Raw genomic sequence first — 56732 nt, forward strand, 5'->3', positions numbered from 1 at the left:
CCCTCACTGATGGCTGGCATAACAACAAACAATTTGATTGATGCAACGGCGAATTGCAACGTATGCCCCGTAGCTTCACCCCACAGCGCTATCCAAGGACATACGAATGAGTATCGCCGAACCCATCCTGCTGACTCCCGGCCCGTTGACCACTTCGGCCCGCACCCGCCAGGCGATGATGATCGACTGGGGGTCATGGGATGACCGTTTCAATCAACTGACCGCCAGCCTTTGCAAACAACTGCTGGCGATCCTCAACGGCGCAGCCACCCATCACTGCGTGCCGTTGCAAGGCAGCGGAACATTCGCCGTCGAAGCGGCCATCGGTACGCTGGTACCGCGTGACGGCAAAGTGCTGGTGCTGATCAACGGTGCCTATGGCCAGCGTCTGGCGAAAATCTGCGAGGTGCTCGGCCGTTCGTTCAGTACCTTCGAAACCGCTGAAGACAAACCGACCACGGCCGCCGACGTTGACCGCCTGCTGCGTGCCGACAGCGCCATCACCCACGTCGCGCTGATCCACTGCGAGACCAGCACCGGGATCCTCAATCCGCTGCCAGAGATTGCCGAGGTTATCGCCCAACACGGAAAACGCCTGATCATCGACGCCATGAGCTCTTTCGGCGCGCTGGCGGTGGATGCACAACAAGTGCCGTTCGACGCGCTGATCGCCGCGTCCGGCAAATGCCTGGAAGGCGTACCGGGGATGGGTTTTGTCTTCGCTCGCAAAGAGTCGCTGGCCGTTTGCGCCGGTCAGTCGCATTCGCTGGCGATGGACCTGTACGACCAGCACACCTATATGCAGAAGACCGGCCAGTGGCGCTTCACCCCGCCCACCCATGTGGTCGCGGCGCTGCACGAAGCCCTGCTGCAATACAACGAAGAAGGTGGCTTGCCGGCACGGCATGCGCGCTACGCGGCCAACTGCCAGGCGCTGATGGAAGAGATGGGCAAGCTGGGTTTACGCAGTTTTCTGCCGGCAGCGATTCAGGCACCGATCATCGCCACGTTCCATGCGCCGACCAATCCGCGTTATCAGTTCAAGGACTTCTACGAGCGCGTCAAGGCCAAGGGCTACATCCTCTACCCCGGCAAACTGACCCAGGTTGAAACCTTCCGCGTCGGCTGCATCGGCCACATCAGCCCGGACGACATGCGCCAGGCCGTCGCAGCAGTCGGTGAAGTGTTGCGCGAGATGGAAGTCCTCGACATCTGATTCACCCCCAAATCCCTGTGGGAGGGGTCTTGCTCCCCTCCCACAAAGAACCGCATTGCCAACTCAGGAATTGACTGCCATGAACTATGTAAATCCAGACAAGCTGCAAGCCGCCATCCTCGACTGGGCCGGCACCGTGGTCGACTTCGGTTCTTTTGCGCCGACCCAGATCTTCGTCGAAGCCTTCGCCGAGTTCGACGTTCAGGTCTCCATCGAAGAAGCCCGTGGCCCGATGGGCATGGGCAAGTGGGATCACATCCGCGCTCTGTGCGATCAGCCGCAGGTCGCCGAGCGCTATCGCCAAGTGTTCGGTCGCACGCCGACCGACGACGATGTCACCGCGATCTATAACCGTTTCATGCCGCTGCAGATCGAGAAGATCGCCGAACACTCGGCACTGATCCCGGGCGCTCTGGATACCATTGCCAATCTGCGCGAACAAGGGATCAAGATCGGCTCCTGCTCCGGTTACCCGAAGCAGGTGATGGACAAAGTCGTCGAACTGGCCGCCACCAACGGCTACGTCGCCGACCACGTCGTCGCCACCGACGAAGTGCCGAATGGCCGCCCATGGCCGGCCCAGGCACTGGCCAACGTGATCGCGCTGGGCATCGACGACGTCGGCGCTTGTGTGAAGATCGATGACACTGTGCCGGGCATTCTCGAAGGTCGGCGTGCCGGGATGTGGACGGTGGCGCTGATCTGCTCCGGTAATGCACTGGGCCTGGACTACGAGGGGTTCCGCGCACTGGGCAGCGATGAACTGGCCAGCGAGCGAAAGCGCATCCACGCACTGTTCGAAGGTTCGCGCCCGCACTACATGATCGACACCATTACAGACCTGCCCGAGGTGATTGCCGACATCAACAAGCGTCTGGCCCAGGGTGACATGCCGCAGTCGAGCTGATCCATCGCCTGCTGTAAACGAAAACGCCAGTGTCTGTCGCGACACTGGCGTGTTTTTTTGGACACTTCCTGACCCAGCGCATTGAAACGCCGATCAGCAACAGGCAAATCCGCCAAAGCGGATTACAGTTAAGACATGCCGTCATACAAGAACGGTGCGTTTGCCCCCTGATCTGTGAGGAAACACCGTATGCCGTGGACCAGTTCCGAATCTCGTTACAGCACCGTCTCAGTCTTGCTGCACTGGCTGATGCTGGTGTTGTTGGTACTGGTATACGCCAGCATGGAATTTCGCGGCATCTTTCCCAAAGGCAGCGGCGGTCGCACGCTGATCAAAGAGGCCCACTACATGCTCGGCCTGACGGTGTTCGTGCTGGTGTGGTTTCGCCTGCTCGCCCGCAGCGTCGGCCCGGCACCGAAAATCTTCCCGGCCTCGCCGGCATGGCAAACCGTGCTGGCGCGGCTGATGCACTGGGCGTTGTACCTGTTCATGATCAGCATGCCGATTCTCGGTTGGTTGATCACCAGCGCCGAGGGGCATCAAGTGATGTTCTATGGTTTTGATCTGCCGATGCTGGTGAATGAGGACAAGGCACTCGCCAAACAGGTGGAATATTGGCACGTACTCATCGCCACGATTGGCTACTGGTTGATCGGGCTGCATGCGCTGGCGGGGATCTATCACCACTACGTAGTGCGCGATAACACACTGGTGCGGATGATGCCCAAACGCGATTGAACCTCACGGCGCGGCCGCAAATCCGCGCCGCCCCTGCAAACCTCCGGTATGCACGAAAATCAGTCGCGTGCCGCTGGCGAACCTGCCCGCTTCGACCTGCTGCCTGAGCGCCAGCAACGCCTTGCCGGTGTACACGGGTTCCAACGGCACACCGCTGACCTGTTCGGTCTGTTCGATGAACCCCAGCAAGGGCGGATCAACCTTGGCAAAACCACCACGGCTGGCGTCCAGCAGTTCATAGTGCGCCATGCACAACCCGGCCTCGCGAATGATCGCTTCGACGTGTGGTGCCACGCCGTGGTCGCCGGGCACGGCCAATGCGCCGTATACCGGACGTTCGCCCGCCTCTGCCAGCACCAGTCCCGCCAACGTCGTTCCTGTACCGCAAGCCAACCACCAGCCGTGGAAATCACTCCAGCCCAAATGGCTCAGTTGTGCATTGGCCTGCGCTTTGAGCGCGACGCAACCGAGGGCGCCGCTTAATCCACCGCCACCCTCCGGCACCGCATGCAGCGTGGGATATTGCGCCTGCCACGGCAGCCAGAATCCCGGTTCGTGCCGCGCCCGATAACCGCCGTAACCCAGCCAGTGCAAGTGCATGCCGAACGCTTGCAGATCCTTCACAGTGGGCGTTTCCTGGGCATGGCCACGCAACAGCCCGACCGTTTTGAAGCCCAGACGCTTGCCCGCCGCCGCCAACGCGTGCAGATGATTGGAATGTGCCCCACCGAGGCTGATGATGCCTTGCGCACCAGCACGGTCAGCAGCGTTCAGGTGTTCGACGAGTTTGAACCACTTGTTGCCGCTGATCAGCGGATCGATCTGATCGAGACGCAGGATCGCCACTTCCACATTCGCGGCACTGAGCCAGTCCAGTTGGAGGCGTTCGAGGGGGGCTTGAGCAAGCCAATCGTTGGAGGGGAAAAGCATTAATGGCGGTTCCAGAACAAGAACCGCCATCTTAGCAGCCAGAGACACTTCCCCCAGTGGGGGCGGGGAATTTGCCCTGCTTAGAGTTCGGCGGCGAGGCGCGAACCCTGATTGATCGCGCGTTTGGCATCCAGCTCCGCCGCCACATCGGCGCCGCCGATCAGGTGCACATTCTGGCCTGCTGCCACCAAGCCATCGTGCAACTCACGCAGCGGGTCCTGTCCCGCGCAGATGACAATGTTGTCCACTGCCAGCACTTGCGGCTCGCCGGTTTCGCCGATGCGGATGTGCAGACCTTCGTCATCGATGCTCAGGTAGTCGACGCTGTTGAGCATCTGCACCTGCTTGTTCTTCAAACCGGTGCGGTGAATCCAGCCAGTGGTCTTGCCCAGACCATCGCCCACCTTGGTTTTCTTGCGTTGCAGCAGGAACACTTCGCGGGCCGGCGCGTGCGGAGCCGCCTTGATGCCGGCCACGCCACCTCGGGCTTCAAGGTGCGTGTCGATGCCCCATTCTTTCCAGAACGCGGCTCGATCGAGGCTGGTGGCCACGCCTTCATGCACAAGGAATTCCGAGACGTCGAAACCGATCCCGCCCGCGCCGATCACCGCCACACGCTTGCCGACCGGTTTGCGCTCAAGGATCACATCCAGATAACTCAGCACCTTGGCGTTATCCACCCCCGGAATCGCCGGCACGCGCGGCGCAATACCGGTGGCGAGGATGATTTCGTCGTAACCGCCGTCCACCAGTTTTGCCACATCGACGCGGGTGTTCAGGCACACCTCGACATGGGTGGTCTGCAACTTGCGTTTGAAATAACGCAAGGTCTCGAAAAACTCTTCCTTGCCCGGCACGCGTTTGGCGATGTTGAACTGGCCACCGATCTCGCTGGCCGAATCGAACAGGGTCACCTGATGGCCGCGCTCAGCCGCCACGGTGGCGGCGGACAACCCGGCAGGCCCGGCGCCGACCACGGCGATTTTCTTGATCTGCTGCACCGGCAGGTAATTAAGTTCGGTTTCGTGGCAGGCACGCGGGTTGACCAGACAACTGGTGAGCTTGCCGCCAAACGTATGATCCAGACAGGCCTGGTTGCAACCGATGCAGGTGTTGATCTCATCGGCGCGACCTTCGGCCGCTTTGTTGACGAAGTCCGGATCGGCGAGGAATGGACGCGCCATCGAGACCATGTCGGCATCGCCTTCGGCGAGAATCTGCTCGGCGATTTCCGGGGTGTTGATGCGGTTGGTGGTGATCAGCGGAATGCTTACCGCCCCACGCAGCTTGGCCGTGACCTTGCTGAATGCGGCACGCGGCACTTTGGTGGCGATGGTTGGGATCCGCGCTTCGTGCCAACCGATGCCGGTGTTGATGATGGTCGCACCCGCCTGCTCGATAGCTTTGGCCAGGGTCACGATTTCATCCCAGGTACTGCCGCCCTCGACCAGGTCGAGCATCGACAGACGGAAGATGATGATGAAGTTCGGGCCGACCGCTTCACGCACGCGGCGAACGATTTCCACCGGCAGGCGCATACGGTTTTCGTAGCTGCCACCCCAGCGGTCGGTGCGGTGGTTGGTGTGTGCGGCGAGGAACTGGTTAATGAAATAACCTTCCGATCCCATGATCTCAACGCCGTCATACTCAGCCGACTGCGCCAGTACCGAACAGGTGACGAAATCGCTGATCTGCTTCTCGATACCTTCCTCGTCCAGTTCTTTGGGCTTGAACGGGTTGATCGGTGCCTGAATCGCACTCGGTGCCACCTGTTTCGGGCTGTAGGCATAACGACCGGCGTGAAGGATCTGCATGCAGATCTTGCCGCCCGCCTCGTGCACTGCGCGGGTCACGATGCGGTGCTTGAGCGCTTCTTCTTCGGTGGTCAGCTTGGCTGCGCCGGAGTAAACGCCGCCCTCGTCGTTCGGGCCGATACCGCCGGTGACCATCAGGCCGACGCCACCACGGGCACGTTCCGCGAAATACGCTGCCATGCGCTCGAAACCACCCGGTTTCTCTTCAAGGCCCGTGTGCATCGAACCCATCAGGGTGCGATTGCGCAGCGTGGTGAATCCCAGGTCCAGCGGGGCCAACAGGTGCGGGTAATGAGCGGCGGTCATCGGTAACTCCACAACGAGAAATCACGGAAAAGTTGCGGGAGCTCTTTGTCCCCCGTCAGTCATACTCGACAGACTAAGAGTCGCATCGCTGTCACTCAATGACCGTAACTGACAACTTATTGATCCAAATGCACAGCGCCCCTTGGCAAGTACGCCCATGGGCCCTACCCTAGTCGCCACACCCTGTACCCGGCTGCTGTTGGTTTTCATGCGCAAACTTTTGTACCTGTTTTTTTCCATGGCCATCGTGGCCGTTCTCACCACCTATGCCATGTGGGCGGCAGACCGGCCTGCGGGGCATTACCTGTCGGACTTGCGCATCAAACTGGCGGTCGATCAGGGCACGCCTGCCGACCGTGGCAATTTGCTGGGTATCCAGCCAGAGCTGTTTCCTACCGACTATCAGAACCCCGAGCGTCTGCACCGCAAGCTCGCGGCTTATTTGCAGCAAGCGCAGGATCAGGGCTTGTTGAATGACAAGACCGTGGTGGTGCTGCCCGAACATGTCGGCACCTGGCTGATGATCAGCGGCGAGAAAGACGAGTTGTATCAGGCACCGACTCTTGCAGAAGCGATGAACTGGCTGGCAGCGAGCAATCCGCTGCTGTTCGCCCGGGCCTGGCTCAGCGCCAAGGGTAGCGACCGTCTCGACGACGCCCACCTGCGCATGAAATCACGCGCCATGGCCAAGGATTACCAGACGCTGTTCGGGGGGCTGGCCAAAGAGTTTCATGTGACCCTGGTGGCTGGTTCCATCGTGCTGCCTGAGCCAACCATCCGCGACGGCCAACTAAAACCCGGCAGCGGCGCGCTCTACAACAGCAGCGTGGTCTTTGGCCGCGACGGTGTGCCCCTCGGCCAGCCGCAACGCCAGATGCATCCGGTCTTTGACCAGCATGACGTCATCCAGGCCAGTGAACGGACGATCAACGTCGTCGACACCCCGGCCGGACGTCTCGGCGTGCTGATCGGCCGCGACAGTTGGTATCCGGACAACTACCGCCAACTCGATGAACAAAGCGCGCAACTGGTGGCGGTGCCGGCGCAGGTGCTCGGACAGGGTGCCTGGGATCAGCCGTGGCGCGGCTTTAAGGGTTCGAGTACACCGAGTTCAGTCAGCCTCAAACCCGGTGACGTCAGCGAAGGCCAAGCCTGGCATCGCCTGACCCTGACCACGCAGCCGCCCGGCAGCCGGGCGATTGCCGGGATGAGCGTATTCCTGCGCGGGCAATTCTGGGACAAAGCGAGTTCGGGTCAGAGCTTCCTCAGCAGCAACGGTCAGCAGTTTGCCGCAGGCGATGCCCGCGGTGCATGTCTGCTCAATATCTGGTTGTAAGCCATGAAGCCGCTGCCGATGCGCCTCGGGGATCTGTCGGTAGGCTTTGTCCATAGCCTCGCCGACGCCGTGCGCAGTCATGGCGCCGACCCACTGCCGATATTGGAGCAGTACGGTCTGGATGCAGCGCGATTGGCCGAGGCCGGCGCACGGCTTTCGATCCCGCGTTATATGCGTTTGGGTTACAGCGCGATTCAATTGACGCAAGATCCGGCGCTGGGCTTGCGCATGGGCCAGCTCAGTCGCCTGAGCCAGGCAGGACTGGCCGGTGTCACCGCGTCGCAGGCCCCCACGGTGCGCGAAGCGGCTCGATGTCTGATCCGTTTTGAACCGTTGTACGGCTCCAATTACCGCGGCCAGTCGAGTTTCCACGAAGACGCCAACGGCGCGTGGCTGCGTTTCTATTCGATCAGCCCGTACAACGCCTATAACCGCTTTGTGGTGGATTCAATCATCGCCGGCTGGTTGCATCAGCTATCCAGTGTCGGCGGCGAAGTGCTCAAGGCCGAGCGCATCGAAATCGAATTCGACACGCCGGATTACCACGACGCCTACCGCGTGCTGGGCGATTGCCCAATCCAGTTCGGCGCCGAGCGCAATCAATTGCGCCTGAACCTGAGCAGCCTCGCCCTGCGCAACCCTCAGCACTGCCCGAGCACCTGGCGGCACCTGCTGCAACTGTGTGAACGAGAACTGGAACAACTGACCCGCACTCGCAGCCTGCGCGAACGCATCACGCAATTGCTCGGGCCTTTGCTCAGTGGAGGCCGGGAACCGGACCTGGAAGAAGTGGCGGCACGCCTGAAGCTGCCTACCTGGACATTGCGGCGCAAACTGGCCGAAGAAGGCACGCAGTTTCGCGCGATCCTCAATGACACTCGCCGTGATCTGGCGATGACCTACATCCGCGACACCGAACTGGCGTTCGGCGAAATCGCCTACCTGCTGGGCTTTGCCTCAGCCGAAGCATTCCAGCGAGCGTTCAAACGCTTGAGCGGACAAACCCCGGGCGAATTTCGCCGCAGTCATCGCAAAACAGCTTGAAACCTTACAGCTCGGTGGCGTCTTCGGCCGGCTCGGGCTGATCCAGTTCATAGGCCTGGAACTCGAGCAGTTCTTCTTGATAGTCATCCATTGTGTCATCCCCCTACTGCTCTATTCGATGGTGTCCCGAGCATAGCGCGCCCGTGTGAAGGAAAAATGAAACAGCGCCTTCATGAATAAAACGTAGCAGGTGGTCAGGAATTTATCGCAGTTTTTTTGACAGCCCATAAAACAAAAGCGGGCCTGCTCGCGAAGAGGCTGTGTCAGTCGATGCAAATGTCGACTGACACACCGCATTCGCGAGCGCCCCCGCTCCCACAGAGATTCGGTAGGCGAATTATTGGCCGGAGGCTGGCATCGCCGGAATTGGCTCGGACGGCGGCGGGATGTCCGTCGGGTTGGCAGGTGGCGTGATGGTTTGCGTGGCTGGCGCCGCCGGTTCAGCACTCGGCGCGGGGGCAATCGGGGTTGACTCGGCGGGTGGTACAACCGGCTCTGAACTCAGCGGTGTGGTTTCAAGTGGCGCCGGCGCGGCAGCCGCTGGGGCGGGTGTTGGTGCTGGAACGGGCTCAGCGGCAGGCGCAGGAGCAGGTTCTGCGGCAGGAACTGCTTTAGGCTCAGGCATGCCCAGATCCGTCTTTGGCTTTTCTTCGATATGCGCGGCTTTCTTCGTTTCTGCCGGCAGGAACTGTTCTACCAGGGTAAAGAAACGCTCGTAGAACTTTTGAGCGGTCACCGTCTCGCTGGCAACCTTGACCATCGAATCGTCCGAAGAGCCGATCGGCATGGACACCGAGCCCAGCACACCAACACCCAGACTGGCGGAGTTGTTGGTCTTCTTCAGTGCGTAGCGATCTTGCAGGGCGTTGGCGAACACCGTCGCATGATGCTTGCCACTGCCATCTTCGGCGCAGACCACGTTGAAACTGATCTCCAGGTGAGTTTCACCGGTCTGCTGGAAGCTCTTGTGGCCGCTGACCAGTTTCGGGTCACTGCTGGTAATGATGTAGCCCTGACTGAGCAACGCACGGCGAGCCGCTTCGCAACTGCCGATGTCGCTTACCGGATAGTTACGCGAAAACGTGCCGGAATCGTCGAAGCTCTCATGCTCATAAATCGGCTTGTCCTTCGAACAGCCAGCAACCGCGGTCAACAACAGCGCCAATCCGACAACACGCAGGGAAGTGGAAATCAACATTGAACATCCTGAGGGAAAACAGTCCGGGGCGTATTGTGCAACAGATCGCAGCCGGACGGCGTATGGATTAGTGTCTTAAAACAGTTACAACGCTATCGACCTTCAGCTGCGGGAAAAGTCGCAGCGATAAATCATCGATAAACATCCGCGACCTCGCGGTGGCGGTGAGGAAAATTGCACGGAGAAGGTCAATAAATGAGCCTCTGAAACGGCTATGTCGCCTGAACTGCCAACAAAAGCGCACCCACAAAAAACCCCGGCTGTCAGGCCGGGGCTCTTGTCTTGCCGCTCAGTCAGACATCAATAACGCTTGATCTCTGCCTGGGCTTCCAACTGCTTGCGATACGCCGCGAAGTCCTGCTGACCTTCACGAGACGCGAGGAAGCGACGGTATTGAGCCTTCTCTTCATCAGTCGGTGCAGCCGCTTCGTTGACGCCGTTCAGCCGAACGATCATCAGGCTACCGTCCGGCAGGGTCACGCTGCTGTACGTAGGCTTGTCCTTGGCAACCGGCTTCGGCATGCGGAACAACGCTTGCAGCACAGCAGGATCAATACCTTCCTGAGCACGGGTGGCCGCTTCGGTGGTTTTCCAGCTCTGTCCATCAACCGCCTTGCCATCGCGCAGATCAGCAATCAGCTTCTCGGCCTTGGTTTTGGCAGCTGCACTGGCGTGCTCTTTGGTCAGTTGTGTGCGAATGGCCGCGCTCACGCTTTCCAAAGGCAGTTGCGCAGGCTTGAGGTGCTCCTTGGCACGCAGCACGACCACGGTTTCAGGATCCAGCTCGATGGCAGTGCTGTTGGCGCCTTCATCGATCACTTCAGTGCTGAACGCGGCGGTGACCACGGCACGGTTGGCCGTAATACCTTCACCACCCTCACGGCCAAACGGCTTGGAGGTGTGCACAGTCAGCTTCAGATCCGCCGCCGGCTGAGCCAGGTCAGATGCCTCGAACGCGGTGTCTTCCAGTTGCTTGGTCGCCTCGACAAAACGCTGCTCGACTTGCGCCTCTTTCAACTGGCGGGTCAGCTTGTCCTTCAGGCTTGCAAAGGTCGGCACTTGAGGTGCTTCCACGCCCAGCAACTTGATCAGGTGGAAACCGAAGTCGGTGCGAACCGGCCCGGAAACCTGATCCTTGGACAAGGCGTACAGGGCCTTCTCGAAAGCCGGATCGTAAACGCCGGGACCGGCATAACCCAGGTCACCGCCATTGTTGGCCGAACCCGGATCCTGCGAGAACTCTTTGGCCAGCGCTTCGAACTTCTCGCCCTTGGCCAGACGCGCCTGGATGTCTTCGATCTTCGCCTTGGCCTGCGCTTCGGTGGTCTTGTCGTTCACTTCGATCAGAATGTGCGCCGCACGACGTTGTTCCGACAGGTTGGCGATGTCTTTCTGATACGCCGCTTGCAGGTCTTCGTCCTTGACGGCGACCTGATCGAAGAAGGAAGACTTCTTCAACTCAAGGTAATCGATGACCACCTGATCCGGGGTCATGAATTCCTTGGCGTGTTCGTCGTAGTAAGCCTTGACCTCATCGTCGGTCAGCTTGATCGCAGCCGGATCGGTCTTGACGTTCAGGGTGGCGAAATCGCGAGTCTGTTTCTCCAGACGGGCGAATGCCAGCACTTCAGCGTCGGTGACGAAACCGCTGCCAGCGACACCGGCCCGCAGTTGGCCGATCAGCATTTCCTGAGCCAGCATCTGGCGGAACTGCATACGGCTGTAACCCAGCGAACGGATCACCTGGTCGAAACGATCAGAGCTGAACTTGCCGTCCACCTGAAATTCAGGCGTTTGCAGGATCACTTGGTCCAGAGCAGCTTCGGAGAAAGCGAATTTCGATTGTTCGGCACCTTGCAGCAGCAGCTTGCGATCAATCAGGCCCTTGAGAGCCGACTCGCGCAGCATTTTTTCGTCGAGCAAGGAAGCATCGAAATCCTTGCCCAACTGTTGCATCAGCTGACGGCGTTGCATGTCAACGGCCTGGCTCAGCTCGTTCTGGCTGATTTCCTCACCATTGACCTTGGCCGCCTCGTTAGAGTGCGTCGTGGCCTTGAAAATGGCGTCGAAACCGGTCAGAGCCATCAGTGCAACGATGACTCCGATAATGGTCTTGGCAATCCAGCCTTGTGAATTGTCCCTGATATTCTGCAGCATGCGTCCCCCAGAAACGGTTGAACTTCAAAATTAGGCAACCGTGGAGCGTGGGTAGAATCCGGATAGAAGAAAGGCGCATCCGAGGATGCGCCTTCTCGTAACTGGCGGAGCGGACAGGGCTCGAACCCTCGATCCCGGCGTTACAGGCATCTGTTTCAGCGACCTGCTCTACCGCTCCGCTGCCAGGTCAGGCATGACCCCGACCCGGATAGGTAAAAACCTGAAAACTTAGTTAACAGCTTCTTTCAGTGCTTTACCGGCTTTGAAACCTGGTTTTTTGGCCGCTGCGATCTGCAGCGTCTTGCCGGTCTGTGGGTTACGACCAACGCGAGCCGGACGATCAGTCACGGAGAACGTACCGAAACCAACCAGAACAACGGAGTCGCCAGCCTTGAGAGCGCCAGTGACGGATTCGATTACTGCGTCCAGCGCACGGCCAGCAGCAGCTTTCGGGATATCAGCGGATGCAGCGATAGCATCAATCAGTTCCGACTTGTTCACTCTAAGTCCCCTTATATCTATTTTGAGATGATTCTAAGTTTTTTGGTGAAAGCAAAAACGTGTGCTGAATGGCCTACAGACACTTAAGAGCCGCTTTATAACAAGGGCTCTAAAAAGCTGTCAAGGAAGCCACCCAGGCAAAAACGTATTAATGCGTGCTAATTCTTTCCTTAGAGTCAGACTCACGTTTTTCGTCCTTGGCAACTATCTCCGGAGCCACATCCGGCAAGGGCTCCGGCGCGTATTGCAGCGCAATTTGCAGGACCTCGTCAATCCATTTAACCGGTTTAATCTGCAGATCCTGCTTGATATTGTCAGGAATCTCCTTCAGATCGCGCACATTCTCTTCCGGAATAATCACAATCTTGATTCCGCCGCGGTGCGCCGCCAGCAGTTTTTCCTTCAGACCACCAATGGCCAGCACTTGACCACGCAAAGTGATTTCACCGGTCATGGCGACATCAGCGCGCACCGGAATGCCGGTCAAGGCCGAAACCAATGCCGTGCACATGCCTACACCCGCGCTCGGTCCATCTTTCGGGGTCGCCCCTTCCGGCATGTGGATGTGTGTGTCGCGCTTTTCGTGGAAGTCCAGAGGAATGCCCAGACTCTTCGCACGGCTGCGCACCACGGTCAGGGCAGCAGTGATCGATTCGACCATTACATCGCCCAGCGAACCAGTCTTGATCAACTGGCCTTTACCTGGCACAACAGCGGCTTCGATGGTTAGCAATTCACCCCCCACCTGAGTCCAGGCAAGGCCGGTAACCTGACCGATCTGATCCTGCTGCTCGGCCAGACCGTAGCGGAACTTGCGCACACCGAGGAAATGTTCCAGCAAGTCTGCTGTCACTTTCACCGAGAAGCGTTTTTCCATCGCGTGCTCTTTAACGGCCTTGCGGCAGACCTTGGCGATCTGACGTTCAAGGCCACGCACACCGGCTTCACGTGTGTAGTAACGGATGATGTCGCGGATCGCCTCTTCGTCAAATTCCAGCTCGCCTTTCTTCAGACCATTGGCAGCGATCTGCTTTGGCGACAGGTATTTGACCGCAATGTTGATCTTCTCGTCTTCGGTGTAGCCCGGCAGACGGATGACCTCCATCCGGTCCAGCAGCGCCGGCGGGATGTTCATCGAGTTGGAGGTGCACAGGAACATCACATCCGAGAGATCGTAATCGACTTCCAGATAGTGGTCGTTGAAGTTGTGGTTCTGCTCGGGGTCGAGCACTTCCAGCAACGCCGACGCTGGATCGCCACGCATGTCGCTGCCCATTTTGTCGATTTCATCGAGCAGGAAAAGCGGGTTACGGACGCCCACCTTTGTCATCTTTTGAATCAATCTTCCGGGCATCGAACCGATGTAAGTCCGGCGGTGACCTCGAATTTCCGCTTCATCACGCACGCCACCCAAGGCCATGCGGACAAATTTACGGTTTGTGGCGTGGGCAATCGACTCCGCCAGCGAAGTTTTACCCACGCCTGGAGGACCGACCAGGCACAACACCGGGCCACGGATTTTCTTCACGCGTTTTTGTACGGCGAGGTATTCAAGGATGCGCTCCTTGACCTCTTCGAGACCGTAGTGATCCGCATCGAGAATGTCTTCTGCGCGAGCCAGGTCCAGGCGCACTTTGCTCTGGGCCTTCCACGGCACCTGCACCAACCAGTCGATGTACGAGCGCACCACAGTGGCCTCTGCGGACATCGGCGACATTTGCTTGAGCTTGTTCAACTCGGCAGTGGCTTTGGCCAATGCGTCTTTCGGCAGACCGGCAGCGTCGATGCGCTTTTTCAGGTCTTCGATTTCGTTGTGACCTTCGTCGCTATCGCCGAGCTCCTTCTGAATGGCCTTCATCTGCTCATTCAGGTAGTACTCACGCTGACTGCGCTCCATCTGCTTTTTAACGCGACCGCGAATGCGTTTTTCGACTTGCAGCAGGTCAATCTCGGCGTCCAGCAACGCCAGGACGTGCTCGACCCGGGCCGACAAATCGATGATTTCCAGGATTTCCTGCTTCTGCTCGATTTTCAGCGCCATGTGGGCGGCCATGGTATCTACCAGACGGCCCGGTTCTTCGATGCTGTTGAGCGACGACAGGACTTCTGCGGGGACTTTTTTGCCCAACTGCACATATTGTTCGAACTGAGACAGCAGTGTACGCACGAACACTTCGGACTCGCGCTCGGCAGCGTCGAGTTCTTCAATCAAGGAGACTTCGGCACGACAGTGGCCGTCGACTTCGCTGAAGCGCTCAACGGTACCTCGCTGCTCACCCTCGACCAGAACCTTGACGGTGCCGTCAGGCAGCTTGAGCAGTTGTAGAACGGTGGCAATGGTACCTACGCGATAGAGAGCGTCTTCACCGGGATCATCATCAGCCGGGTTTCTCTGGGCCAGCAGCAAAATCTGCTTGTCGCCCGTCATCGCTGCCTCGAGGGCTTCGATGGATTTCTCACGCCCCACGAACAGCGGGATAACCATGTGCGGATACACGACGACATCACGCAATGGCAGGAGAGGCAATTCGATGGTTGTCTTCATGATTTCGCCTCTACGGCGGCCATATGGCCGTAATCAGATGGAATTAAGCTTGAAACCAAGATGGGGGCTGCCTTGAAAAAAAACAAGCGCAAAGCGGATGTAAAAAACGACATAAAAAAAAGAGGCCCGAAGGCCCCTTCTTTGTTCCGGCAGCGTAGACGCTTAAGCGTCCGGTGCTGCCTTGGCAGTTGGCTCACTGTTCTCGTAGATATACAGTGGCTTGGACTTGCCTTCGATCACACTCTCATCGATGACGACTTTGCTCACCTCGGACTGCGAGGGGATTTCGTACATCGTATCGAGCAGCACACCTTCGAGAATCGAACGCAGGCCACGGGCACCGGTTTTACGTTCCAGGGCACGTTTGGCGACCGATTTCAGCGCGTCGGAGCGGAACTCCAGATCCACGCCTTCCATCTCGAACAGCTTCGCATACTGCTTGGTCAGAGCGTTTTTCGGCTCGGTGAGGATCTGCATCAGCGCAGCCTCGTCCAGCTCGTCCAGTGTCGCAAGGACTGGCAGACGACCGACGAATTCCGGGATCAGACCGAACTTGACCAGATCGTCAGGCTCGACTTCTCGCAGGGACTCACCGACTTTCTTGCCTTCTTCCTTGCTGCGAACTTCTGCGTTGAAACCGATGCCGCCTTTGGTGGAACGGTTCTGGATGACCTTCTCGAGGCCCGAGAACGCACCACCGCAGATGAACAGAATGTTACGGGTGTCGACCTGCAGGAATTCCTGCTGCGGATGCTTGCGGCCACCTTGCGGCGGTACGGAAGCGACCGTGCCTTCGATCAACTTGAGCAAGGCCTGCTGCACGCCTTCACCGGAAACGTCCCGGGTGATCGACGGGTTGTCGGACTTGCGGGATATCTTGTCGATTTCGTCGATGTAGACAATACCCATCTGGGCCTTCTCTACGTCGTAATCACACTTCTGCAGCAGCTTCTGAATGATGTTCTCGACATCTTCACCGACATAACCAGCCTCGGTGAGGGTGGTTGCGTCAGCGATGGTGAACGGAACGTTCAGCAAGCGGGCCAGTGTTTCGGCCAGCAGGGTTTTACCAGAGCCTGTCGGGCCGATCAGCAGGATGTTGCTCTTGCCGAGCTCGACGTCGTCAGCCTTTTTGTCACGCTGGTTCAGACGCTTGTAGTGGTTGTACACCGCTACGGCCAGAACCTTCTTCGCACGCTCTTGACCAATGACGTATTGATCAAGGATGCCGCTGATTTCTTTAGGCGAAGGCAATTTATGCGCGCTGCTTTCGGCCTGGGCTTCCTGCACCTCCTCGCGGATGATGTCATTGCACAGGTCGACGCACTCGTCGCAGATAAAGACCGAGGGGCCGGCAATCAATTTGCGTACTTCATGCTGGCTTTTGCCACAGAAGGAGCAATAGAGCAGCTTGCCGTTGTCCTCGCCGTTGCGGGTGTCAGTCATTCGTTCGATCCAAATCCGATAGGCTTGCAACACAAGATGAAGGCTATTGCGGGCTTTTTCAAGCCCGCCGCTGATCAGACGCGCCGACCAAGCCTATTTTGAGCTGCTTATTTTAAGCTGGGCGCTGGTTGATCACTTCATCGATCAAGCCGTATTCCTTCGCAGCTTCTGCACTCATGAAGTTATCGCGATTGGTATCGCGCTCGATTTCTTCAAGGGTACGACCGCTGTGCTTGGCCATCAGCGTGTTCAGGCGCTCGCGAATAAAGAGGATTTCCTTGGCATGGATTTCGATATCCGATGCCTGACCCTGGAAACCACCCAGTGGCTGGTGAATCATCACGCGCGAGTTCGGCAGGCAGAAACGCTTGCCTGGAGCACCGGCGGTCAACAAGAACGCGCCCATGCTGCACGCCTGACCGATGCAAGTGGTCGATACGTTGGGTTTGATGAACTGCATGGTGTCGTAAATCGACATGCCCGCTGTCACCGAACCGCCCGGGGAGTTGATATAGAGATGGATGTCCTTGTCCGGGTTTTCCGCTTCAAGGAACAGCAGTTGCGCACAGATCAGATTGGCCATGTAGTCCTCTACCGGACCAACCAGAAAGATCACTCGCTCCTTGAGCAGGCGCGAGTAGATGTCATAGGCGCGTTCGCCACGAGCAGATTGCTCGACAACCATCGGGACCAGGCCGCCTGCGGCCTGGATATCAGAGTTCTGCTGAATATACGAATTACGGAACATGCTCTGCAGTCACTCCCAAATAGTTATGTCTTGAATACGCATAAGCCAGCTCGAGAGCTGGCTTATGGTGTGCACTTCTTAACGCAAAAACAATCAGTCGGCTGTTGGAGCTTCTACCGGCTTGACCGCTTCTTCGTAAGAGACCGATTTGTCGGTCACGCTAGCTTTCTGCAGAACAGTATCCACAACTTGTTCTTCCAGCACAACCGAACGAACCTCGTTCAGTTGTTGGTCGTTCTTGTAGTACCACGACACGACCTGCTCAGGCTCCTGGTACGCCGAAGCCATTTCCTGAATCATTTCACGAACACGGGCATCGTCAGGCTTGAGGTCGAACTGCTTGACCACTTCAGCCACGATCAGACCCAGCACTACGCGACGCTTGGCTTGCTCTTCGAACAGCTCGGCCGGCAGTTGGTCAGGCTTGATGTTGCCACCGAACTGCTGAACAGCCTGCACGCGCAGACGATCAACTTCGTTGGACAGCAGGGCCTTAGGCACTTCGATCGGGTTGGTGGCCAGCAGGCCGTCCATTACCTGATTTTTCACCTTGGATTTGATCGCCTGACGCAGTTCACGCTCCATGTTCTTGCGAACTTCGGTGCGGAAGCCGTCGATGCCGCTTTCCTTGATACCGAATTGAGCGAAGAACTCTTCGTTCAACTCAGGCAGCTTTGGCTCGGAAACAGTGTTGACCGTCACGGTGAACTCAGCGGTTTTACCCGCCAGATCCAGGTTCTGATAGTCCTCAGGGAAGGTCAGGTTCAGAACGCGCTCTTCGCCCGCCTTAGCGCCCACCAGGCCTTCTTCGAAGCCCGGGATCATACGACCGGAACCCAGAACCAGCTGAGTACCTTTGGCGGAGCCACCTGCAAACACTTCGCCATCGACCTTGCCAACGAAATCGATGTTCAGTTGGTCTTCGTTCTGGGCAGCACGATCAGCCACTTCAAAACGGGTGTTCTGCTTGCGCAGGATGTCGAGCATTTTGTCCAGGTCAGCGTCAGCCACGTCAGCGCTCAGGCGCTCAACGGTGATGCCTTCGAAACCGGCAACGGTGAACTCAGGGAACACTTCGAATACAGCAACGTATTCCAGATCCTTGCCCGCTTCGAGCGATTTAGGCTCGATCGAAGGCGAACCAGCCGGGTTCAGCTTCTGCTCAACCACAGCTTCATAGAAGGAGGACTGGATGACATCACCAACAGCTTCCTGGCGAGCGTCAGCACCGAAACGGCGCTTGATTTCGCTCATTGGCACTTTGCCTGGACGGAAGCCAGCAATCTTGGCCTTTTGGGCAGTCTGCTGCAGACGCTTGTTGACCTGGCTCTCAATGCGCTCAGCCGGCACGGTGACGCTCATGCGGCGCTCAAGAGCAGTAGTATTTTCAACAGAAACTTGCATGGATATTCCTCGTTGCACAGACGTTAGCCGGCCGTTTCCGACCCCAGAATCAAGGGCATGCATTCTAGTGGGTCAAACTCAAGAAGTCACCCTACTGAAAACGGGTAAAAAAACAGCAGGCAATTTATAGGGACCGTTGCACGAATGCGTGGCGCCCCACAGGCGAATACAACCAATCACGCCAGGGCTCTGCGCCGATCTCTTCTATATATAGAAGAGACCGCCAATCACGCCCTGACGGCCGACCCTGCAAGCAAGCCCGGCGAGCAGCACAGAATCATCGAGCAACATAAACACGACGAAACGCCCCACTCCTGCGAATCGAAGCCGGCAATCGCCAAGTCTTCAAATCGCTAAAACAAAAAAGGCGCCAGACTGTTAAATCTGGCGCCTTTCGAAATATGGGGTGGACGATGGGGATCGAACCCACGACAACGGGAGTCACAATCCCGTGCTCTACCAACTGAGCTACGCCCACCATATTGCGTAACAAAAAAGCCAAACAACTTCTTTGTTGAACCTCACCTGCCCGAAGACATGAATGAAGCTTTAATTGGTGCGGATGAAGAGACTCGAACTCTTACGCCTCGCGGCGCTGGAACCTAAATCCAGTGTGTCTACCAATTCCACCACATCCGCGGATCAAGCTTTAAAGCAAAGGCGCCAGACTGTTACATCTGGCGCCTTTCGAAATATGGGGTGGACGATGGGGATCGAACCCACGACAACGGGAGTCACAATCCCGTGCTCTACCAACTGAGCTACGCCCACCATATCGCGTTACTTGTGCCAAAGCTGCCTAATGGCGCACCCGGCAGGACTCGAACCTGCGACCATCCGCTTAGAAGGCGGATGCTCTATCCAGCTGAGCTACGGGCGCCTTATTAATCTGTACTCTTAAAGGACTACAAACTAAGTGCTTTCCAGTATCACAGAACCTTGATTCCGCTTCACCTTCTTAACCAGTGCTAGGCTGTGCCCGACAAGTGCGACGAATAGTATAGAGCGCCCGAAAGGTCGTCAAATCCTTTTTAAAAAAAATTCATTTAATTAAAGGAGTTAGAGGAATTTGCTGACCAAGCGCCTTTGCCCTCACCGCTCGACATGCGAGAATGCGTTCTCATTTTTTCCCCTCTCGATGGTTAATCACGCGCAATGACTGCACAACTAATCGACGGCAAATCGATCGCCGCCAGCCTGCGCCAGCAGATCGCCCAACGAGTTGCCGAGCGTCGCCAGCAAGGCCTGCGCACTCCCGGCCTCGCGGTGATCCTGGTCGGCAGCGATCCTGCCTCTCAGGTTTATGTCTCGCACAAGCGTAAAGACTGTGAAGAGGTCGGCTTCCTCTCTCAAGCCTACGACCTGCCCTCTGAAACCACGCAAGAAGCGTTGACCGATCTGATTGATCGCCTCAACGACGACCCGGCAATCGACGGCATTCTGTTGCAACTGCCGCTGCCCGAGCATCTGGATGCCTCCAAACTGCTGGAGCGCATTCGCCCGGACAAAGACGTCGACGGCTTCCATCCTTATAACGTCGGGCGTCTGGCCCAACGCATCCCTCTGCTGCGTCCGTGCACCCCTAAAGGCATCATCACTTTGCTGGAAAGCACAGGCGTTGATCTTTACGGACTGGACGCAGTTGTGGTCGGCGCTTCAAACATCGTCGGTCGTCCGATGGCGATGGAGCTGTTACTGGCTGGCTGCACCGTGACCGTGACCCATCGCTTCACCAAGGATCTGGCCGAGCACGTCGGTCGTGCCGATCTGGTCGTTGTGGCTGCCGGCAAGCCGGGCCTGGTCAAAGGCGAGTGGATCAAGGAAGGCGCGATCGTGATCGATGTCGGGATCAACCGTCAGGACGACGGCAAACTGGTCGGTGACGTTGTCTACGAAACCGCCCTGCCCCGCGCCGGCTGGATCACGCCGGTACCGGGCGGCGTCGGCCCGATGACCCGTGCCTGCCTGCTGGAAAACACCCTATACGCAGCGGAAACCCTGCACGCCTGAGTGGTTTTTTTCACGCGCTGGCAATACCCCCGAGAACCCCGCCGCGTGCGGGGTTTTTCGTGCCTGAGAAAAAGCTGTAACCGTTCGCCGGAAAACCCTATTTCTACAGGCCTTTTCACAAGATTTTCAGGCCACTCAAACAACCATCGACAGTTATTCAGCCATACTCCTAAAATGCGACGCTTTTAAGAAATAACCCGTTACAAACTAACGGAATATCCAACCTTTATGAGTTCGCCCGCGTGAAAATTCGTCTTTCGATTCTGAGCCTGTTTTTTGCTTTTACAGGCACATTCATCACGCCATCGATCAATGCCGCGCAAACCATCGCTGCCCCCCGTGACGCTTCGCAATTGAAAATCGCCTCCGGTAGCGCCCTGCTCATGGATATGCAGACCAAAAAAGTCATTTATTCCAGCAACCCTGACGTGATTGTGCCGATCGCTTCCGTCAGCAAGCTGATGACTGGCCTGGTGGTGGTTGAAGCCCGACAGAACATGGACGAATGGATCAATGTCGATATCAGCAATACGCCGGAAATGAAGGGCGTGTTCTCCCGAGTCAAACTCAAGAGTGAACTGCCGCGCCGCGAGATGCTGTTGATTGCTCTGATGTCTTCGGAAAACCGTGCGGCCGCCAGCCTCGCGCATCACTACCCGGGCGGTTACGCAGCCTTTATCGCGGCGATGAACGCCAAGGCCAAGGCGCTGGGCATGACCAATACGCACTTCGTCGAGCCGACCGGCTTGTCTGAGCGCAACGTGTCGACTGCCCGTGACTTGAGCAAGTTGCTGGTAGCCGCCAGCAAGTACCCGGTCCTCAGCGAACTCACCACCACCAAGGAAAAGACCGTCTCTTTCCGTAAACCCAATTACACACTGGGCTTTCGCAATACCGATCACTTGGTCAATAAGGCCGACTGGGACATCAAGATCACCAAAACCGGCTTCACCAATCCTGCCGGTCATTGCCTGGTACTGGTAACGAAAATGGGCAACCGCCCGGTCGCGCTGGTGATTCTCGACGCGTTTGGTAAATACACCCATTTTGCCGATGCCAGCCGCATCCGCAGTTGGGTGGAAACCGGCAGGAGCGCCAGCGTTCCAGCAGCGGCTCAACAGTACAAAGCCGACAAAAACCTCAAGGCGCGCCAGAGCGGCGTGGTCGAAGCCTCCAAGTAATTCGCGCCATAAGGAAAAGCCCCGAAATTTCGGGGCTTTTTCTCATCTGCACATCAGTCGTTAGGCAGCGGCATCTCGTCGTCATCAGGAATCCCGTCACCGGCACTCGGATCCCGCGCAGGCTGCGGCGTAAGTACATTGGGTCGCGCCAACGGATCACGCAGCGGGCTCTCAGAATCCAGCACCGGGTCCACTTCCTGCTCAGGCGTGGTCGGCACACTGTCGGGCTTTTGGTCATCGAAGCTTGAATCGGTACTCATACGCACCTCGCATCAAGGTTTGAGATCGGCTAACGGATCGTAGGGCTTGGCCGGTTTGGTGTCGTCTTCGCCAGGCTTCACATCTTTGGGCGCCTTTGCAGGGCCAATGGGGTCGACTTGCGGATCTTCGAGATCCGGCGAGTCCGGATCGAACCCCAGATCGTTACCTGAAGAATGCTCAGAAGAATGCGGGCCTTTCGGGGATGGGGAATCTGTCATGTTGCCTCCTGATTCACCCGTAAAACCGGGCTATAACCGTAAGAGGCTGGCCGGGCGCAGTCGTGCCCGGCAGATGACGAACGGAACTCAGTGCGCCGCCAATGCCTTGCGCGCCTGCGCGGCTTCCGGCTCCTGACCGGCCTGTGACAACTCATCGGCGGCCTTGAGCCAGCGCTGACGATCCACCGCCACCGGAATCTGCGAAGGCTTTTGAATCAAGATGGCCCAGCCACCGGACTTTTCGAATGCCGATTCAAAAGCGCTGAAGCTCATGATTTCGCGACGGTTCATGCCCGCGCGCAGCAGCACTTTCTGTTTATTGCGGTCGTAGCCGGAAAGAATGGCATAGCGCGGTTGCGCCCAAAACGCTGAACCTTCGCTGAAGCGCACCATCACCGGATAGCCCGCAGCAACCTGCGTCAGCAGTGCTGGCAGATTGCGGTCCAGCGGATAGACGACCAAGCCATATTCCCGTGCAAGCTTCTGCATGTTCTGCTGCAATTTATCTTCGGCGCCCGGCAGGTGCAGCGGTTTTGCCAACAGACCCGGGGTGATCACGATGCCTTGCTGTGACAACAGGCTGGCCAACACTTGCGGCCCGGACTGATTGGCGTCGCCGCGATAGAACGTACCACTGAGCTCAACCCGTTCGGGCAGACGCTTCACCTCGGGTGCCACACTACCTGCGCACCCGGCCAGTACGGCTGCGCAACCAGCCACCAGCAGCGCCGCGCGAATTCGAGAAAATACCTGCACCATCATCACTCTCTGTTCAAGACGCCGGTCATCGTGTTCCGGCAGTGCCTGCGATCATAGGGCGGCACAAAGCTGCGGTATAGCCTTAAACCGCAGACTCAACGATTGCATAGAGCAAACTGATTGGTCGCCACCGACCTTTGGTCAATAGCTTGAAACACCCCATTGACTAGACTGTCACTGACATAGAGCGATTTGAGAGAAGCGTGTGCCCGAGCCAGGGCAAAGAGGAGGCACTCATGAGCCTGACCATGACTATCGTAATGTTGATTGCCGGCTGGCTGGCCGTTGCTACCGCCATGCTGTGGGGCGTGTTGCGTGTTTCCCGACGCCACCATCATCACCCCGCCCAACCCGCACCGATCGAGAAACCGGGCAAGCACCGCGCGCAACCTGCGACTGCACACTGACTGTCGGTAGAACTGCGAACAAAAAAAAGCCGCCTGGACTCTGGGAGTTCAGATGGCTTTTTTACAACTTGACGATTACACCTGCTCAGCCAACTTCTTCTGCCGTGCTCGACGGGACATCATGTTCAGCACCTCAATCGCCGCCGAGAACGCCATGGCCGCATACACATAGCCTTTCGGTACGTGGGCGCCGAAGCCTTCGGCGATCAGCGTCATGCCGATCATGATCAGGAAGCCCAGGGCCAGCATCACCACCGTTGGGTTGTCGTTGATGAACCTGGCCAGCGGCTCAGCCGCAAACAGCATCACCAGCACCGAGACCACGACCGCGATGATCATGATTGGCAAGTGTTCGGTCATGCCGACCGCCGTAATGATGCTGTCGATCGAGAACACCATGTCGAGCATCAGGATCTGCCCGATTGCCGCTGCAAAGCCCAGGGTCACCGTCGAGGAGGCCGATTTCGGGTCTTCCGGCGCCGGATCCATGCTGTGGTGAATCTCGGTCGTAGCCTTCCAGACCAGGAACAGACCGCCGGCGATCAGGATCATGTCCTTCCAGGAGAACGCCTGGCCGAGGATTTCGATCACAGGTTCGGTCAACTGCACGATGAAGGCGATGGTGCTCAACAGCGCCAGGCGCAGAATCAACGCCATGCCGATGCCGATGCGGCGCGCCTTCTGGCGGTGCTGCTCGGGCAACTTGTTGGTCAGAATCGAGATAAAGATCAGGTTATCGATGCCGAGCACGATCTCCATGACCACCAGTGTGGCCAAAGCAACCCAGGCAGCGGGGCTGGCGGCGAGTTCCAACAGATATTCCATGGGTCAGTCCTGACTCGTTGTAAGACGGTTTAGATAGTCTTTGAGGAAGATTCAGATGTTTGCGTATCTTTTTCCGGTGCTTCTTTTTTCTCGATCAACCCGCCCGTGGCTTCGCTGAGCGCTTGCTCGGCGGCTTTGTGGGTATCGTCGATCGCCTGCTTGGCGCTTTCGGCGGCTTTACCCATTAACTGTTGGGCGCTTTTCTCGGCCTGATCGCAACCAGCCAGCACCAGTAAAGACGTAAACATCAGCACAGGAAATGCGTATTTCATGAGGTTTCCTCCCAATCAACAGACAGGGCCACACACCGGCCCTCAATGGCTGGGCATTCTAGGGAGGGAGACACTTCAGGAAAATTCGTATTTTTAGCGGCTATACTTCGATTTTCACGAACTGTAGACCCTCATGCTCAACTATCGACAACTGCATTACTTCTGGGTCGTGGCCAAGACCGGCAGCATTGTGCGTGCCTGCGAGCAACTGAACCTGACCCCACAGACCATCAGCGGGCAGATCTCCCTGCTCGAACACACCTACGGCGTCGATTTGTTCAAGCGCGTGGGGCGGCAACTTGAACTCACCGAAGCCGGGCGCCAAGCCCTGCCCTACGCCGAGCAGATGTTTCAGCTCGGCGGGGAACTGGAGCTGATGCTGCGCGCGCAACCCAACGAGCAGCAGATTCTGTTCCGCGTCGGCGTGGCCGACGTGGTGCCCAAATCCATCGTCTATCGTCTGATCGCGCCAACCATGGAGTTGAGCGAGCCGCTACGCATCACCTGTCGCGAGGACAAACTCGAACGCCTGCTGGCAGATCTGGCCATCCAGCGTCTGGATCTGGTGATCTCCGACAGCCCGATGCCACCACACCTCGATATCAAGGGCTACAGCCAGAAACTCGGCGAATGCGGGATCAGTTTCTTCGCCACCGCCGAACTGGTGGCACGCTATGGGCAGGATTTCCCACGCAGCCTGCATGGCGCACCGCTGCTGATTCCCGGCGCAGAAACCGTGGTGCGCAGCCGTTTGCAGCGCTGGTTTGCCGAGCAGCAGATCCAGCCGAAAATCGTCGGCGAGTTCGATGACAGTGCCTTGATGCAGGCATTCGGCCAATCCGGCAGCGGGATTTTTATCGGCCCGAGCGTGATTGCCGAAGAAGTGAAGCGCCAGTATGGCGTTGAGTTGATCGGCCAAACCGACGCGGTGACCGAGTCGTTCTATGCCATATCAGTGGAGCGCAAGATCAAGCACCCCGGCATCGTTGCGATTGCCGAAGGTGCCCGACGCGAGTTGTTTACCGCGTTATGAGAGTTCAGCGCAGACTTCGCGCGGCTTGAGCGTCATCAATACCATGGCGAGCAATACCGACAGCAGAATGAACCCGGCAGCGGCGAAGCCAAGGAAGCCCAGCCCCGCGCTGTCGATCACCCGTCCACCGATCATGGCGCCAAGGCCGATGCCAAGGTTAGCCCCGGCAATATTCAGCGAAGCGGCAAAGGCCGGTGCTTGTGGTGCGGCTTTCATCAGGCGCACATGGCTGACCAGGAACAACGCCGCTTGGGTCACGCCCCAAATCCCCATCGCCACTGCCAACCCCAGCGGCGAATGAATGTTTGGCACCAGCGACACCATGCCGGCAATCATGAACGCACAGAACAACACCGACGCCCCCAGCGGATGCCGATCCACCGCACGTCCGCCCAGCGAGTTGCCGATCAGACCGACCGCGCCGAAGCCCATCAGGCACCAGCCGACCACCGTGCCGTTGAAACCGGCCAGGCGCTCAAGGATGTCTGCCAGATAGGTGTAAGCGGTAAACATGCCGCTAAACACCAGAATCGACAGCACAATGTGGCCGATCATCAAAGGGCTGCGCAGGATTTTGAACTGCGAGCGGAAGCTGACCTGATGCTGGTGCAGACTGGTTTTCGGCAGATATACAAACAGCAGCAACGCCTTGGCAAACGCGATCACCGCGAGAATACCGAAGGCACTGCGCCAGCCGAAAGCATCGGAAATCAATGTGCCGACAGGAATGCCAAACACCGTGGCGCAGACGATGCCGAAGCCGATCTTGGCGATGGCGCGGCCGGCGTAGTCCGGACCGACGATGTCCACTGCGGTTTCACTGGCCAACGCCCAGAACACTGGCAAACCCAGCGCCGGGATCAGCCGCGCAACCGCCATCACCCAGATATTCGGCGCCAATGCAGCAACGGTATTGGCCAGGCCAAACATGATCAGGATGGTGATGAACAGCTTGCGGCGTTCAAAGCGGGCGAAATACGCGGTCAAGAATGGGCCGAACATTGCCACGGTAAAAGCGAATAGCGTCACCAGCAGACCGGCCTGCGGGATGGTGACCGCAAGGTCTCGGGCAATCGCCGGCAACAGGCCAACGATGACGAACTCTGTGGTCAGCACCGTGAAGCCAGCGGCGGACAACAGAAGGATGGGCAACAGCATGGGAAACTCCAACGAAACGACGACACCAGCGATGACCAAAAGGCCCGCTGGCAGAACTTGAAAAAGAGGAAGGAGAATCTTAACAGAGTGTTTCCAGACTGACTTGCACAAACCTGTCGATCTTGCCGGCGAATCGGGTGGCAGATCGTCACATGCCTGAAGGATAAGGCCTACGCTGTGGTAAAGTCCGCGCCCTGCAAAACGTACACCCTGTTCAGCGAACAGTTTAATGGCGTTGAAATCGCGTCAACACTTTCGGTTCGTGACGCTGGCCTGCCCTGTTTCGCCAGCGCATTCACGCAACCCTGCACCCTATAAAAAATCAGAGATGCCGCTATGAATGCTTCATCCCCTTCTTTCTTGCAACGCTTAAGCAAACTGAGCCTGGTCACACAAATTGTCATCGGCCTGATCGCAGGTATCGCCTTGGCGCTGGTCGCGCCCGAAGCCGCGAAATCCACGGCCTTCATCGGCAAGGTCTTTGTTTCGGCGCTGAAGGCCGTGGCACCGATTCTGGTGTTCGTGCTGGTAATGGCCTCGATTGCCAACCACAAGCACGGTCAGGAAACCCACATCCGTCCAATTCTGTTCATGTATCTGCTGGGTACGTTCAGTGCGGCAGCGGTCGCCGTGGTTGCCAGCATGATGTTCCCATCGAACCTGGTGCTGTCCACGGACAACGTCGCAGTGACCGCACCGGGCGGCATCACCGAAGTGTTGCAAAGTCTGTTGCTGAGCGCGGTCGACAACCCGATTCATGCACTGATGAACGCTAACTTCATCGGCATTCTGGCCTGGGCCATCGGTATGGGCGTTGCCATTCGCCATGCCGGCGAGACCACCCGCCAAGTGTTGGGCGATCTGTCCAACGGTGTGACCGTGATCGTGCGCGTGGTGATTCGCTTCGCCCCGCTGGGCATTTTTGGCCTGGTCGCGTCGACACTCGCCACGTCGGGTTTTGATGCACTGGTCGGTTATGCGCACCTGCTGGCGGTATTGCTCGGCTGCATGCTGTTCGTGGCGCTGGTGATGAACCCGCTGATCGTGTTCTGGAAGTTGCGCCGCAACCCTTATCCGTTGACCCTCAAGTGCCTGCGCGAAAGCGGTATCACGGCGTTCTTCACCCGCAGCTCGGCGGCGAACATTCCGGTCAACCTGGAATTGAGCAAGCGTCTGGGTCTGCATGAAGACACTTACTCGGTGTCGATCCCGCTGGGGGCCACCATCAACATGGCGGGGGCGGCGACCACTATTACCGTGCTGGCGCTTGCTGCCGTGCACACGCTGGGTATCGCGGTGGACATTCCAACCGCCATCCTGCTCAGTTTGGTCGCGGCGGTCTGCGCGTGCGGCGCGTCGGGCGTTGCCGGTGGCTCGCTGCTGCTGATTCCGCTGGCGTGCAGCCTGTTCGGCATCCCGAGCGAGATCGCCATGCAAGTGGTTGCGGTCGGTTTCATCATTGGTGTGTTGCAGGATTCGGCCGAGACCGCGCTGAACTCCTCCACCGATGTGCTGTTTACCGCAGCGGCCTGCTTGGGCGAAGAAGAGAGAGCCCAACGCACCGCATAACCGCTTCCATAAGAGAAATGAAAAGCCCGCCAAGGCGTAAACCTTGGCGGGCTTTTTGTTGCCGGGTGGTTTAGAACGCGCCCATGTAATCGCGTTTACCCACTTCAACACCGTTGTGACGCAGCAAGGCGTAGGTGGTGGTGACATGGAAGAAGAACTGCGGCAGACCGTAGGTCAGCAGATAAGCCTGGCCGCTGAAGCGCTTCTCTTTCGGTGTGCCCGGACGGGTGACGATTTCAATGCCTTCCTGGCCATTGATCTGCTCAGGCTTGATCTCGCCGATAAAGGCCAGAACCTTGGCGATCAAGGCTTGCAGCTCAGCGAAGGTGGTTTCGCTGTCGTCGTATTTCGGAATCTCGACTTCGGCCAGACGCGACGAAACGCCTTTGGCGAAATCAACCGCGATCTGCACCTGACGCACCAGCGGGAACATGTCCGGGTACAGACGAGCCTGCAGGAAGGCGTTCGGGTCGATGTTTTTCTCGGCGGCGTGGGCTTCAGCCTTTTTCAGGACATCGCTCAGGGCGTTGAGCATTTGTTGAAAAACCGGGACGGATGCGGCGTACAGGGAAATGGTCATGGCAATCTCATGTGGTGGCTGGGTGGAACGTGGAGGCGATTATAGCCATGCTTGATGATCACACGGCTTGCCTTTTGTTTGGCAAGGATTAGGCTAGGCGCCTTCGACTGCAGAGGGAACGCGCGATGTCCACAGAACCAGAATCCAGCTTCGACGAACCACGGCTCACTGCCACGGAAATCCGCATCCTGGGATCATTGATCGAAAAACAGGCCACCAGTCCGGAAACCTATCCGCTGACCCTCAATGCGCTGGTGACCGCGTGTAATCAGAAAACCAGTCGCGAACCGGTGATGAACCTGACTCAGGGCCTGGTGGGCCAGAGCCTGCGTGCACTGGAAGGTCGCGGCTTCGCCAAACTGGTCATGGGTAGCCGCGCCGACCGCTGGGAGCACAAGGTCGACAAAGCGCTGGAGTTGGTGCCGGCGCAGGTGGCGCTGACCGGGCTGATGTTTCTGCGCGGCCCGCAGACCGTTAACGAACTGCTGACACGCAGTGGGCGCATGCATGATTTCGAAGATGCCGAGCAAGTGGTGCATCAGCTTGAGCGCTTGATCGCTCGCGGGCTGGCGGTGTTGATTGCGCGCCAGGCTGGGCAGCGCGAAGACCGCTATAGCCATGCGCTGGGCGATCCGGCGGATATCGAGGCGATTCTGGCGGCGCGGCAAAATCCCGGGGAGCGCGCCAGCGGCGGGGTTTCGATCGAACGGATCGAAGAGCTTGAGGCGCGGATTGCGGCACTGGAAGAGCGCCTGGCCCGCCTCGAATAAACACCATCCCCCTTTGGGAGCGGGCTTGCTCGTGAAGAAGCCCGCTGAACCAACACAGACTTCAGGATCAGCTACGGGCGAATGCCGCCGCCTGAAACTGCTCTTCGGTCGGCCGCACCCCGGTGTACAACACAAACTGCTCCAGCGCCTGGATCGCTATCACTTCCAGCCCGGTAATGACCCGCTTCCCTTGCGCGCGGCCGCGCATGATCAGCGGCGTTTGCGAAGGAATGGCCACCACATCAAACACCGTGTCGGCCGCCTTGATCACCTCAGGCTCAAACGCCAGTTGCCCCGCCTCAGGGCCGCCGTCCATGCCGACCGGCGTCACGTTGATCAGCATCTGCGCACGCTCATCCCCCAGTTCAGCCTGCCAGCGATAACCCAGCGAGTCTGCCAGCGCACGTCCGGCACGCTCATTGCGCGCCACGATCAAGCCGTTTTTATAACCACCGTCGCGCAAGGCACTGGCCACTGCCTTGGCCATACCGCCGCTGCCGCGCAGGGCGAAAGTCGAATCCTTGGGCACCGCGTGGGTTTCCAGCAACTGCGCGATGGCGATGTAATCGGTGTTGTAGGCCTTGAGATGGCCATTAGTGTTGACGACAGTATTGATCGACTGAATCGCTTGCGCCGAGGCATCCAGCTCATCGACCAACTCGATGCAGGCTTCCTTGAACGGCATCGATACGCCACAGCCACGAATGCCCAAGGCGCGAATCCCGCCGACAGCGCCGGCCAGGTCCTGGCTGCTGAACGCCTTGTAGTAGAAGTTCAGGCCCAGTTGCTCATACAAATGATTATGAAACCGCAGACCGAAATTACCTGGGCGTCCGGACAGGGACATGCACAGCTGGGTGTCTTTGTTCGGGTTCATCTGCATGAAACTTCTCCTTCAAACGCACTTTCGGATGGACGGGATTAGCCATTCCATCGGGTTCTGAATGATCATATCGCTTGCCTGCACCGGGCCTGGATGAGCCGGTAAAGAAATCGGTACAGACCTTACACAAAATTTACCCAACGGCTGTGCTGATTTTAAAAATTTCGCTGTCTTAGATGTATCCCCGCGACATCCATGGACCTATTGCAGGCCAGGGAGCCGGGTTGAAGAACCGAGGAATTATCATGATTCGTAAACTCTCCATTGTGGCCTTACTGATCGGTGCACTCGCTGTAACAGGCCAGGCAGAAGCCGGTCATGGCCATGGCTGGCAAGGCCCGGCGGTGTTTGGCGCGATCGTCGGCTCGGCCATCATCGGTTCGGCGCTGATCAACCAGGACCGGCCGGTGTACGTGCAGCAACAGCCGGTTTACGTTCAACCCCAACCGGTCTATGTGCAACAGCCGCCTCCACCGGTCTACTACCAGCCAGCGCCGGTTTATGTGCAGCAACCGGTTTACGTCCAGCCGGCCCCCGTTTATTACGGCCCGCCACGCGGCTACTACGGTCGGCCCCATGGCTACTACGGCGGCCCACGCTGGTAATCGATACACAGAGCCCTGCTTTTATAGCGGGGCTTTTTTATGACCGTCGGTCGCCCGCGTCTGAAAAAATCTCGCCAAGGTCGCTGTGAGGACAGCTTCAACAGCTAAAGTCGGCATGATTGACTTGACCGTCATGGGCGCCCCCATAAAACGGTCATCTTTTTGTCATGACGGAACCGCAATCTGAATCCGTCCGTAAACAACAGGTTGATAACAACAAGGACGATTGTATGCCTACACAAAACCCGCACCGCGTCGTCGGCCTGTGCACCTCAAGCAAGGTGTACAGCGCGCTGACCGAACTCAAGCACCTGGAAGGCCACCGCTGCGCCAAGTTTCTTTCGCTGCTGGCCGAGAACCTTGTGCACAAGGGGCTGCTCAATGAGCGCGAAGTGGTGCACATGCTCGACCAGGTTGTCGACTGAAGCAGCCCTCACTGTTATCAATGTCCACTATCAAAAGCGTTGATTGTCCCTGAGAACCACGAATGCCTAAGGTGGCCCCATCGTTTGATGGAGGTTTCAGTCATGGCTCAGGTTCAAATCATGTCGGTCATCGGCAGCGCCGTTCCCGCACCACTCAGAGAGTCGGGCTTGCTCGCCTGTTGGTATCTGGTGCGCGACGGCGAGCCGATCAGCGGCCCACTGACATCCTTGCCAGCGGCGCAGGCCTTGTCGCAACAGATCGCCAGCAACCCGTTTCAAGCCTAGGGTAGCTGCACCTTGGGCTTGGTCTCGACGAACAGCGCCCAGCTCGACATGAACAGCGCTGCAATCAACGGCCCGATCACAAACCCGTTCAGACCGAAAACTGCCAGACCGCCCAGCGTCGAAATCAGGATCAAGTAGTCCGGCATGCGAGTGTCCTTGCCCACCAGGACCGGCCGCAGCACGTTGTCGACCAGACCGATCACAAACACCCCGAATAACCCCAGCACCACGCCCTGCCAGATCATCCCGCTGAGCAAGAAATAAACCGCCACCGGCGCCCAGACAATCCCCGCTCCCACCGCCGGCAACAGCGATAGAAACGCCATCAACACCGCCCACAGCAACGCGCTGGGTATGTCGAGAAACCAGAAAATCGCTCCGCCCAACGCGCCTTGCGTGATCGCGACGACCAGATTGCCCTTTACCGTGGCCCGCACGACCCGGTTGAACTTCAGTTGCAAACGACGCTTTTGATGCTCTTCCAGCGGAATCGCAATGCGTACCTTGCGCACCAGCTCCGCGCCGTCACGCAGAAAGAAAAACAGCAAGTACAGCATGACGAAGAAACTCACCACGAACTCGAACGTGCCCTGGCCAAAACTGAAGGCCTGGGTCGCCAGTACCTGACTGCCCTGCATCGCCGCTTTGACGATTTTTTCGCGCAGGGCATTGAGTTCACCCATGCCAAAGCGGTCGAGCAGATGCTGAAAGTATTGCGGCAGGCTGTGTTTGAACTGCGCCAGATAGGCCGCGATGTCCAGCTCGCCGCTTTCGATATTCTTGTAAAGCGTCGCGCCTTCCTGCACCAGCAACACACTGAGGATGATCACCGGCAGAATCGCGATCACCAGACAGATGCTCAACGTACACAGCGAGGTGACATTGCGCTGCCAGCCGAATTTCCCCTGCAACTTGCGTTGCATCGGCGCAAACAGAATGCCCAGGATCACCGCCCAGAACACCGCGCCATAAAACGGCAGCAGAATCCAGATAAAGGCCACCGTGACCAGCACCAACAGCGCCGTCAGGGATTTGAATTGAAGACTTTTTACGTTCATGTCCGGTCCATGTCAGTCAGGCGTCATGCACGCCCCAAACCTTAGTCAGCCGGGGCGTGCGCGAGTGCCATCTTTATTCATGGCGCCTCGCTGCGGTGCCTGCGCAGCCTCACAGCTCCAAACATAGATCCAGATCAACAAACCCCGATTTCATCCGCATTACCCTGCCGCGCTTTTGCGACCGATGCCGCCATGCCCCTGATGCCAGACCTCACCACCCCGGAACTGCTCGCTCCCGCCGGCACCCTGAAAAACATGCGTTACGCCTTCGCCTACGGCGCCGATGCGGTGTATGCCGGCCAACCGCGCTACAGCCTGCGCGTGCGCAACAACGAGTTCGACCACGCCAATCTGGCGCTGGGCATTCGTGAGGCTCAGGCACAGGGCAAGCGCTTCTACGTGGTGGTCAACATCGCGCCGCACAACGCCAAGCTCAAGACCTTTCTCAAGGACCTGGCGCCGGTGATTGAAATGGCACCGGACGCACTGATCATGTCTGACCCCGGGCTGATCATGCTGGTGCGTCGGCATTTCCCGCAGATGCCGATTCACTTGTCGGTACAGGCCAACACCGTGAACTGGGCGAGCGTTGAGTTCTGGCAACAGCAGGGGCTGAGCCGGATCATCCTCTCGCGGGAATTGTCGCTGGAGGAAATTGGCGAGATTCGCGAGCAAGTGCCCGGCATGGAGCTGGAAGTTTTCGTTCACGGCGCGCTGTGCATGGCTTATTCCGGCCGTTGCCTGCTGTCGGGTTACATGAACAAACGCGACGCCAATCAGGGCACTTGCACCAACGCTTGCCGCTGGAAATATTCGGCGCAAGAGGCCTCCGAGAATCAGCTCGGCGAGATCGTGCAGACCTTCCAGCCCGAACCGACGCTGGGCATTGGCACCCCGACCGATCAAGTGTTCCTGTTGCAGGAAGCCAACCGTCCGGATGAGTTGATGCCCGCTTTCGAAGACGAGCACGGCACTTACATCATGAATGCCAAGGACCTGCGCGCGGTGCAGCACGTCGAGCGCCTGACACGCATGGGCGTGCATTCATTGAAGATCGAAGGCCGAACCAAATCGCACTTCTATTGCGCCCGCACCACCCAGGTATATCGCCGGGCAATTGACGATGCAGTGGCCGGCCGTGAGTTCGATCGCAGCCTGATGACCGATCTGGAGTCACTGGCCCAGCGCGGCTACACCGAAGGTTTCCTGCGCCGGCATGTGCATGACGAATACCAGAATTATCAGAACGGCAGTTCGGTGTCGCAGCGTCAGCAGTTTGTTGGGGAGTTGACCGGCGAGCGGCGTGATCGTCTGGCGCAGGTCAAGGTGAAGAACCGTTTCGCTCTGGGTGATCATCTGGAACTGATGACGCCCAAGGGCAATTTTCATTTTGATCTGCATGAACTGCAAAACCTCAAAGGGCAGGCGATCGAGGTCGCTCCGGGGGATGGGCACACGGTGTATGTGCCGATTCCGGATACGGTGGACTTGCACTTTGGGTTGTTGATGCGCGATGTGAATTGAGGCTGAGGCCGCCTTCGCGAGCAAGCCCGCTCCCACACGGCCTCTATGCCTTGCAAGAATCCCTGTGGGCTTGCTCGCGAAGAGGCCCGCAGCCTGCGCCAATCAACCCTGCGCGCAAAACCGATCCCGGCTATTGGTCAGGTGCAGCCACATCGCGGCACGCGCAGCGTCCGCATCCTGACGCTTGATCGCGTTCAGAATTGCCTCGTGCTCCAGATTCGCCAACTGCCCGAGTTTGCTCAGATCCGCCGCCCCACGCTCGGCCGCATTCAGTCGATGACGCGGAATCATCGCGCTGCCCAAGTGCTGCATGATCTCACTGAAGCAGACATTGCCAGTGGCCTCGGCGATCAGCAGGTGAAAGCGCCGGTCGGCCTCGACACAACTGTCGTTATTGGCGAGTTGGCGCTGATAGTCATCCAGCGCTTTGCGCATCTGCAGCAACTGCTGCTCGGTACGCCGTTGCGCCGCCAATGCCGCCGCTTGCGATTCCAGCCCCATGCGCAACTCAAGCATGCTGCGCACACCGAGTGCCGTGTCGACATTGAGCCGCAATCCCTGCTCCGGCGCACGCTCGATCACGAACGTACCAATGCCGTGGCGCGTTTCGACCCATCCCGAGGCCTGCAATCTGGAGATCGCCTCGCGCACCACCGTGCGACTCACACCATGTTCCTGAACGATGGCGTTCTCCGATGGCAGCTTGTCGCCGGGCGACATTTGTCCGTGCAGGATGCTCTGGGTGAGCTTCTCCACCAGATCATGGGCCAGGTTGTGCGCACGTTTGCGGGTAGGGGCGTCGAGGTCTTCTTGCATGGTCGGTTCCAGTGAGCGGACGGGCGGATCGTAGCACTGCACAGGCGTATGACGGGATTGATTCTAGCGCTGAAAAACCCACCAACTTGTATGACAACACTCAATATCTATTAATAATCTGCCGGGTTCGCTATCGACTTCACGCAATTTTGATCGCGTCCCCATGAAATCGCCACTGCAAAAAAAGTAACAAAAACAGGGTTAAAATCCAGAAAAGCATAAAAACCCCGTCATCCAGAGCAATAAAATCATCCCTGCCCACTTGTAGGACAAAAAATCGTAGTTGTATGATGTCTATCAACAACGTCGTACCCAGCCCTACCCGCATAAAAATAATCAGTGGGAGCAAACCAAGTGAAAACCTCCGTCTCGGGGATGAGCGAAAGCGTCGACTCAACGCTTTCGTCCGCCATCTCGAAAGTCAAACGCCACGTCCTGCCGCTCTTCGTGATCATGTTCATCGTCAATTATATTGACCGGGTGAACATCGGATTTGTCCGCGCCCACATGGAGCACGACCTGGGCATTGGTGCCGCCGCTTACGGCTTCGGCGCCGGCCTGTTTTTCATCGGCTATGCGCTGTTCGAAGTCCCCTCCAACATGCTGCTGCAGAAAGTCGGCGCGCGAATCTGGCTGACCCGGATCATGCTCACCTGGGGCCTGGTCGCCGCCGGCATGGCATTCATCCAGACCGAAACCCATTTCTACATTTTGCGTTTTTTGCTCGGCGTGGCTGAGGCCGGGTTCTTTCCCGGGGTGATCTACTACTTCACCCGCTGGCTACCGGGTGTCGAACGCGGCAAAGCGATTGCGATCTTCCTCAGCGGTTCGGCGCTCGCCTCGCTGATCTCCGGCCCGCTGTCCGGTCTGCTCCTGCAAATCAACGGGCTGGGCATGCACGGCTGGCAATGGATGTACTTCATTGAGGGGATGTTTTCGGTGTGCCTGTGCGTGTTCGTCTGGTTCTGGCTCGACGCCAAGCCCCATGACGCCAAATGGCTGACCCGCGCCGAGCAGGACGCATTGGTCACCGCCATTGACGACGAACAGAAGGCCCGCGAAGCGGCCACGCCCCTGCGTCCATCGATGGGCACACTGCTCAAGGACCGGCAGATCATTCTGTTCTGCCTGATCTACTTCTTCATTCAACTGACGATCTACGCCGCGACTTTCTGGTTGCCGAGCATCATCAAGAAAATGGGCGAGATGAGCGACCTCCAGGTCGGGCTGTTCAACTCGATTCCGTGGCTGCTGTCGATTGTCGGCATGTATGCCTTCGCGTCCCTCTGCGCCAAGTGGAAGCACCAGCAGGCATGGGTTGCCACGGCACTGTTGATCGCTGCGGCGGGGATGTTCATGTCCACCACCGGCGGGCCGGTCTTCGCCTTCGTCGCGATCTGTTTTGCAGCGCTGGGTTTCAAATCCGCCTCGTCCCTCTTCTGGCCGATTCCCCAGGCCTATCTGGATGCGCGGATTGCCGCGCCGGTGATTGCGCTGATCAATTCAGTGGGCAACCTCGGCGGCTTCGTCGCGCCGACCACGTTCGGCCTGCTGGAACAACACACCGGCTCGATTCAGGGCGGCCTCTATGGGTTGGCCGCGACCTCGATCATCGCCGCGATCATCGTGTTCTTCGCCCGCACCTCAGCGAAACCCGCCAGTGTTGCCGCCGTGGCCGATACCACGCCGAAGCACGCCTGACTTTCTGTTTTCAAGGATAAAACAATGAACGTAAACGACACCGCCAAAGCCCCGGTCATCACTGATATGCAAGTCATCCCGGTGGCCGGCCACGACAGCATGCTGCTCAACCTGAGCGGCGCCCATGGGCCGTTTTTCACCCGCAACATCGTCATTCTCAAAGACAACGCCGGCCACACCGGCGTGGGCGAAGTACCCGGTGGCGAACGCATTCGCCAGACACTGGAAGACGCGCGCAGCCTGGTGATCGGCAGCCCTATCGGTACGTATCAGAAGATCCTCAATCAGGTGCGCCAGACCTTTGCCGACCGCGATGCCGGCGGCCGGGGCCTGCAAACTTTCGACCTGCGCATCACCATCCACGCGGTCACCGGCCTGGAAGCCGCCCTGCTCGACCTGCTCGGCCAACACCTCGACGTACCGGTCGCAGCGCTGCTCGGCGAAGGTCAGCAACGTGAAGAAGTGAAGATGCTCGGCTACCTGTTCTACGTCGGCGATCAGCACGAAACCGACCTTGCCTATCGCAGCGAACCGGACGCCGATAACGACTGGTTCCGTGTGCGTCACGAGAAGGCCATGACTGCTGAATCGGTGGTGCGTCTGGCCGAAGCGGCCCATGCCAGATACGGCTTCAAGGACTTCAAACTCAAGGGCGGTGTGCTCAGCGGTGACGCGGAAATAGAAGCGGTGACAGCGCTGGCCGAGCGCTTCCCCGAGGCACGGATCACCCTTGACCCGAACGGTGCGTGGTCGCTCAAGGAAGCGATCCGTTTGTGCCGCGATCAGCATCACGTTCTGGCCTATGCCGAAGACCCGTGCGGAGCGGAAAATGGCTATTCGGGCCGGGAAGTGATGGCCGAGTTTCGCCGCGCCACCGGGCTTAAAACCGCCACCAACATGATTGCCACCGACTGGCGCGAGATGGGCCATGCGATCCAGTTGCAATCGGTCGACATCCCGTTGGCTGACCCGCATTTCTGGACCATGCAAGGCTCGGTACGCGTGGCGCAGATGTGCCATGAGTGGGGCCTGACCTGGGGCTCGCACTCCAACAATCACTTTGATATTTCGCTGGCCATGTTCACCCATGTGGCGGCGGCAGCACCGGGTGAAATCACCGCCATCGACACCCACTGGATCTGGCAGGACGGCCAGCGACTGACCAAGGCACCGCTACAGATTGTCGACGGCTGCGTGCAGGTGCCGAAGAAACCCGGGCTGGGTGTGGAACTGGACATGGATCAAGTGGCCAAGGCCCACGAACGCTATAGAGGCATGGGCCTGGGTGCGCGGGATGACAGCGTGGCCATGCAGTTCCTGATTCCGGGATGGACATTCGATAACAAGCGGCCGTGTCTGCTGCGCTGATTTTCAAGCCCGCCTCACGCCAAAGGTGGGAGCGAGCAAGCCCTCAAGGGTTCAGGGCTGACCTGAGAGTTGTAGCAACCAGTCCTTGAACGCCAGCATCGCCGCGGTCTCTGGTCGTGATTGCAATCGCGTCAGCCAATAACTCCCCGTGGTGATCTCGATCGCAAACGGCTGACAAATCGCCTCTGCCGCCAATTGCCGGGCGAACATCAGGGGCGGCGCCAACGCCACCCCACAGCCCTGCAACGCCGCTTCCATCATCGCCAGGGACGAATCGAACACAATGCTCTGCGGCGGCGCCGCCTGAGTCGCCAGACCCGCCGTTTGAAACCATTCCGACCATTCATCCGTTCGGTAGGAACGCAGTAACGTCTGCTGCAAGAGATCCCCCGGCGCATGCAATTGTCGGGCGATTTCCGGCACACACAACACCGACAGCGGCGCATCGAGCAAGCGGGCCGCCTCAATACCGTGCCACGCCCCGGCGCCAAACCGGACTGCGTAATCCAGCCCTTCGGCAGCGACGTCCACGCGATTGTTGTTCGTCGACAGCCGTAAATCTATGAGCGGATGTTTCGCCCGAAAGTCCGCCAGCCTCGGCAACAGCCAGCCCACAGCGAACGTCCCCACCGCGCCGACGGTCAACACTTCGCGATATTGCCCCCCGGCAAGACGTTCCAGAATCTGCGCAATGTGATCGAACGAGGTGCTCAACACCGGCAACAAGGTTTCGCCTTCACTGGTCAGCATCAGCCCACGAGGCAGGCGTTTGAACAGGGTTACATTAAGCTGCGCCTCAAGGCTTTTGACCTGATGACTGACGGCCGCTTGGGTCACGCACAGTTCCACAGCCGCGCGGGTGAAGCTCAAATGACGTGCTGAAGCCTCGAAAGCGCGTAACGCGTTGAGCGGCAATTGCGGTCGAATCATGCCCTACCCCAAATTTTTCTAATGGCTCATGCGAAATTTCGTCGTTTGTCGATTGCCTTCGGTGTGCCTAAATTGGCGGCGCTTATCAGTAGCCCGACGGGAAATCGCCCGCAGTGTAGCGGGATACAACAATCAACACTCACGGAGAGTGGATCATTTATGCGTTCAATCAACTCGACCAAACTCTTTTCCTACAGTACTTTCGGCCTTTTCTTTGGCGCCACGGCCTGCCTGGCCGCGCCGCAAACCGACGAACAACTGCAAGCACTGGTCAAAGGTGCCGTCACGCCCGTCATGCAGCAGCAGAACATCCCCGGTCTGGCCGTTGCCCTCACCATCAACGGCAAAGCGCATTACTTTAACTACGGCGTCGCCGCCAAAGACACCGGGCAGAAGGTCAGCGAAAACACCCTGTTCGAAGTCGGATCGGTGAGCAAAACCTTCACTGCGACACTCGCCGGTTACGCGCAGGCCACGGGCAAACTGGATCTGTCGACCAAGGCCAGCAAGCTTTGGCCGGAGTTGAAAGGCAGCGCTTTCGACAACATCAACGTGTTGCAACTGGGCACTTACAGCGGTGGCGGGTTGCCGCTGCAATTCCCCAACGATTCGGACTCGGCTGACAAGATGCTCGGCTACTACCAACAGTGGAAACCGGATTATCCGGCGGGCAGCCATCGCCTGTATTCCAATCCAAGCCTTGGGTTGTTCGGTTATCTGACGGCGAAAAGTCTGGGCCAGCCGTTTGATCAGGCCATGAGTGAAACCCTGCTACCGCAAATGGGCCTCAAGCACACCTACATCCAAGTGCCGGCATCCGAAGCCAAGCTCTACGCTCAGGGTTACGACAAGAAAGACCAACCGGTTCGGGTCAGCCCGGGCGCACTGGATTCCGAAGCCTACGGCATCAAAACCAGTGCGGCGGACATGCTGCGCTATGTCGAGGCCAACCTGAAACCGGCCAGCCTTGAAGCGCCGCTGCAAAAAGCCATCGCCGCGACCCATACCGGTTACTACACCGTTGGCGACATGACCCAAGGCCTGGGCTGGGAGCGTTATGCCTACCCGATCAGCCTGGCTCAATTGCAGAACGGCAACTCGACGCCGATGGCGATGGAGGCGCACAAGGTCAAATGGCTGACCCCGCCACAGCCTGAACCGGCCAATGTGCTCTACAACAAAACCGGCGCGACCGGTGGTTTTGGCGCGTATGTGGCGTTTGTGCCGTCGAAGGAGCTGGGCATCGTGATCCTAGCGAACAAGAATTACCCGAATGCGGAACGGGTGAAGATTGCGCATGAGATTTTCAGTGCGCTGACTGAATGATGCAAAACCTGTAGCAAGGGGATAAATCCCCTCGCCACAACGTTTTGTGTAAAAGGCATGCAATAAAAAATGGGCGACCTGCTGAGGTCGCCCATTTTTTTGATTCAGGCCATGCCATCAATCATCCGGCATTTGCGGCGGCTTACTCGGTTTGACTGGCTTGCTTGGCTTGGCACCTTTCGCACCTTTGGCCGGTTCAGGCTCGCTGGCGGCCGGCGCTTGGGCGGCTGCGGCGGCCGCTTCCTTCTCAGCCATTGGCATGGCGTCGATAGTCTCGAAGATCTTCTTCAGGTCCACCGATTTCGCCTCATCCCCCGACGCCGAAAGCTTGGTTTCGCCGTCCTTGCCCACCAGGAACACTTTCGGATAGGCCCCGGCACCCAGCTTCAGCGAGCGCAGCAGCGCCATGGTGTCTTGCTGGCCCATGTCCTTGCCGTCAAGTTGGCCTGACATGTTGAGGATGGTGTAAACCTTGATGTTGCGGTCGGCGACGCCTTTTTTGTTGGCAGGGTCCTCAAGCGACTTTTTCAGGCTCACCCACACCGGGTCGACGGTGCTTTTTGCGATCACGATCAGCGGCCGGGCGCGCCCCATGTCTGCGGCAATCGGCGAATCGTTGTCAGCGGCGAACAAGGGGCCGGCAATCGCCAGCAAGAGTGTCAGGGTCAGTGACCTGATGAGCATGCGCATCTCCTTTTGATATCCACGCTCTACTGATTGCGCATCGTGGCGATTGTTCCGGGTGTGTCTGGCAAATATGTTTCGCCTTGTCAGAAGCTTAGGTCAGGACCGGCATTGCGCAACCGCACGGGCGCAATCGTGACGACGATTTGATTACCGTTCAGGCGCGCGTCAGGGTGGCGGTACTGCCCACGAAATGGAGGTCAACCGCATGCAAACCGTCTCCAGGCGGGGCCTTGAACTCCGTTCAGCAGAGCGCTGTGTCGAGAGCGGCCAGCAGTTGCGTCGCATCGACCGGGCAATCGGCAAGTTTGAGCACGCCACGGTCGATATCAATACTCAACGTCACGGAGGGCTGATCACCGGGATATTTGCGCAGGAGCAAGTCGATGCCACTGGCTGTCTCGTCCGCCGTGCCGATCAGATCCCATAAGCTGTCGCTCAGATCCAGCAACACCTGCTGACGCTGCTGATCAACCACAAGCGGCGCATACAGCCAATGGCTCATGCGCATTTCGCGGGGTTCGACAGTAATGGCGATGCGGCCATCGCAATGCAGGCTGGTTTCGCTCATATCAAGGATCAAAAAGCCAGTTTGTAACCGATCAGCAACAGCATCGTCGCCAGGCACGGGCGCAAGACTTCATCGGAGATGCGTCCGGTCAGGTGGCTGCCAAGCCAGATGCCCGGCAGCGAACCCACCAGCAAAAAGCCCAGCACGCCCCAATCCATGTTGCCCATGCTCGCGTGGCCTAGGCCTGCGACGAGGGTCAGCGGCACGGCGTGGGCGATTTCGGTGCCGACCAGACGGCGGGTCGGCAGCAGTGGGTAGAGGATAAACAGCGCGACAGTGCCCAGGGCGCCGGCGCCGATCGAGGTCAGGGCGACCATGGTGCCGAGGATCAAACCGGTGATCACGGTCATCACATTCAGCCGCGAGCCGCTCGGGTTGTAGTTGCCGCCGGCACGTTTATGGGCGAAATCCAGCAAGCGCTTCTTGAAGAAAATCGCCAGTGCCGTGGCGAACAACACAAAACCCAAGGCTTGTTTGATGATGGCGTTCATCGCATCCGGCGCGGTGTGCAAGGTGCTGAGGAACCACAAGGTCAACACCACCGCCGGCACGCTGCCCAGGGTCAGCCAACCGGTGATGGCCCAGTCGATGTTCTTGTTCTTTTTGTGAACGAGGACGCCGCTGGATTTGGTGATGGCCGCGTACAGCAGGTCCGTGCCCACCGCCGTCGCCGGGTTGATGCCGAACCACAGCAGAATCGGGGTCATCAAGGAACCGCCGCCGACACCGGTCATGCCGACGATAAAACCCACCACCAACCCGGCGATCACCAGGCCGAAACTTGCCAATTCCATGAAGACGTCCAGAAAAACGACAGGAAAATATGGCCGCAGCATAGCGATTTTTCTTATAACCACCTATATCGATGCGGTCTATCGTTATGCCTTTCAGCTACACCGCTTCCACAGGGTGATGGGGTGATTAAAAGATCAATGCACCCGCCGACCCGGTTTGAAACTGTGATGGCTGTTGATCCACACCGTGGCCAATGCGATCAGCGAAAGGATCAGCAATGCCCATGGGAACGACATCGCCCCTGCCCGATCCAGCAGCAATCCGCCAAACAATCCGCCACCGGCAATCGCTATGTTCCATGAGGTGGTGAGCATCGCTTGCACCACGTCAACATGATCGCCGGCCGAATCCGCCGCTGCCGTCAGCAACAACGTCGCCGAGCCACCAAACGACAGGCCCCACACGGCCATGCAGGCGTAAATCAGCCACTGCGACGGGGATGCGATGGCCAACACCAGCGCCGTCACGGCAAACACCGCCAGGCTGATCAGCGTCAGCCAGCGCAGCCAGCGATCCACCAGCAGGCCGATGATCCAGATCCCCCCCAGCGAACACAGGCCAAACACCAACAGCACCAGATCAACCCGCTCGGCTAGGCCGGCCTGCATCAGAAACGGCGAGATGTAGGTGTAGAGAATGTTGTGCCCCAGCATCCATGTCAGCACCACGAACAGCACCGGCCGCACCCCCGGCAGGCGCAGGGATTGGAGCAAAGGCAGGCGTTCGGCACTGACCTGCCCCGGACGGTCCGGCACGGCGATGACGATCCACGCCGCCAGCACCAGTGCCAGCGCCGACATGATCCCGAACGAGGCGCGCCAGCCAATCAGATTTCCCAGCCAGGTGCCCGCCGGCGTGCCCAGCGACAAGGCCACCGGCGTGCCGAGCATGGCAATCGCCAGCGCCCGCCCCTGTTGCTGCACCGGCACGATCCCGCGCGCGTAACCGGCCATGATCCCCCACGACAGCCCCGCCGCCATTCCGGCGAGAAAGCGCGAAGCCAGGGTCAGCCCGTAATGGCTGGAGAAGGTGGTGATGGTGTTGAACACCAAAAACCCACCCACCGTCATCAACAGCACCCGCCGTCGTGGCCAGCCGCGCGTGGCGACGGTGAGCGGAATCGCCGCGACAATCGAGCCCAGCGCATACAGCGTCACCAGTTGCCCGGCGAGCACTTCACTGACGTTCAGCCCGGCGCCGATTTGCGGCAATAACCCAGCCGGCAGGGTTTCGGTGAGGATGGCAATGAAGCCGGTCATGGCGAATGCCAGCAACGCGGCATAAGGCAATTTGTCGGCACGGGCGGTGCGGTCGACGCAGGTGAAGTCGGCGCTTGCGGGGTCGGTCATGACAGGTGCAGCTCCTTTTGAGGCAAACATGGCGAAGGATTGTATACAAATAGCCCGACCTTCACGCGACCCGACACGACTTATTGCACCGGCAAAAAATTCAGGAACAGCAGACTCTGGGCGTAATTCAGGCCGATACGCCGATAGCGCTCGTCGAGCATCTGTGTGAGCAAATCGAGGCGCGCCACGATTTTGCCGAACTCGGTGGCAAAGCTCAGGTTGCTGCCCTCCTCCGAAATTTCGTTGGAGAACAGCAGTGGCTGGCCTTCCTTGTTCTGGCGCTGGGACAGAATCCACGTGGCCTTTTCGATGTTGCGCGCCGCGTTGTGGACGAAGGTCGGGTTGATCGCATCGGTCATGTAGAACTCGACCCGATTGTTGTGCGCGGTGACCAGCATGCTGCCAATGGCATAGATGAACGCGCCGACGCGGTCGCCGAGAAACTCAGGGCTCATCGCATAACTGAGCGCTGCCAGATCTTTTCGGCCACCCAGCACCGGCAACGGTTGTTGCTGCTCAATGGCCAGGCGTACCTGTTTCACGGCGATGTTGATGTTGAGGAAACCGGATTTGCGCAGCTCGTCCGGGTTGCGCAGGTACAGCTTGCCCATCAGGCGATAAAGGCTGTTGAGGTTGTCGCGCATCGCCAAAGTGGCCATGCGGTCGACGCTGGTCTGCAGAAACTCCTGCGGTTGACCGTTGCGAATCTGAGCGATGAAGCCATTGCCGTCCTGATGCGTGCAACCGCTGACTAACAGCGACGACAGACAGGCCAGCAACAGGCACGGGCGACGAAAAAAATGGACGATGGGGTGAAAAGCTCTCGGCATGAGTTCTCGAACAGGCACATTCCTGTGCGGCGGGAGTCACCGCATCCTGGCCATGGATAGAGCCGCTGATTGCGAAAAAGTGCAATACCGGCAGCGTTTCCTGACCTTCGGCGCGACATGGATAACAATTTAGTCCGACTTTACTTTTGCAATAACCGTTTAATCCGCTATAAATTCCCATTCGCAGCATAAATAGCATGACTATTACCACATTCTGAAAACAACAACAAAAGGAAGGTCAACCATGCTTCAATCCCGTCACCTGCTCTCCGGCCTCGGACTGTCCCTGATGATCGCCACCCTCTCAGCCAACGCGGCGGGCCTCAGCGCCGAACATAAAGCCTTCGGCAAAACCAACGACGGTACACCCGTCGAGCAATACATCCTGCGCAACAGCCATGGCATGCAAGCCACCGTCATCACTTACGGCGCGACCCTGCAATCGCTGTTGGTGGCCGACAAACACGGCAAATTCGACGATGTCGTGCTGGGCTTCGACGATGTGCAGGGCTACCAAAAAGGCACCGCCTACTTCGGCGCGACCATCGGCCGCTTCGGCAATCGCCTGGCCGACGGCGCGTTTGAACTCGACGGCAAGCGCTTTCAAGTGCCGCAAAACGACAAGTCCAATGCCTTGCATGGCGGCCCTCAGGGTTTCGACAAGAAGGTCTGGAAAGCGCAGGAAACCAAAGACAAGGATTCGGTCGGCGTGACCCTCACCTATCTGTCGGCGGACGGTGAAATGGGCTTCCCCGGCAACCTCACCACCGAAGTGACCTATCGCCTGACCGACAGCAACGAACTGCGCATCGACTACAAGGCCAGCACCGACAAACCGACCGTACTCAACCTGACCAACCACAGCTACTTCAATCTCGCGGGCGCCGGCAATGGCGACATCCTCAAGCAGGTCGCGACGCTGCATGCCAGCCATTACACCCCGGTCACCGCCAAGCTGATCCCGACAGGCGAACTGGCGCCAGTGGCCGGCACGCCGATGGACTTCACCCAGCCCACGGCAATCGGAGCGCACATCAAGGCTGATCACCCGCAACTCAAATTCGCGGAACCCAAACAGGGCGGCTTCGATTTCAACTGGGCGCTGGATACCCAGGGCGACGTGAGCAAAGTCGCTGCTGAGGTCAGTGATGCGCAGTCCGGTCGGCACTTGCAGTTGTTCACCAGCGAACCGGGCGTGCAGTTCTACACCAGCAACTTCCTCGACGGCACGGTCAAAGGCAAAGGTGGCAAGGTCTATCCGCATTGGGGCGCGTTTACCCTGGAGACGCAGCACTACCCGGATTCGCCGAACCAAGCGAACTTCCCGAGTACGCGACTGGATCCCGGGCAGGCCTACACGCAGAGCGTGGTATTGAAGTTTTCCGCGAAGTAATCCCCCCTTCTCCTTTCTGGAACCGGACGCAACCGCTGGGCTATTCTGCTGCCCACTACAGGTATCGACCCTTTCAGAAAGGAGATTTGAATGCGTACCCTCGAATTGGCTGGCGTGCAGGTTCCGGTGATTGGCCAGGGCACCTGGCGCATGGGCGAAGACCGCTCGGCACACAAGCATGAAGTGGCGGCTCTGCGCAGTGGCGTTGAACTGGGCATGACCTTGATCGACACTGCCGAAATGTATGCCGAGGGCGGTGCCGAAAGTGTTGTAGGTGAAGCCATTGCCGGTATTCGCGATCAGGTGTTTCTGGTGAGCAAGGTCTACCCGCACAACGCCAGCCGCCAGGGCATTCCGCATGCCTGCGAGCGCAGTCTGCGCCGGCTCGACACTGATTACATCGACCTCTATCTGTTGCATTGGCGCGGCCAGTATCCACTGGAAGAAACCGTCGAAGCCTTCGAGCGCCTGCGCGAAGACGGCAAGATCGGCCGTTGGGGCGTGTCGAATTTTGACGTCGATGACCTCCAAGAGTTAGCCAATCCGGCGTGCGCCACCAATCAGGTGCTCTACAACCTGCAAGCGCGTGGCGTCGAATTCGACCTGTTGCCCCGGTGCCAACAGCAACACATGCCGCTGATGGCCTACTGTCCGATCGGTCAGGGCGGCGCGATGCTGGCAGAACCGGTACTGAAGCAGATTGCCGCTCGTCACAACGTGACCCCGGCGCAGGTTTCGCTGGCGTGGATTGTGCGTCAGGATGGCGTGGTAGCGATCCCTAAAGCGGTGCGGCCGGAACATGTGCAACTCAATGCACAAGCGGCGCAACTGCAACTCGATGCCGGGGATCTGGCAGCGCTGGACCAGGCGTTTCACGCGCCTAAGCGCAAGCAGCGGCTGGCCATGGTCTGAGCCACCGCCGACCGGCGAGAGCTTTGCGATGAGAAGCACAGATCAGAACGACCCGTTCAACCTGCAACGTTTCGTCCAGGCCCAGGACCCGGTGTTTGATCGGGTCCAGCGCGAACTCGTTGAGGGCCGCAAGCGCAGCCACTGGATGTGGTTTGTCTTCCCGCAGTTCGCAGGCTTGGGCGGCAGTGAGATGTCCCGGCGCTTCGCCATCGATACCGCCGAAGAAGCGCGAGCTTATCTCGAGCACCCGATGCTCGGTGCGCGGCTGCGTAGTTGTACGCAGCTCGTGCTGAATGTGCGCCAGCGTTCGATTGCGGAGATTTTCGGCCATCCCGATGACTTGAAATTTCACTCCTCGATGACGCTGTTTGCCCAGTTCGCCGCTGAAGACAGCCTGTTCAACCAGGCGCTGGAACGCTACTTCCACGGCATCCTCGATGACTGGACGCTGCAACTGCTGGACTCAAAACAGGCCCAGTTGCCCCCCGATCAGGGTTGAAAAATCGTCGTCGACAAACGGCAGAATCGCATCCGCCACCGGTTGCAGTTGCCGGCTGATGTAGTGGTCGTAGTCGATGGCGGCGCGGCGCACTTCCAGCGGTTCGGGCCCGGCCAGGGTGATCACGTAACTGATCCAGCCACCGTTCTGGTATTGCCGTGGCCGACCGTGCCGGGCGTTGTAATCGTCGGCCAGCCGCGCGGCGCGTACATGGGGCGGTACGTTGCGCTCGTAATCGTCGAGGGTGCGGCGCAGGCGCTTGCGGTAGACCAGTCGATCATCGAATTCGCCGGCCAGGGTTTTACGCACGTAGTCGCGCACATAATCCTGATACGGCTTGCGCTGGAAGATGCGCTCGTAGAGTTCCTGCTGAAATTGCCGGGCCAGCGGCGACCAGTCGGTGCGCACGGTTTCAAGGCCTTTGTAGACCATTTCTTCGCTGCCGTCGGCACGGCTCACCAGGCCGGCGTAGCGCTTCTTGCTGCCCTCCTCCGCGCCACGAATGGTCGGCATCAGGAAGCGTTTGTAGTGAACCTCGAACTGCAATTCGAGGGCGCTTTGCAGCCCGTATTCGTCACGCACGTGCTCGCGCCACCAGTCGTTGACATGCTTGACCAGCGCTTGCCCGATGCTTGCCGCCTCTTCCTGCCCGTGGGGGCGACGCAGCCAGACAAACGTGGAGTCGGTGTCGCCATAGATCACCGCGTGGCCCTGGTCTTCGATCAGCTTGCGTGTACGCAGCATGATTTCATGGCCGCGCAGGGTGATCGACGACGCCAGCCGCGTATCGAAGAACCGGCAACCGCTGGAGCCGAGCACGCCGTAGAAGGCGTTCATGATGATCTTCAGTGCCTGCGACAACGGCGCGTTGTGCTCGCGTTTGGCAGTCTCACGCCCCTCAGCCACACGCGAGACGATGGCCGGCAGGCAATGCCGGGTGCGCGAGAAACGGGCGCCACGAAAACCCGGCACCGAGTCGGCGTCGTCAGGATGTTGCAAGCCTTCGATCAGCCCCACCGGGTCAATCAGAAACGTGCGGATGATCGAGGGATAAAGGCTTTTGTAGTCGAGCACCAGCACCGACTCATACAGCCCCGGCTGCGACTCCATGACAAAACCGCCAGGGCTGGCTTGCGGCGCATTGGTGCCCAGGTTCGGCGCCACAAACCCTTGGCGGTGCATCAACGGCATGTACAAATGCGTGAACGCCGCCACCGAGCCGCCGCTGCGATCCGCCGGCAGGCCGGTCACGCTGGCGCGCTCCAGCAAGAAGGTCAGCAGTTGGGTCTTGGCGAAAATCCGCGTGACCAGTTCGCAGTCTTTAAGGTTGTATTTGGCCAGCGCCGGTTTGTCCTCGGCGAACATGCGGTTGATTTCGTCCATGCGTTGGTACGGGTTGTCGATGGACTTGCCTTCGCCGAGCAATGTCTGAGCGACGTTTTCCAGGCTGAACGAAGGAAAACTCCAGGTCGCCGAGCGCAGGGATTCGATGCCATCAATGATCAGCCGCCCCGCTGCCGAGGCGAAATAATGATGGCGGCTGCCGTGCTCGCGCCACTGCATTTCCTCGCCGCCCCGGCCGAGCTTCAGCGGTACGCCGAGGCGTCGCGCGTGTTCGTGAAGGATGCGCAGATCGAACTGCACCACGTTCCAGCCGATGATTGCGTCGGGGTCATGGCGGGCGAACCAGTCATTGAGTTCTTTCAAGATGACCGTGCGCGAGTCGCAGTACTGGAGGTCGAAGTCGACGATGCTGGCGTCACCGTTCGCCGTGCCGAGCATGTACACCTGACGCTCGCCGCAGCCTTCCAGGGCGATGGAATACAGCTCGCCGGTTTCGGTGGTTTCGATGTCCAGCGAGACCAGGCGCAGTTTCGGCCGGTATTCGGGGGCGGGTTTGAGGTGGGCGTTGAGCAGCGTGCCGTCAGCATCGGGCGTGCCGTTGAACCACACCGGGGCGGTGATGAAGCGTTCCATCAGAAAGCGTTCCGGTGGGCGCACATCGGCCTCGAAGACATCGACGCCGGCGCGGTTGAGCGCCGTTTCCAGGCGCATCAACTGGCCGTGCTGCTGGCAATACAGACCCAGTACCGGACGATGTTCGAAATCCTGCAGGGCCAGCGGGCGCAGTTCCACATTCTTTTCGTCATGCAGCAAACGTTCGGCGGCTTCGCGCTGCTCGGCGGGGATAAACGCGACTGACGGCTGATGAGGAAGGCGCACACGGCGCGGCCCGGCATCGGTCGCCAGCCAGAACTCGACTTCGGTGCCGGCCGGGGTATCGCGCCAATGCCGGGTCAGGACGAAGCCCTGCTGTAAATCCACCACTGCAACCTCAGAAATTGAAACACTGGGGCATTCTACGCGGCATTGCACGGCATGGCCCTTGTGATAAATGTCCGACAAACGCTGAAAAAACCGTCAAATGACGTTTTTTGCGTGCTATCTGCCGCTTTGCCACCTTGCCCTGAGCGCCAGTGTCTACGATGCTTGGATAACAACGACAACACCTGAGTAACTGCCATGAAGACCGTCGCCCAACTGCTCAAGCTCAAAGATCAGAAAAATCAGGAAGTACACCAGATCAAACCTGATCACATGGTGCTCGAAGCGCTGATGAAGATGGCCGAGAAAAACGTCGGCGCCTTGCTGGTGGTGGAGAACGATGAGGTGCTGGGCATCATCAGTGAACGCGATTACGCGCGCAAACTGGTGCTGCATGGCCGCTCATCGGTGGGCACGCCCGTGCGCGACATCATGGTCTCGCCGGTGATCACGGTGGACACTCACCAGACTGTCGACACGTGCCTGAGCATCATGTCCGACAAACGCCTGCGTCACTTGCCGGTGGTGCAAGACGGCAAACTGATCGGGCTGCTGTCGATTGGTGACCTGGTGAAAGAGGCGATTGCCGAACAGGCCGAGCTGATCAAACAGCTGGAGCAGTACATTCGCGGGGAGTGATCTCCAATGCAACACAATGCCCGCTCCCACTTTGGACCCTCGCTGTTCAGGAAGGCCAATGCCGGGCAAACACCGGTGCCAGCACCGGATGCCGATCAATGCGCTGTAGCCAGGCATAAAACCCCGGGCGCGTCTGGCGCAAATGCTCGCGGCTGCCCGCCCAGCGCGTCACCACTGCCGCCAACACATCCAGCGCTCCCGGTATTTCGTCGTCCAGGTACAACTCGGCGGAGAACTGGTCGGCGAACACTTCCCAACTCCAGTGCAAGCGCTCGCGGGCGCCAGCCATCAGATTCTGCCGCGCCGCTTCGTCAGGCATCACCAGCCAGCGCTCGGGGTAGTCAACGACTCCGACCGCCGCGTAGCAATTGCTGACGATATACACCAGGCCGCGAATGGCCTGATCGCGAGCGTCAGCCTTGGCGGGCAGCAATCCAGACTTGGGAAAGGTCAGGCCCAGATGAATCAGAATCGCCGCGCTCTCGGTGATCGCACGGCCATCGGGCAGTTGCAGGGTCGGGATCTGTTTCAGTGGATTGAGTTGCGCCAACGCCTCGGCGGCTTCGGCGCTGGCTTCGATATCAATGAAGCGATAAGCAATCTGGCACAGTTCCAGCGCCGCTTCGATGGCGGCTGCGCCTGAGTTGCGGTGTCCGTAGAGTTGATACATACACTCTCCTGCTCAAGGCCAACCCAACACATCAGACTCAAGGGTAGATGCCCACGGCCCTGATGTAGAAATATTCTTGCCTTTGTGTCCTGATTGGCACGCTTTTCCCATGCACTCGCCACTTGCGAATTCAAGCCTCGCAAAACAGCGCTGACGGTGCCCATCCCGCACCAAGAGCAATCATCGAACGCTATCCGCGTTCTTGTAAGGTGCGATACCGAACCAAAAGTTCGCGTATCCGAGCTGGCAACAAGGAGTTCACCGCGTGAGTCTTCAATCACTCTGCCGCGTCACTGCCCGTTTACCGCGATCGGCCCAAAGACGTGTTCACCTGAACAGTCCAGACGGGCACAACATTTACTTTATTACCTGACCCAAGCGACCACGCATTGTGTTCGGCGCGGAGTTACGCGCCGACGGCGGCGTGTTATTTATTTTTTAAATACAACACATGAAGTGACTGTACCTGCGATGCTTAAATGCTGCAGCAGCCGATTGTCGAACAATAACTTACAACACTTCAAATGCACCAAAAGCGCTCTTCCAACCTTAACTAAGCAACACTTTAAACATCGACTTCATTTAAACAAAAACAAGGAACATAGCCTGTGACCCGCTAAAACATTGACCCGCACCAAATCAGTCCGCCTCGCACCATCAAGTGCCCCGACTGACCAGAACGCGACAGCTCTATCTCGCCAACCGGCGCGATACAGCGCACGGTCTGACTCGCCTGCAAAAAAGCCCCGGAATACGGAGTTGTGGAGATTCATGCGCCGGAGAAAACCCGGCCGCCCATAAAACTTATATAAATGCGACATGGGTAACAGCGATGAAATACTCGCGCTACATTTCAGCAACATCTGGCACAACGGTTGCAAATACGAAGATGCACAACAGCCCAAACCGACAAAGAAGAACACCAGGGAATGGATGATGAACATGCGAACTCGATAGCGCCACGCCGGTAACTGTACGCAAGCTTTGTTCAATAGATAGTTCAACTATCGGCTTACGCACACCCAAAAGAAAGTTACACCCACCCACTCGAACATGACGCCAATGTTCGGACGGCACCTTATTGCCCTTCATCCACCCGAGGGAGCTTTAATGAACGATGCGGTAAAGCACAGAACCCTGCCGGGACCGTTACGGGAAACGCCGATCCCGCCGGCTTCGGGCAGGCCGGCCTTCAAAGCCAACACGTCGCAACCCGGCGGTTTGAACAAACAGCAGATGGTGTTGCTGGTTGCCGTGTCGGCATTGATACACGGCGGCGCCTGGTGGTTTCTTCAACAGAGCCGACCCGAGCCACTGCCGACGCCACCGCAGATCCCGGAAATGACCGTCGAGCTGACCAGCCCGACGCCACCGGCACCGCCTACGCCCGAGCCACCACCGCCACCCGAACCCGAGCAACCGGTGGAAGACGAAGACGCGGTCAAGCCGCCCCCCAAACCGGTGGAGAAGCCCAAGCCCATCGAAAAACCGAAACCGGTGCAAAAACCCAAACCGGTGAAGAAAGTCGAGTCGCCAAAAGCTCCGCCCGCCCCGGTGCAACCAGCCGCCCCGGCCGCCCCGAGTGAGCCACCGGCTCCGGCCGCCGCGCCGGGCCCGGTCAAGGAATCGGCCGCCATTTCCGGCCTTGCCAGCCTCGGCAACCCACCGCCGCAATACCCGTCCCTGGCGCTGCGGCGTAACTGGGAGGGCCGCGTGGTGCTGCGCATTCAGGTGCTGGCCAGCGGTCGCGCCGGCTCAGTGACGGTGACCAAGTCCAGCGGCAAGCCGCAACTGGATGACGCCGCCGTCGCCGCGGTGAAGAACTGGAAGTTCATTCCAGCCAAGCGCGGTGACACGCCGATAGACGGCTTCGCCACACAGACCATCGATTTCAAATTGCCGCAATAACCGAACGCTCAATCAACGCACAACCGAATAACGCAAGCGAGGTGTAACCATGAACGATTTGTCTTCGATGATTGTCCCCGGTGTGCTCTGGGGCCTGGTGCTGTTTTCCGTGGTCAGTTGGGCGATCCTGCTGGTCAAGTCGGCGCAATACCTGCGCCAGAAAACGCAGAACAAACAGTTCAGCAAAGCCTTCTGGGGCGCGCCGGACCTGCTCACCGCCGCCGAACATGCCAGCCAATACCCCGGCGCCCTGGCGCGCATCGCCAGCAGCGGGTTCGAAGCGTTGTTGGTCGAAGAATCGCCGCGTACCACTCAGCAACTGGCGCACACCATCAACCGGTCGGATCGCCTGGAACGCAACCTGCGCCAGCAGATCCAGAAAGAACGCCGCTCGCTGGAAAACGGTCAGGCGATCCTCGCCAGTATCGGTAGCACGGCGCCCTTCATTGGCCTGTTCGGCACCGTATGGGGAATCATGGAAGCGCTGAAAAGCATCGGCGAGACCGGTTCGGCCAGCCTTGAAGCCGTCGCCGGCCCTATCGGCCATGCATTGATCGCCACGGGCGTGGGGATCGCCGTCGCCGTGCCGGCAGTGCTGATTTACAACTTCTTCCTGCGTCGACTCAAACTCGCCTCGGCCGACATGGACGACTTCGCCCATGACTTCGACGCCCTCGCCTCGCGCAGTGCGTTTTCCGTCAACCGTCAGGCCATTGCCAGCAAAACCACAGCCGCCGTGCGGGAGGCCAGCTGATGTCCTTCTCCACTCAAGACAGCGATGAAGTGCTCAGCGAAATGAACGTCACGCCGCTGGTGGACGTGATGCTCGTGTTGCTGGTGGTGTTCATCGTCACCGCGCCGCTGATGACCAACGCGATCAAGGTCAACCTGCCAAAAACCGACGCCGTCGCCCCCGCTGAGAAAAAAGACCCAGTGGTGGTCAGCGTCGATCAGGACGGCAAGTTTTATCTGGCCAAGACCGAACTGGCCCCGGAATCCCTGGAGGCCAGCCTCAAGGAGGTCAAGGCCAAGGATGCCGATGTGCGCGTTCAGCTTCAGGCCGACTCCGCGGTCAACTATGGGCAGGTGGCCAAGGCCATGGCGTCCATCGAACGCTCGGGCATCAGCAAAATATCGGTGATGACCACCCACTGAGTGCGGTGCCGGGCGCGCCTTGAGAAACGCGCCCGATACCGCTGATCGAATCCCGTCGCAACCCGCCGACCGAAAAACGCAACGCGCCTTTCGGAGGGGATCGGCTTGCTTGAAGAAAGTGGTTTTCCGCACGCGGTATCACCGAAAGCGGAGCAATGAGGGGCTCACAAGGCCAATTCGATAACGTCTGATAAAGTCGGAAACAACCATGCTGATGAACACTCCACGCTTCACGCTCAAACCATTGGTGGCCACGATTTCTCGCCACCGTTTTGTTCCGCTGTATCTGGTGGCCATGGGGATGGGCGCCGGGACCGTGCAAGCGGCCGAGGACGAGAATGCGGCTGTTCCGGCAGCCGCCGCGGTCGTTGCGCCGACCACGCAACTGCAACGGGTCGAAGTGACCGGTTCGGCGATTCGCCGGGTCGATGCCGAAACGGCGGTACCGATCACTATTCTCAAGGCCGATGAGCTGCGCAAACAGGGCGTGACCACCACCGCCGAACTGGTGCAGCGCATCACCGGCAGCCAGTCGATCAACAACAGCGCCGGCTCGGTTGGCGCCGCCACCGGTGGCGCTTCGTTCGCCGACATGCGTGGCATCGGCGCCAACAAAACCCTGGTGCTGCTCAACGGTCGACGCCTGGCCAACAACGCGTTGTCAGGCACCAACTCCGCCGGCGGCGCGGTGGACCTGAACATGATCCCGTTTGCCGCGATCGAGCGCGTGGAAGTGCTGCGCGACGGCGCCTCGGCGCTCTACGGCACCGACGCCATCGGCGGCGTGATCAACTTCATCACCAAAAAATCCCTGACTGACGGCCAACTCACCCTCGGCGGCGAAACCCCGACCCACAGTGGCGGCGGTGCGACCAAGGACATGAGCGCCAGTTGGGGCTTCGGTGACCTGGAAGAAGACCGCTTCAACGTGCTCGGTGTGTTCAATTACAACAAGCAGCAGAACCTCGACGCCAATGACCGTTCCTTCGCCCGCGACTATGTGCCCGGGCGCGGTCTGGATCAGACCTCCGGCACCGCGTTCCCCGGCAACTACAGCCAGAACGGCAACGCCACCAACCCGTTGGCCAGCAGCAATTGCAACGGGCCTAACCTGGTGGCGCGCGATGGCGTGTGCCGCTTCAGCACCCGTGAATACATCGACCTGGTGCCACAAACCGAGAAGACATCTTTCTTCGGCAAGACCACCGGCAAACTGGCGGACGACCACAACGTCAACCTCGAGTACTTCTGGTCGCGCAACAACAACGCCACGGCGGTCGGTCCCGCGCCACTGACCGGCCTGAGCCTGGATGCCTCATCGCCCTACTACCCCGGCAACGGCATCACGCCAGGCCCCACCGGGTTCGCCCTCGACCCCACCCAACCCGTGGATGTGAACTGGCGCGAAACCGCCGCCGGCCCGCGTGAGTCGAAAGACCAGAACACCAGCCAGCGCTTCTTGCTGAGCTTCGACGGTCTGGTCGGCGGCTGGGATTACAACGTCGGCGCCTCGTACAACCAGAACAAAATCGTTTCCAGCGTCACCAGCGGTTATGTCAGCGATCAAGCCATGATCGATGGTCTGACCAGCGGCCTGCTCAATCCGTTCGGCCCGCAATCGGCTGCCGGTCAGCAGTACATCGACAACGCTGCCTACCACGGTGCCTACTCCACCGCTGTTGGCCGGGTCGCCGGTTTCGACGGTCGGATCAGCCGCGAAATCGGTGACTGGTTCGGTGCCGGTCCATCCGGTCTGGCGTTGGGCGGCGAGTACCGCAAAGAGAAATTCCATCAGGACTTCGAGCAGTTTGCCGGCGACATTCAGAGCCTGGGTATCGACCCGGCCGGCAGCGTCGAAGGCGACCGCAGCGTGAAAGCCGCCTACGCGGAAATCAACGTACCGGTGCTCGACAGCCTCGAACTGTCCGCCGCCGTACGCCACGACAAATACAGCGACTTCGGCAGCACCACCAACCCGAAATACTCGTTCCGCTACCAGCCGCTCAAAGAACTGGTGGTGCGTGGCGCGTACAGCGAAGGCTTCCGTGCGCCGTCGCTTTACGAGCTGTATTCACCGCGCAGCATCACGTACACCCAGGGCTACTACAACGATCCGGTGCTGTGTACCGGCGGCGTGGTGCAACCGGGCGGCAACGGCGGGCGCGATTGCGGTCAGCAGTTCCTCAACCAGATCGGCGGCAACGAGGATCTGGCCCCGGAGAAGGCACGCAACGTGACACTGGGCTTCGTTTATCAGCCAATGAGCAACCTTTCCGTGGGCCTGGATTTCTGGTGGATTCACATCTCCAATCAGATCCAGCCATTCCCGGAATCCACCGTGTTTGATCAGGCCGGCAGCTACTCCGACCGCTTCGTGCGCAACGCCGACGGCACGCTCAACTACATCGTCACCGGCAACGCCAACCTGGGCATCGTCGAAACCAACGGCATCGATGTGTCGCTCGATTATCGTTTCCCGAATACCCCGTACGGCCAGTTCGGTCTCGGGCTGCAGGGCACCTACGTCGACGAATACGACTTCCAGAGCACCATCAAAGGTCCGTTCACCGACAAGGTCGGCGACTTCCAGGGTGACGGCGTGGTTGCGCGCTGGAAGCACAACCTGACCGGCAGCTGGACCTTCGGCGCGGCACGGGCGTCGCTGACCAACCGCTTCACCACCGGCTACAACGACTACGACCGCGATACCCACGCGCGGGTCGCGTCGTATTCGGTGTGGGATCTGTC

53 protein-coding genes and 4 tRNA genes (1 of these 57 running past the window's edge) are annotated in these 56732 nt (G+C 58.8%); 26 read left to right on the forward strand and 31 right to left on the reverse strand.

Going from position 1 to position 56732, the window contains the following annotated elements:
* Positions 1-106 precede the first annotated feature (106 nt).
* The 3 genes from AACY11_RS02030 to AACY11_RS02040 all read left to right on the forward strand — a co-directional run bounded on the left by AACY11_RS02030 (position 107) and on the right by AACY11_RS02040 (position 2861).
* Positions 107-1216: a 2-aminoethylphosphonate--pyruvate transaminase gene (locus AACY11_RS02030; protein WP_339493754.1), complete on the forward strand. Its 1110-nt coding sequence runs from the start codon at positions 107-109 to the stop codon at positions 1214-1216.
* A gap of 79 nt (positions 1217-1295) precedes the next feature.
* Complete coding sequence (gene phnX / locus AACY11_RS02035; RefSeq protein ID WP_339493755.1) at positions 1296-2123, forward strand: phosphonoacetaldehyde hydrolase; 828 nt, start codon at positions 1296-1298, stop codon at positions 2121-2123.
* 189 nt (positions 2124-2312) lie between these two features.
* Positions 2313-2861: a cytochrome b gene (locus AACY11_RS02040; RefSeq protein WP_339431971.1), complete on the forward strand. Its 549-nt coding sequence runs from the start codon at positions 2313-2315 to the stop codon at positions 2859-2861.
* Between the two features lie 3 nt (positions 2862-2864).
* Here AACY11_RS02040 and AACY11_RS02045 read toward each other — a convergent pair whose 3' ends face one another.
* A complete protein-coding gene (locus tag AACY11_RS02045; RefSeq protein ID WP_339493756.1) occupies positions 2865-3791 on the reverse strand; it encodes a 1-aminocyclopropane-1-carboxylate deaminase/D-cysteine desulfhydrase in 927 nt (308 codons plus the stop codon).
* 80 nt (positions 3792-3871) lie between these two features.
* The gene (locus tag AACY11_RS02050) at positions 3872-5911 is read right to left on the reverse strand and encodes an NADPH-dependent 2,4-dienoyl-CoA reductase (RefSeq protein ID WP_339493758.1); all 2040 of its coding nucleotides are present in this window, start codon (positions 5909-5911) and stop codon (positions 3872-3874) included.
* A 208-nt stretch (positions 5912-6119) separates the two neighbouring features.
* Between AACY11_RS02050 and AACY11_RS02055 the strand changes: the two genes are divergently transcribed.
* Both AACY11_RS02055 and AACY11_RS02060 read left to right on the forward strand, forming a co-directional pair.
* Entirely contained in the window at positions 6120-7247 is a 1128-nt protein-coding gene (locus AACY11_RS02055; protein ID WP_339493760.1) for a carbon-nitrogen hydrolase family protein, read from the forward strand.
* 3 nt (positions 7248-7250) lie between these two features.
* A complete protein-coding gene (locus AACY11_RS02060; protein WP_339431967.1) occupies positions 7251-8291 on the forward strand; it encodes an AraC family transcriptional regulator in 1041 nt (346 codons plus the stop codon).
* Positions 8292-8628: 337 nt separating this feature from the next.
* On the opposite strand, the gene AACY11_RS02065 is transcribed toward AACY11_RS02060, so the two are convergent.
* The 11 genes from AACY11_RS02065 to AACY11_RS02115 form a co-directional block, all read right to left on the reverse strand.
* Positions 8629-9489, reverse strand: coding sequence for a DUF2242 domain-containing protein (locus tag AACY11_RS02065; RefSeq protein WP_339431966.1), 861 nt, complete (start codon positions 9487-9489; stop codon positions 8629-8631).
* 300 nt (positions 9490-9789) lie between these two features.
* A complete protein-coding gene (locus AACY11_RS02070; protein ID WP_339431965.1) occupies positions 9790-11646 on the reverse strand; it encodes a SurA N-terminal domain-containing protein in 1857 nt (618 codons plus the stop codon).
* A 228-nt stretch (positions 11647-11874) separates the two neighbouring features.
* Positions 11875-12147 (reverse strand): HU family DNA-binding protein, encoded by a 273-nt coding sequence (locus AACY11_RS02075; protein WP_008077714.1) that lies wholly within the window; start codon positions 12145-12147, stop codon positions 11875-11877.
* Positions 12148-12295: 148 nt separating this feature from the next.
* Positions 12296-14692, reverse strand: coding sequence for an endopeptidase La (gene lon, locus AACY11_RS02080; RefSeq protein ID WP_339431964.1), 2397 nt, complete (start codon positions 14690-14692; stop codon positions 12296-12298).
* A 162-nt stretch (positions 14693-14854) separates the two neighbouring features.
* Entirely contained in the window at positions 14855-16138 is a 1284-nt protein-coding gene (gene clpX / locus AACY11_RS02085; protein WP_016775335.1) for an ATP-dependent Clp protease ATP-binding subunit ClpX, read from the reverse strand.
* A gap of 112 nt (positions 16139-16250) precedes the next feature.
* Positions 16251-16886, reverse strand: a complete 636-nt coding sequence (gene clpP, locus AACY11_RS02090) for an ATP-dependent Clp endopeptidase proteolytic subunit ClpP (protein ID WP_007951559.1) — start codon at positions 16884-16886, stop codon at positions 16251-16253.
* Positions 16887-16979: 93 nt separating this feature from the next.
* Positions 16980-18290: a trigger factor gene (gene tig / locus AACY11_RS02095; protein WP_221730452.1), complete on the reverse strand. Its 1311-nt coding sequence runs from the start codon at positions 18288-18290 to the stop codon at positions 16980-16982.
* Between the two features lie 402 nt (positions 18291-18692).
* Positions 18693-18768 (reverse strand) — tRNA-His (locus tag AACY11_RS02100).
* A gap of 76 nt (positions 18769-18844) precedes the next feature.
* A tRNA-Leu gene (locus AACY11_RS02105) sits at positions 18845-18929 on the reverse strand.
* 56 nt (positions 18930-18985) lie between these two features.
* Positions 18986-19061 (reverse strand) — tRNA-His (locus AACY11_RS02110).
* Between the two features lie 32 nt (positions 19062-19093).
* Positions 19094-19170: transfer RNA gene (locus tag AACY11_RS02115), tRNA-Arg, on the reverse strand.
* A 275-nt stretch (positions 19171-19445) separates the two neighbouring features.
* Between AACY11_RS02115 and folD the strand changes: the two genes are divergently transcribed.
* Positions 19446-20300 (forward strand): bifunctional methylenetetrahydrofolate dehydrogenase/methenyltetrahydrofolate cyclohydrolase FolD, encoded by an 855-nt coding sequence (folD, locus tag AACY11_RS02120; RefSeq protein ID WP_339431963.1) that lies wholly within the window; start codon positions 19446-19448, stop codon positions 20298-20300.
* A 242-nt stretch (positions 20301-20542) separates the two neighbouring features.
* Entirely contained in the window at positions 20543-21481 is a 939-nt protein-coding gene (gene pbpG, locus AACY11_RS02125; RefSeq protein ID WP_339431962.1) for a D-alanyl-D-alanine endopeptidase, read from the forward strand.
* A 53-nt stretch (positions 21482-21534) separates the two neighbouring features.
* On the opposite strand, the gene AACY11_RS02130 is transcribed toward pbpG, so the two are convergent.
* The 3 genes from AACY11_RS02130 to AACY11_RS02140 form a co-directional block, all read right to left on the reverse strand.
* Positions 21535-21741, reverse strand: coding sequence for a hypothetical protein (locus AACY11_RS02130; protein WP_339431961.1), 207 nt, complete (start codon positions 21739-21741; stop codon positions 21535-21537).
* A gap of 12 nt (positions 21742-21753) precedes the next feature.
* Positions 21754-21960, reverse strand: coding sequence for a DUF6021 family protein (locus tag AACY11_RS02135; protein ID WP_339431960.1), 207 nt, complete (start codon positions 21958-21960; stop codon positions 21754-21756).
* A gap of 87 nt (positions 21961-22047) precedes the next feature.
* Positions 22048-22719 carry a peptidase C39 family protein gene (locus AACY11_RS02140; RefSeq protein WP_221730496.1) on the reverse strand — a complete coding sequence of 224 codons (672 nt, stop codon included), beginning with the start codon at positions 22717-22719 and terminating at the stop codon, positions 22048-22050.
* Between the two features lie 248 nt (positions 22720-22967).
* Between AACY11_RS02140 and AACY11_RS02145 the strand changes: the two genes are divergently transcribed.
* Entirely contained in the window at positions 22968-23126 is a 159-nt protein-coding gene (locus AACY11_RS02145) for a hypothetical protein (protein WP_339493833.1), read from the forward strand.
* Positions 23127-23201: 75 nt separating this feature from the next.
* Here AACY11_RS02145 and AACY11_RS02150 read toward each other — a convergent pair whose 3' ends face one another.
* Entirely contained in the window at positions 23202-23951 is a 750-nt protein-coding gene (locus AACY11_RS02150) for a TerC family protein (RefSeq protein WP_339431959.1), read from the reverse strand.
* A gap of 29 nt (positions 23952-23980) precedes the next feature.
* Positions 23981-24223, reverse strand: a complete 243-nt coding sequence (locus AACY11_RS02155) for a hypothetical protein (RefSeq protein ID WP_221730458.1) — start codon at positions 24221-24223, stop codon at positions 23981-23983.
* Between the two features lie 133 nt (positions 24224-24356).
* Between AACY11_RS02155 and nhaR the strand changes: the two genes are divergently transcribed.
* Positions 24357-25256 (forward strand): transcriptional activator NhaR, encoded by a 900-nt coding sequence (gene nhaR, locus AACY11_RS02160; protein ID WP_339493762.1) that lies wholly within the window; start codon positions 24357-24359, stop codon positions 25254-25256.
* On the opposite strand, the gene AACY11_RS02165 is transcribed toward nhaR, so the two are convergent.
* On the reverse strand, positions 25251-26414 hold the full coding sequence (locus AACY11_RS02165) for an MFS transporter (protein ID WP_339431957.1): 1164 nt from the start codon (positions 26412-26414) through the stop codon (positions 25251-25253). The genes nhaR and AACY11_RS02165 overlap by 6 nt on opposite strands.
* Positions 26415-26750: 336 nt before the next feature.
* On the opposite strand from AACY11_RS02165, the gene sstT reads away from it, so the two are divergent.
* A complete protein-coding gene (gene sstT / locus AACY11_RS02170) occupies positions 26751-27983 on the forward strand; it encodes a serine/threonine transporter SstT (RefSeq protein WP_339431956.1) in 1233 nt (410 codons plus the stop codon).
* Between the two features lie 70 nt (positions 27984-28053).
* Here the strand turns inward: sstT and AACY11_RS02175 are convergent, their stop codons facing one another.
* Positions 28054-28563, reverse strand: coding sequence for a DUF1993 domain-containing protein (locus AACY11_RS02175; protein ID WP_339493763.1), 510 nt, complete (start codon positions 28561-28563; stop codon positions 28054-28056).
* A 125-nt stretch (positions 28564-28688) separates the two neighbouring features.
* Between AACY11_RS02175 and AACY11_RS02180 the strand changes: the two genes are divergently transcribed.
* Entirely contained in the window at positions 28689-29333 is a 645-nt protein-coding gene (locus AACY11_RS02180; protein WP_339493764.1) for a YceH family protein, read from the forward strand.
* Between the two features lie 67 nt (positions 29334-29400).
* Here AACY11_RS02180 and AACY11_RS02185 read toward each other — a convergent pair whose 3' ends face one another.
* Positions 29401-30216 (reverse strand): shikimate 5-dehydrogenase, encoded by an 816-nt coding sequence (locus AACY11_RS02185; protein WP_339493765.1) that lies wholly within the window; start codon positions 30214-30216, stop codon positions 29401-29403.
* Between the two features lie 245 nt (positions 30217-30461).
* Here AACY11_RS02185 and AACY11_RS02190 point away from each other — a divergent pair, with 245 nt between their 5' ends.
* From AACY11_RS02190 to AACY11_RS02200, 3 genes are all read left to right on the forward strand, one after another.
* On the forward strand, positions 30462-30821 hold the full coding sequence (locus AACY11_RS02190) for a hypothetical protein (RefSeq protein ID WP_339431953.1): 360 nt from the start codon (positions 30462-30464) through the stop codon (positions 30819-30821).
* A 230-nt stretch (positions 30822-31051) separates the two neighbouring features.
* On the forward strand, positions 31052-31246 hold the full coding sequence (locus tag AACY11_RS02195; RefSeq protein WP_221730466.1) for a hypothetical protein: 195 nt from the start codon (positions 31052-31054) through the stop codon (positions 31244-31246).
* Positions 31247-31348: 102 nt separating this feature from the next.
* Positions 31349-31531: a hypothetical protein gene (locus AACY11_RS02200; protein ID WP_339431952.1), complete on the forward strand. Its 183-nt coding sequence runs from the start codon at positions 31349-31351 to the stop codon at positions 31529-31531.
* On the opposite strand, the gene AACY11_RS02205 is transcribed toward AACY11_RS02200, so the two are convergent.
* Positions 31528-32589 carry an AI-2E family transporter gene (locus AACY11_RS02205; RefSeq protein ID WP_339493766.1) on the reverse strand — a complete coding sequence of 354 codons (1062 nt, stop codon included), beginning with the start codon at positions 32587-32589 and terminating at the stop codon, positions 31528-31530. The two genes, AACY11_RS02200 and AACY11_RS02205, sit on opposite strands and share 4 nt — an antisense overlap.
* 201 nt (positions 32590-32790) lie before the next feature.
* On the opposite strand from AACY11_RS02205, the gene trhP reads away from it, so the two are divergent.
* On the forward strand, positions 32791-34113 hold the full coding sequence (gene trhP, locus AACY11_RS02210) for a prephenate-dependent tRNA uridine(34) hydroxylase TrhP (protein ID WP_445261482.1): 1323 nt from the start codon (positions 32791-32793) through the stop codon (positions 34111-34113).
* Between the two features lie 102 nt (positions 34114-34215).
* Here the strand turns inward: trhP and AACY11_RS02215 are convergent, their stop codons facing one another.
* Complete coding sequence (locus AACY11_RS02215) at positions 34216-34929, reverse strand: FadR/GntR family transcriptional regulator (protein WP_339464917.1); 714 nt, start codon at positions 34927-34929, stop codon at positions 34216-34218.
* Positions 34930-35283: 354 nt separating this feature from the next.
* On the opposite strand from AACY11_RS02215, the gene AACY11_RS02220 reads away from it, so the two are divergent.
* Positions 35284-36630 (forward strand): MFS transporter, encoded by a 1347-nt coding sequence (locus AACY11_RS02220; protein ID WP_339493770.1) that lies wholly within the window; start codon positions 35284-35286, stop codon positions 36628-36630.
* A gap of 24 nt (positions 36631-36654) precedes the next feature.
* Positions 36655-37998, forward strand: coding sequence for a glucarate dehydratase (gudD, locus tag AACY11_RS02225; protein WP_339493772.1), 1344 nt, complete (start codon positions 36655-36657; stop codon positions 37996-37998).
* Positions 37999-38049: 51 nt separating this feature from the next.
* Here gudD and AACY11_RS02230 read toward each other — a convergent pair whose 3' ends face one another.
* On the reverse strand, positions 38050-38928 hold the full coding sequence (locus tag AACY11_RS02230; RefSeq protein WP_339464919.1) for a LysR family transcriptional regulator: 879 nt from the start codon (positions 38926-38928) through the stop codon (positions 38050-38052).
* 159 nt (positions 38929-39087) lie between these two features.
* On the opposite strand from AACY11_RS02230, the gene ampC reads away from it, so the two are divergent.
* Positions 39088-40254 carry a class C beta-lactamase gene (ampC, locus tag AACY11_RS02235; protein WP_339493774.1) on the forward strand — a complete coding sequence of 389 codons (1167 nt, stop codon included), beginning with the start codon at positions 39088-39090 and terminating at the stop codon, positions 40252-40254.
* 117 nt (positions 40255-40371) lie between these two features.
* Here ampC and AACY11_RS02240 read toward each other — a convergent pair whose 3' ends face one another.
* The 5 genes from AACY11_RS02240 to AACY11_RS02260 form a co-directional block, all read right to left on the reverse strand.
* On the reverse strand, positions 40372-40938 hold the full coding sequence (locus AACY11_RS02240; protein ID WP_221730475.1) for a DUF4174 domain-containing protein: 567 nt from the start codon (positions 40936-40938) through the stop codon (positions 40372-40374).
* Between the two features lie 244 nt (positions 40939-41182).
* Positions 41183-41509, reverse strand: coding sequence for a hypothetical protein (locus AACY11_RS02245; RefSeq protein WP_339431944.1), 327 nt, complete (start codon positions 41507-41509; stop codon positions 41183-41185).
* A gap of 8 nt (positions 41510-41517) precedes the next feature.
* Positions 41518-42303 (reverse strand): sulfite exporter TauE/SafE family protein, encoded by a 786-nt coding sequence (locus tag AACY11_RS02250; RefSeq protein ID WP_339431943.1) that lies wholly within the window; start codon positions 42301-42303, stop codon positions 41518-41520.
* 135 nt (positions 42304-42438) lie between these two features.
* Positions 42439-43653, reverse strand: coding sequence for an MFS transporter (locus tag AACY11_RS02255; RefSeq protein ID WP_339464921.1), 1215 nt, complete (start codon positions 43651-43653; stop codon positions 42439-42441).
* 80 nt (positions 43654-43733) lie between these two features.
* The gene (locus tag AACY11_RS02260) at positions 43734-44483 is read right to left on the reverse strand and encodes a hypothetical protein (protein WP_339431941.1); all 750 of its coding nucleotides are present in this window, start codon (positions 44481-44483) and stop codon (positions 43734-43736) included.
* A 244-nt stretch (positions 44484-44727) separates the two neighbouring features.
* On the opposite strand from AACY11_RS02260, the gene AACY11_RS02265 reads away from it, so the two are divergent.
* From AACY11_RS02265 to AACY11_RS02275, 3 genes are all read left to right on the forward strand, one after another.
* A complete protein-coding gene (locus AACY11_RS02265; RefSeq protein WP_339431940.1) occupies positions 44728-45876 on the forward strand; it encodes an aldose epimerase family protein in 1149 nt (382 codons plus the stop codon).
* 90 nt (positions 45877-45966) lie between these two features.
* Entirely contained in the window at positions 45967-46788 is an 822-nt protein-coding gene (locus AACY11_RS02270; RefSeq protein WP_339431939.1) for an aldo/keto reductase, read from the forward strand.
* Between the two features lie 28 nt (positions 46789-46816).
* Positions 46817-47287 (forward strand): DUF1810 domain-containing protein, encoded by a 471-nt coding sequence (locus AACY11_RS02275; RefSeq protein ID WP_339493776.1) that lies wholly within the window; start codon positions 46817-46819, stop codon positions 47285-47287.
* Here AACY11_RS02275 and AACY11_RS02280 read toward each other — a convergent pair.
* The gene (locus AACY11_RS02280; RefSeq protein ID WP_339431937.1) at positions 47252-49612 is read right to left on the reverse strand and encodes a DNA polymerase II; all 2361 of its coding nucleotides are present in this window, start codon (positions 49610-49612) and stop codon (positions 47252-47254) included. The two genes, AACY11_RS02275 and AACY11_RS02280, sit on opposite strands and share 36 nt — an antisense overlap.
* Before the next feature lie 198 nt (positions 49613-49810).
* Between AACY11_RS02280 and AACY11_RS02285 the strand changes: the two genes are divergently transcribed.
* A complete protein-coding gene (locus AACY11_RS02285) occupies positions 49811-50251 on the forward strand; it encodes a CBS domain-containing protein (protein WP_339431936.1) in 441 nt (146 codons plus the stop codon).
* 46 nt (positions 50252-50297) lie between these two features.
* Here AACY11_RS02285 and AACY11_RS02290 read toward each other — a convergent pair whose 3' ends face one another.
* Positions 50298-50921 (reverse strand): glutathione S-transferase N-terminal domain-containing protein, encoded by a 624-nt coding sequence (locus AACY11_RS02290; RefSeq protein WP_339431935.1) that lies wholly within the window; start codon positions 50919-50921, stop codon positions 50298-50300.
* 1110 nt (positions 50922-52031) lie between these two features.
* On the opposite strand from AACY11_RS02290, the gene AACY11_RS02295 reads away from it, so the two are divergent.
* From AACY11_RS02295 to AACY11_RS02310, 4 genes are all read left to right on the forward strand, one after another.
* Positions 52032-52829, forward strand: a complete 798-nt coding sequence (locus tag AACY11_RS02295; RefSeq protein WP_339493778.1) for an energy transducer TonB — start codon at positions 52032-52034, stop codon at positions 52827-52829.
* A gap of 67 nt (positions 52830-52896) precedes the next feature.
* Positions 52897-53583 carry a MotA/TolQ/ExbB proton channel family protein gene (locus AACY11_RS02300; protein ID WP_401159065.1) on the forward strand — a complete coding sequence of 229 codons (687 nt, stop codon included), beginning with the start codon at positions 52897-52899 and terminating at the stop codon, positions 53581-53583.
* Positions 53583-53984 (forward strand): ExbD/TolR family protein, encoded by a 402-nt coding sequence (locus tag AACY11_RS02305; protein WP_339431932.1) that lies wholly within the window; start codon positions 53583-53585, stop codon positions 53982-53984. Before AACY11_RS02300 ends, AACY11_RS02305 begins: the two co-directional genes overlap by 1 nt.
* Before the next feature lie 208 nt (positions 53985-54192).
* On the forward strand, positions 54193-56732 hold the 5' portion of the coding sequence (locus tag AACY11_RS02310) for a TonB-dependent receptor (RefSeq protein ID WP_339493780.1). 172 nt of this gene lie beyond the right edge of the window; 2540 of the gene's 2712 nt are visible here — the first part of the coding sequence; it begins with the start codon at positions 54193-54195; its stop codon lies off the right edge, out of view.

Origin of the sequence: Pseudomonas sp. RA_105y_Pfl2_P56 (assembly GCF_963970845.1) — a bacterium.
Lineage (GTDB): Bacteria > Pseudomonadota > Gammaproteobacteria > Pseudomonadales > Pseudomonadaceae > Aquipseudomonas > Aquipseudomonas baetica_A.

Bases quoted from the DNA above. Each gene is read 5' to 3' on its own strand.
- AACY11_RS02195 (WP_221730466.1), top strand. From the start codon at position 31,052: ATGCCTACACAAAACCCGCACCGCGTCGTCGGCCTGTGCACCTCAAGC.
- sstT (WP_339431956.1), top strand. From the start codon at position 26,751: ATGAATGCTTCATCCCCTTCTTTCTTGCAACGCTTAAGCAAACTGAGC.
- trhP (WP_445261482.1), top strand. From the start codon at position 32,791: ATGCCAGACCTCACCACCCCGGAACTGCTCGCTCCCGCCGGCACCCTG.
- clpP (WP_007951559.1), bottom strand. From the start codon at position 16,886: ATGTTCCGTAATTCGTATATTCAGCAGAACTCTGATATCCAGGCCGCA.
- AACY11_RS02290 (WP_339431935.1), bottom strand. From the start codon at position 50,921: ATGTATCAACTCTACGGACACCGCAACTCAGGCGCAGCCGCCATCGAA.
- AACY11_RS02260 (WP_339431941.1), bottom strand. From the start codon at position 44,483: ATGCCGAGAGCTTTTCACCCCATCGTCCATTTTTTTCGTCGCCCGTGC.
- AACY11_RS02230 (WP_339464919.1), bottom strand. From the start codon at position 38,928: ATGATTCGACCGCAATTGCCGCTCAACGCGTTACGCGCTTTCGAGGCT.
- clpX (WP_016775335.1), bottom strand. From the start codon at position 16,138: ATGACTGACACCCGCAACGGCGAGGACAACGGCAAGCTGCTCTATTGC.
- AACY11_RS02305 (WP_339431932.1), top strand. From the start codon at position 53,583: ATGTCCTTCTCCACTCAAGACAGCGATGAAGTGCTCAGCGAAATGAAC.
- AACY11_RS02215 (WP_339464917.1), bottom strand. From the start codon at position 34,929: ATGCAAGAAGACCTCGACGCCCCTACCCGCAAACGTGCGCACAACCTG.
- AACY11_RS02150 (WP_339431959.1), bottom strand. From the start codon at position 23,951: ATGGAATATCTGTTGGAACTCGCCGCCAGCCCCGCTGCCTGGGTTGCT.
- AACY11_RS02205 (WP_339493766.1), bottom strand. From the start codon at position 32,589: ATGAACGTAAAAAGTCTTCAATTCAAATCCCTGACGGCGCTGTTGGTG.
- AACY11_RS02145 (WP_339493833.1), top strand. From the start codon at position 22,968: ATGACTATCGTAATGTTGATTGCCGGCTGGCTGGCCGTTGCTACCGCC.
- ampC (WP_339493774.1), top strand. From the start codon at position 39,088: ATGCGTTCAATCAACTCGACCAAACTCTTTTCCTACAGTACTTTCGGC.
- AACY11_RS02200 (WP_339431952.1), top strand. From the start codon at position 31,349: ATGGCTCAGGTTCAAATCATGTCGGTCATCGGCAGCGCCGTTCCCGCA.
- lon (WP_339431964.1), bottom strand. From the start codon at position 14,692: ATGAAGACAACCATCGAATTGCCTCTCCTGCCATTGCGTGATGTCGTC.
- AACY11_RS02040 (WP_339431971.1), top strand. From the start codon at position 2,313: ATGCCGTGGACCAGTTCCGAATCTCGTTACAGCACCGTCTCAGTCTTG.
- AACY11_RS02135 (WP_339431960.1), bottom strand. From the start codon at position 21,960: ATGACAGATTCCCCATCCCCGAAAGGCCCGCATTCTTCTGAGCATTCT.
- AACY11_RS02175 (WP_339493763.1), bottom strand. From the start codon at position 28,563: ATGACCATTTCCCTGTACGCCGCATCCGTCCCGGTTTTTCAACAAATG.
- AACY11_RS02180 (WP_339493764.1), top strand. From the start codon at position 28,689: ATGTCCACAGAACCAGAATCCAGCTTCGACGAACCACGGCTCACTGCC.
- AACY11_RS02045 (WP_339493756.1), bottom strand. From the start codon at position 3,791: ATGCTTTTCCCCTCCAACGATTGGCTTGCTCAAGCCCCCCTCGAACGC.
- AACY11_RS02030 (WP_339493754.1), top strand. From the start codon at position 107: ATGAGTATCGCCGAACCCATCCTGCTGACTCCCGGCCCGTTGACCACT.
- AACY11_RS02140 (WP_221730496.1), bottom strand. From the start codon at position 22,719: ATGGTGCAGGTATTTTCTCGAATTCGCGCGGCGCTGCTGGTGGCTGGT.
- AACY11_RS02060 (WP_339431967.1), top strand. From the start codon at position 7,251: ATGAAGCCGCTGCCGATGCGCCTCGGGGATCTGTCGGTAGGCTTTGTC.
- gudD (WP_339493772.1), top strand. From the start codon at position 36,655: ATGAACGTAAACGACACCGCCAAAGCCCCGGTCATCACTGATATGCAA.
- AACY11_RS02130 (WP_339431961.1), bottom strand. From the start codon at position 21,741: ATGAGTACCGATTCAAGCTTCGATGACCAAAAGCCCGACAGTGTGCCG.
- AACY11_RS02265 (WP_339431940.1), top strand. From the start codon at position 44,728: ATGCTTCAATCCCGTCACCTGCTCTCCGGCCTCGGACTGTCCCTGATG.
- AACY11_RS02295 (WP_339493778.1), top strand. From the start codon at position 52,032: ATGAACGATGCGGTAAAGCACAGAACCCTGCCGGGACCGTTACGGGAA.
- AACY11_RS02055 (WP_339493760.1), top strand. From the start codon at position 6,120: ATGCGCAAACTTTTGTACCTGTTTTTTTCCATGGCCATCGTGGCCGTT.
- AACY11_RS02255 (WP_339464921.1), bottom strand. From the start codon at position 43,653: ATGACCGACCCCGCAAGCGCCGACTTCACCTGCGTCGACCGCACCGCC.
- tig (WP_221730452.1), bottom strand. From the start codon at position 18,290: ATGCAAGTTTCTGTTGAAAATACTACTGCTCTTGAGCGCCGCATGAGC.
- AACY11_RS02065 (WP_339431966.1), bottom strand. From the start codon at position 9,489: ATGTTGATTTCCACTTCCCTGCGTGTTGTCGGATTGGCGCTGTTGTTG.
- AACY11_RS02165 (WP_339431957.1), bottom strand. From the start codon at position 26,414: ATGCTGTTGCCCATCCTTCTGTTGTCCGCCGCTGGCTTCACGGTGCTG.
- AACY11_RS02190 (WP_339431953.1), top strand. From the start codon at position 30,462: ATGATTCGTAAACTCTCCATTGTGGCCTTACTGATCGGTGCACTCGCT.
- AACY11_RS02245 (WP_339431944.1), bottom strand. From the start codon at position 41,509: ATGAGCGAAACCAGCCTGCATTGCGATGGCCGCATCGCCATTACTGTC.
- nhaR (WP_339493762.1), top strand. From the start codon at position 24,357: ATGCTCAACTATCGACAACTGCATTACTTCTGGGTCGTGGCCAAGACC.
- folD (WP_339431963.1), top strand. From the start codon at position 19,446: ATGACTGCACAACTAATCGACGGCAAATCGATCGCCGCCAGCCTGCGC.
- AACY11_RS02250 (WP_339431943.1), bottom strand. From the start codon at position 42,303: ATGGAATTGGCAAGTTTCGGCCTGGTGATCGCCGGGTTGGTGGTGGGT.
- AACY11_RS02240 (WP_221730475.1), bottom strand. From the start codon at position 40,938: ATGCTCATCAGGTCACTGACCCTGACACTCTTGCTGGCGATTGCCGGC.
- AACY11_RS02050 (WP_339493758.1), bottom strand. From the start codon at position 5,911: ATGACCGCCGCTCATTACCCGCACCTGTTGGCCCCGCTGGACCTGGGA.
- AACY11_RS02185 (WP_339493765.1), bottom strand. From the start codon at position 30,216: ATGCAGATGAACCCGAACAAAGACACCCAGCTGTGCATGTCCCTGTCC.
- AACY11_RS02300 (WP_401159065.1), top strand. From the start codon at position 52,897: ATGATTGTCCCCGGTGTGCTCTGGGGCCTGGTGCTGTTTTCCGTGGTC.
- AACY11_RS02275 (WP_339493776.1), top strand. From the start codon at position 46,817: ATGAGAAGCACAGATCAGAACGACCCGTTCAACCTGCAACGTTTCGTC.
- AACY11_RS02285 (WP_339431936.1), top strand. From the start codon at position 49,811: ATGAAGACCGTCGCCCAACTGCTCAAGCTCAAAGATCAGAAAAATCAG.
- phnX (WP_339493755.1), top strand. From the start codon at position 1,296: ATGAACTATGTAAATCCAGACAAGCTGCAAGCCGCCATCCTCGACTGG.
- AACY11_RS02270 (WP_339431939.1), top strand. From the start codon at position 45,967: ATGCGTACCCTCGAATTGGCTGGCGTGCAGGTTCCGGTGATTGGCCAG.
- AACY11_RS02070 (WP_339431965.1), bottom strand. From the start codon at position 11,646: ATGCTGCAGAATATCAGGGACAATTCACAAGGCTGGATTGCCAAGACC.
- AACY11_RS02155 (WP_221730458.1), bottom strand. From the start codon at position 24,223: ATGAAATACGCATTTCCTGTGCTGATGTTTACGTCTTTACTGGTGCTG.